This is a genomic window from Streptomyces sp. NPDC002573, from assembly GCF_042889625.1.
Lineage (GTDB): Bacteria > Actinomycetota > Actinomycetes > Streptomycetales > Streptomycetaceae > Streptomyces > Streptomyces gibsoniae.
In genome coordinates this window covers 57,672-113,573 of record NZ_JBIARC010000018.1, presented here as the reverse complement: position 1 = coordinate 113,573, position 55,902 = coordinate 57,672, and the positions used below count along the sequence as shown (strand labels likewise).

General features: G+C 72.1%; 51 protein-coding genes and 1 pseudogene (2 of these 52 running past the window's edge). 28 read left to right on the top strand and 24 right to left on the bottom strand.

Going from position 1 to position 55,902, the window contains the following annotated elements; genetic code table 11:
• Both ACFYX0_RS19090 and ACFYX0_RS19085 read right to left on the bottom strand, forming a co-directional pair.
• Positions 1-1,592, bottom strand: the 5' portion of a protein-coding gene (locus tag ACFYX0_RS19090; RefSeq protein ID WP_388971590.1) for a class I adenylate-forming enzyme family protein. It extends 67 nt beyond the left edge of the window; only the first 1,592 of its 1,659 coding nucleotides appear in the window; it begins with the start codon at positions 1,590-1,592; its stop codon lies beyond the left edge, outside the window.
• Positions 1,589-2,353 carry an SDR family oxidoreductase gene (locus tag ACFYX0_RS19085; RefSeq protein WP_388971588.1) on the bottom strand — a complete coding sequence of 255 codons (765 nt, stop codon included), beginning with the start codon at positions 2,351-2,353 and terminating at the stop codon, positions 1,589-1,591. Before ACFYX0_RS19085 ends, ACFYX0_RS19090 begins: the two co-directional genes overlap by 4 nt.
• A gap of 146 nt (positions 2,354-2,499) precedes the next feature.
• Here ACFYX0_RS19085 and ACFYX0_RS19080 point away from each other — a divergent pair, with 146 nt between their 5' ends.
• Both ACFYX0_RS19080 and ACFYX0_RS19075 read left to right on the top strand, forming a co-directional pair.
• Complete coding sequence (locus ACFYX0_RS19080) at positions 2,500-3,774, top strand: exo-beta-N-acetylmuramidase NamZ domain-containing protein (RefSeq protein WP_388971586.1); 1,275 nt, start codon at positions 2,500-2,502, stop codon at positions 3,772-3,774.
• A gap of 81 nt (positions 3,775-3,855) precedes the next feature.
• The gene (locus tag ACFYX0_RS19075) at positions 3,856-5,199 is read left to right on the top strand and encodes a serine-threonine protein kinase (RefSeq protein ID WP_388971584.1); all 1,344 of its coding nucleotides are present in this window, start codon (positions 3,856-3,858) and stop codon (positions 5,197-5,199) included.
• 18 nt (positions 5,200-5,217) lie between these two features.
• On the opposite strand, the gene ACFYX0_RS19070 is transcribed toward ACFYX0_RS19075, so the two are convergent.
• On the bottom strand, positions 5,218-8,019 hold the full coding sequence (locus tag ACFYX0_RS19070) for a penicillin acylase family protein (RefSeq protein ID WP_388971582.1): 2,802 nt from the start codon (positions 8,017-8,019) through the stop codon (positions 5,218-5,220).
• 262 nt (positions 8,020-8,281) lie between these two features.
• On the opposite strand from ACFYX0_RS19070, the gene ACFYX0_RS19065 reads away from it, so the two are divergent.
• Together ACFYX0_RS19065 and ACFYX0_RS19060 are read left to right on the top strand one after the other, a co-directional pair.
• Positions 8,282-8,884, top strand: coding sequence for a hypothetical protein (locus tag ACFYX0_RS19065; protein WP_311697748.1), 603 nt, complete (start codon positions 8,282-8,284; stop codon positions 8,882-8,884).
• Positions 8,885-9,098: 214 nt separating this feature from the next.
• Entirely contained in the window at positions 9,099-10,166 is a 1,068-nt protein-coding gene (locus tag ACFYX0_RS19060) for an RNA ligase (ATP) (RefSeq protein ID WP_388971580.1), read from the top strand.
• Between the two features lie 18 nt (positions 10,167-10,184).
• Here ACFYX0_RS19060 and soxR read toward each other — a convergent pair whose 3' ends face one another.
• Positions 10,185-10,703 carry a redox-sensitive transcriptional activator SoxR gene (soxR, locus tag ACFYX0_RS19055; protein ID WP_388971578.1) on the bottom strand — a complete coding sequence of 173 codons (519 nt, stop codon included), beginning with the start codon at positions 10,701-10,703 and terminating at the stop codon, positions 10,185-10,187.
• Positions 10,704-10,817: 114 nt separating this feature from the next.
• Between soxR and ACFYX0_RS19050 the strand changes: the two genes are divergently transcribed.
• A complete protein-coding gene (locus ACFYX0_RS19050; protein WP_355908894.1) occupies positions 10,818-11,279 on the top strand; it encodes a MaoC family dehydratase in 462 nt (153 codons plus the stop codon).
• 13 nt (positions 11,280-11,292) lie between these two features.
• Here ACFYX0_RS19050 and ACFYX0_RS19045 read toward each other — a convergent pair whose 3' ends face one another.
• The 3 genes and pseudogenes from ACFYX0_RS19045 to ACFYX0_RS19035 form a co-directional block, all read right to left on the bottom strand.
• Complete coding sequence (locus tag ACFYX0_RS19045; RefSeq protein ID WP_311697744.1) at positions 11,293-11,919, bottom strand: TetR/AcrR family transcriptional regulator; 627 nt, start codon at positions 11,917-11,919, stop codon at positions 11,293-11,295.
• A 107-nt stretch (positions 11,920-12,026) separates the two neighbouring features.
• A pseudogene (locus ACFYX0_RS19040) lies at positions 12,027-12,239 on the bottom strand (YiaA/YiaB family inner membrane protein); the annotation flags it as partial.
• A gap of 84 nt (positions 12,240-12,323) precedes the next feature.
• The gene (locus tag ACFYX0_RS19035) at positions 12,324-13,475 is read right to left on the bottom strand and encodes an acyl-CoA dehydrogenase family protein (protein WP_388971576.1); all 1,152 of its coding nucleotides are present in this window, start codon (positions 13,473-13,475) and stop codon (positions 12,324-12,326) included.
• A gap of 118 nt (positions 13,476-13,593) precedes the next feature.
• Between ACFYX0_RS19035 and ACFYX0_RS19030 the strand changes: the two genes are divergently transcribed.
• The 3 genes from ACFYX0_RS19030 to ACFYX0_RS19020 all read left to right on the top strand — a co-directional run bounded on the left by ACFYX0_RS19030 (position 13,594) and on the right by ACFYX0_RS19020 (position 16,160).
• Positions 13,594-14,235 carry a TetR/AcrR family transcriptional regulator gene (locus ACFYX0_RS19030; protein ID WP_355908888.1) on the top strand — a complete coding sequence of 214 codons (642 nt, stop codon included), beginning with the start codon at positions 13,594-13,596 and terminating at the stop codon, positions 14,233-14,235.
• A gap of 79 nt (positions 14,236-14,314) precedes the next feature.
• Entirely contained in the window at positions 14,315-15,031 is a 717-nt protein-coding gene (locus tag ACFYX0_RS19025) for an ArsR/SmtB family transcription factor (protein WP_388971574.1), read from the top strand.
• Positions 15,032-15,164: 133 nt separating this feature from the next.
• Positions 15,165-16,160 carry a DMT family transporter gene (locus ACFYX0_RS19020; RefSeq protein ID WP_388971647.1) on the top strand — a complete coding sequence of 332 codons (996 nt, stop codon included), beginning with the start codon at positions 15,165-15,167 and terminating at the stop codon, positions 16,158-16,160.
• A gap of 14 nt (positions 16,161-16,174) precedes the next feature.
• Here the strand turns inward: ACFYX0_RS19020 and ACFYX0_RS19015 are convergent, their stop codons facing one another.
• The 5 genes from ACFYX0_RS19015 to ACFYX0_RS18995 form a co-directional block, all read right to left on the bottom strand.
• Positions 16,175-17,257: a Zn-dependent alcohol dehydrogenase gene (locus tag ACFYX0_RS19015; protein ID WP_388971572.1), complete on the bottom strand. Its 1,083-nt coding sequence runs from the start codon at positions 17,255-17,257 to the stop codon at positions 16,175-16,177.
• Positions 17,258-17,262: 5 nt separating this feature from the next.
• Positions 17,263-18,660 (bottom strand): aldehyde dehydrogenase family protein, encoded by a 1,398-nt coding sequence (locus tag ACFYX0_RS19010; protein WP_388971570.1) that lies wholly within the window; start codon positions 18,658-18,660, stop codon positions 17,263-17,265.
• Positions 18,661-18,706: 46 nt separating this feature from the next.
• The gene (locus tag ACFYX0_RS19005) at positions 18,707-20,986 is read right to left on the bottom strand and encodes a molybdopterin oxidoreductase family protein (RefSeq protein WP_388971568.1); all 2,280 of its coding nucleotides are present in this window, start codon (positions 20,984-20,986) and stop codon (positions 18,707-18,709) included.
• Between the two features lie 151 nt (positions 20,987-21,137).
• Positions 21,138-21,758, bottom strand: coding sequence for a TetR family transcriptional regulator (locus ACFYX0_RS19000; RefSeq protein WP_388971566.1), 621 nt, complete (start codon positions 21,756-21,758; stop codon positions 21,138-21,140).
• Between the two features lie 100 nt (positions 21,759-21,858).
• Positions 21,859-22,410, bottom strand: coding sequence for a PadR family transcriptional regulator (locus ACFYX0_RS18995; protein WP_355908870.1), 552 nt, complete (start codon positions 22,408-22,410; stop codon positions 21,859-21,861).
• Between the two features lie 97 nt (positions 22,411-22,507).
• Between ACFYX0_RS18995 and ACFYX0_RS18990 the strand changes: the two genes are divergently transcribed.
• The gene (locus tag ACFYX0_RS18990; protein ID WP_388971564.1) at positions 22,508-22,939 is read left to right on the top strand and encodes a nuclear transport factor 2 family protein; all 432 of its coding nucleotides are present in this window, start codon (positions 22,508-22,510) and stop codon (positions 22,937-22,939) included.
• A 76-nt stretch (positions 22,940-23,015) separates the two neighbouring features.
• Here ACFYX0_RS18990 and ACFYX0_RS18985 read toward each other — a convergent pair whose 3' ends face one another.
• Positions 23,016-23,540, bottom strand: coding sequence for a hypothetical protein (locus ACFYX0_RS18985; protein ID WP_388971562.1), 525 nt, complete (start codon positions 23,538-23,540; stop codon positions 23,016-23,018).
• 163 nt (positions 23,541-23,703) lie between these two features.
• Between ACFYX0_RS18985 and hmgA the strand changes: the two genes are divergently transcribed.
• The 4 genes from hmgA to ACFYX0_RS18965 all read left to right on the top strand — a co-directional run bounded on the left by hmgA (position 23,704) and on the right by ACFYX0_RS18965 (position 28,326).
• A complete protein-coding gene (hmgA, locus tag ACFYX0_RS18980) occupies positions 23,704-25,044 on the top strand; it encodes a homogentisate 1,2-dioxygenase (protein WP_388971560.1) in 1,341 nt (446 codons plus the stop codon).
• 26 nt (positions 25,045-25,070) lie between these two features.
• Positions 25,071-25,820 carry a GntR family transcriptional regulator gene (locus ACFYX0_RS18975; RefSeq protein ID WP_355908858.1) on the top strand — a complete coding sequence of 250 codons (750 nt, stop codon included), beginning with the start codon at positions 25,071-25,073 and terminating at the stop codon, positions 25,818-25,820.
• 12 nt (positions 25,821-25,832) lie between these two features.
• Positions 25,833-27,002, top strand: coding sequence for a type ISP restriction/modification enzyme (locus ACFYX0_RS18970; RefSeq protein ID WP_388971558.1), 1,170 nt, complete (start codon positions 25,833-25,835; stop codon positions 27,000-27,002).
• Between the two features lie 127 nt (positions 27,003-27,129).
• On the top strand, positions 27,130-28,326 hold the full coding sequence (locus ACFYX0_RS18965; protein ID WP_388971555.1) for a CaiB/BaiF CoA transferase family protein: 1,197 nt from the start codon (positions 27,130-27,132) through the stop codon (positions 28,324-28,326).
• Between the two features lie 55 nt (positions 28,327-28,381).
• On the opposite strand, the gene ACFYX0_RS18960 is transcribed toward ACFYX0_RS18965, so the two are convergent.
• The 3 genes from ACFYX0_RS18960 to ACFYX0_RS18950 form a co-directional block, all read right to left on the bottom strand.
• Entirely contained in the window at positions 28,382-28,651 is a 270-nt protein-coding gene (locus ACFYX0_RS18960) for a hypothetical protein (protein WP_311696739.1), read from the bottom strand.
• Positions 28,652-28,766: 115 nt separating this feature from the next.
• A complete protein-coding gene (locus ACFYX0_RS18955; protein WP_388971553.1) occupies positions 28,767-29,597 on the bottom strand; it encodes an anti-sigma factor domain-containing protein in 831 nt (276 codons plus the stop codon).
• A complete protein-coding gene (locus tag ACFYX0_RS18950) occupies positions 29,594-30,250 on the bottom strand; it encodes a sigma-70 family RNA polymerase sigma factor (protein WP_388971645.1) in 657 nt (218 codons plus the stop codon). Before ACFYX0_RS18950 ends, ACFYX0_RS18955 begins: the two co-directional genes overlap by 4 nt.
• A gap of 92 nt (positions 30,251-30,342) precedes the next feature.
• Between ACFYX0_RS18950 and ACFYX0_RS18945 the strand changes: the two genes are divergently transcribed.
• From ACFYX0_RS18945 to ACFYX0_RS18930, 4 genes are all read left to right on the top strand, one after another.
• Positions 30,343-31,869: a DUF4331 domain-containing protein gene (locus ACFYX0_RS18945; protein WP_388971551.1), complete on the top strand. Its 1,527-nt coding sequence runs from the start codon at positions 30,343-30,345 to the stop codon at positions 31,867-31,869.
• A gap of 141 nt (positions 31,870-32,010) precedes the next feature.
• Complete coding sequence (locus tag ACFYX0_RS18940; protein WP_388971549.1) at positions 32,011-33,888, top strand: tetratricopeptide repeat protein; 1,878 nt, start codon at positions 32,011-32,013, stop codon at positions 33,886-33,888.
• Positions 33,885-35,597: a sulfite exporter TauE/SafE family protein gene (locus ACFYX0_RS18935; RefSeq protein WP_388971547.1), complete on the top strand. Its 1,713-nt coding sequence runs from the start codon at positions 33,885-33,887 to the stop codon at positions 35,595-35,597. The genes ACFYX0_RS18940 and ACFYX0_RS18935 overlap by 4 nt, the downstream gene beginning before the upstream one ends.
• Before the next feature lie 63 nt (positions 35,598-35,660).
• The gene (locus tag ACFYX0_RS18930; RefSeq protein ID WP_388971545.1) at positions 35,661-37,262 is read left to right on the top strand and encodes a serine/threonine-protein kinase; all 1,602 of its coding nucleotides are present in this window, start codon (positions 35,661-35,663) and stop codon (positions 37,260-37,262) included.
• A 3-nt stretch (positions 37,263-37,265) separates the two neighbouring features.
• Here ACFYX0_RS18930 and ACFYX0_RS18925 read toward each other — a convergent pair whose 3' ends face one another.
• Positions 37,266-38,072, bottom strand: a complete 807-nt coding sequence (locus ACFYX0_RS18925; protein ID WP_355908834.1) for an SGNH/GDSL hydrolase family protein — start codon at positions 38,070-38,072, stop codon at positions 37,266-37,268.
• A 390-nt stretch (positions 38,073-38,462) separates the two neighbouring features.
• On the opposite strand from ACFYX0_RS18925, the gene ACFYX0_RS18920 reads away from it, so the two are divergent.
• The 6 genes from ACFYX0_RS18920 (at position 38,463) to ACFYX0_RS18895 (ending at position 46,727) form a co-directional block, all read left to right on the top strand.
• Positions 38,463-38,798 carry a hypothetical protein gene (locus tag ACFYX0_RS18920; RefSeq protein WP_388971543.1) on the top strand — a complete coding sequence of 112 codons (336 nt, stop codon included), beginning with the start codon at positions 38,463-38,465 and terminating at the stop codon, positions 38,796-38,798.
• A 4-nt stretch (positions 38,799-38,802) separates the two neighbouring features.
• Positions 38,803-39,897 (top strand): GNAT family N-acetyltransferase, encoded by a 1,095-nt coding sequence (locus ACFYX0_RS18915; protein ID WP_388971541.1) that lies wholly within the window; start codon positions 38,803-38,805, stop codon positions 39,895-39,897.
• Between the two features lie 369 nt (positions 39,898-40,266).
• The gene (locus tag ACFYX0_RS18910; protein WP_388971539.1) at positions 40,267-41,085 is read left to right on the top strand and encodes a glycosyltransferase family 2 protein; all 819 of its coding nucleotides are present in this window, start codon (positions 40,267-40,269) and stop codon (positions 41,083-41,085) included.
• Positions 41,082-42,086, top strand: coding sequence for a glycosyltransferase family 2 protein (locus ACFYX0_RS18905; protein WP_388971537.1), 1,005 nt, complete (start codon positions 41,082-41,084; stop codon positions 42,084-42,086). Before ACFYX0_RS18910 ends, ACFYX0_RS18905 begins: the two co-directional genes overlap by 4 nt.
• Positions 42,083-42,883, top strand: a complete 801-nt coding sequence (locus tag ACFYX0_RS18900; protein WP_388971535.1) for a polysaccharide deacetylase family protein — start codon at positions 42,083-42,085, stop codon at positions 42,881-42,883. Before ACFYX0_RS18905 ends, ACFYX0_RS18900 begins: the two co-directional genes overlap by 4 nt.
• Positions 42,876-46,727: a lipopolysaccharide biosynthesis protein gene (locus ACFYX0_RS18895; RefSeq protein ID WP_388971533.1), complete on the top strand. Its 3,852-nt coding sequence runs from the start codon at positions 42,876-42,878 to the stop codon at positions 46,725-46,727. Before ACFYX0_RS18900 ends, ACFYX0_RS18895 begins: the two co-directional genes overlap by 8 nt.
• Positions 46,728-46,776: 49 nt before the next feature.
• On the opposite strand, the gene ACFYX0_RS18890 is transcribed toward ACFYX0_RS18895, so the two are convergent.
• The gene (locus ACFYX0_RS18890; protein ID WP_388971643.1) at positions 46,777-48,198 is read right to left on the bottom strand and encodes a xylan 1,4-beta-xylosidase; all 1,422 of its coding nucleotides are present in this window, start codon (positions 48,196-48,198) and stop codon (positions 46,777-46,779) included.
• A gap of 165 nt (positions 48,199-48,363) precedes the next feature.
• Here ACFYX0_RS18890 and ACFYX0_RS18885 point away from each other — a divergent pair, with 165 nt between their 5' ends.
• Positions 48,364-49,458 (top strand): DUF5925 domain-containing protein, encoded by a 1,095-nt coding sequence (locus ACFYX0_RS18885; protein ID WP_388971531.1) that lies wholly within the window; start codon positions 48,364-48,366, stop codon positions 49,456-49,458.
• Positions 49,459-49,504: 46 nt separating this feature from the next.
• The gene (locus ACFYX0_RS18880) at positions 49,505-50,290 is read left to right on the top strand and encodes a DUF72 domain-containing protein (RefSeq protein WP_388971529.1); all 786 of its coding nucleotides are present in this window, start codon (positions 49,505-49,507) and stop codon (positions 50,288-50,290) included.
• A gap of 58 nt (positions 50,291-50,348) precedes the next feature.
• Here ACFYX0_RS18880 and ACFYX0_RS18875 read toward each other — a convergent pair whose 3' ends face one another.
• A complete protein-coding gene (locus ACFYX0_RS18875) occupies positions 50,349-50,717 on the bottom strand; it encodes a GntR family transcriptional regulator (protein WP_311696724.1) in 369 nt (122 codons plus the stop codon).
• A gap of 77 nt (positions 50,718-50,794) precedes the next feature.
• Between ACFYX0_RS18875 and ACFYX0_RS18870 the strand changes: the two genes are divergently transcribed.
• Complete coding sequence (locus tag ACFYX0_RS18870) at positions 50,795-51,295, top strand: DUF402 domain-containing protein (RefSeq protein ID WP_388971641.1); 501 nt, start codon at positions 50,795-50,797, stop codon at positions 51,293-51,295.
• Between the two features lie 26 nt (positions 51,296-51,321).
• Here ACFYX0_RS18870 and ACFYX0_RS18865 read toward each other — a convergent pair whose 3' ends face one another.
• A complete protein-coding gene (locus tag ACFYX0_RS18865; RefSeq protein WP_355909060.1) occupies positions 51,322-51,948 on the bottom strand; it encodes a class I SAM-dependent methyltransferase in 627 nt (208 codons plus the stop codon).
• A gap of 159 nt (positions 51,949-52,107) precedes the next feature.
• On the opposite strand from ACFYX0_RS18865, the gene ACFYX0_RS18860 reads away from it, so the two are divergent.
• Positions 52,108-52,242, top strand: coding sequence for a hypothetical protein (locus ACFYX0_RS18860; protein WP_388971527.1), 135 nt, complete (start codon positions 52,108-52,110; stop codon positions 52,240-52,242).
• A 31-nt stretch (positions 52,243-52,273) separates the two neighbouring features.
• Here ACFYX0_RS18860 and ACFYX0_RS18855 read toward each other — a convergent pair whose 3' ends face one another.
• The 3 genes from ACFYX0_RS18855 to ACFYX0_RS18845 all read right to left on the bottom strand — a co-directional run bounded on the left by ACFYX0_RS18855 (position 52,274) and on the right by ACFYX0_RS18845 (position 54,529).
• Positions 52,274-52,747, bottom strand: coding sequence for a GNAT family N-acetyltransferase (locus ACFYX0_RS18855; protein WP_388971525.1), 474 nt, complete (start codon positions 52,745-52,747; stop codon positions 52,274-52,276).
• Between the two features lie 277 nt (positions 52,748-53,024).
• Positions 53,025-53,891, bottom strand: a complete 867-nt coding sequence (locus ACFYX0_RS18850) for an esterase/lipase family protein (protein WP_388971523.1) — start codon at positions 53,889-53,891, stop codon at positions 53,025-53,027.
• A gap of 191 nt (positions 53,892-54,082) precedes the next feature.
• Complete coding sequence (locus ACFYX0_RS18845) at positions 54,083-54,529, bottom strand: MarR family winged helix-turn-helix transcriptional regulator (protein WP_388971521.1); 447 nt, start codon at positions 54,527-54,529, stop codon at positions 54,083-54,085.
• Positions 54,530-54,623: 94 nt separating this feature from the next.
• Here ACFYX0_RS18845 and ACFYX0_RS18840 point away from each other — a divergent pair, with 94 nt between their 5' ends.
• Positions 54,624-54,998 carry a cupin domain-containing protein gene (locus ACFYX0_RS18840; RefSeq protein ID WP_388971519.1) on the top strand — a complete coding sequence of 125 codons (375 nt, stop codon included), beginning with the start codon at positions 54,624-54,626 and terminating at the stop codon, positions 54,996-54,998.
• A gap of 2 nt (positions 54,999-55,000) precedes the next feature.
• Here ACFYX0_RS18840 and ACFYX0_RS18835 read toward each other — a convergent pair whose 3' ends face one another.
• Positions 55,001-55,902: the 3' portion of a hypothetical protein gene (locus ACFYX0_RS18835; protein WP_388971517.1), read on the bottom strand. The gene runs 73 nt beyond the window's last position; 902 of the gene's 975 nt are visible here — the last part of the coding sequence; its start codon lies beyond the right edge, outside the window; the stop codon is at positions 55,001-55,003.

Sequence of the window (55,902 nt, the reverse complement as noted above, 5' to 3'; positions counted from 1 at the left end):
AGGTCGGGCAGGATCTCCACCTGGCGCGGGTATTTGTATGCGGCCAGTCTCTCCTTGCAGTACGCGGCGAGCGCGTCCGGGTCGCTCTCGGCGCCCGGCCGGAGGCTGATGAACGCCTTGACCGTCTCCCCCCGGTAGCCGTCCGGCACGCCGACGACGGCCGCCTCGCGCACTGCCGGGTGGGTGTAGAGGACGTCCTCGACCTCGCGCGGCCACACCTTGAAGCCGGACGCGTTGATCATGTCCTTCTTGCGGTCGACGACGTACAGCCAGCCCTGTTCGTCCATGAACCCGATGTCGCCGGTGCGCAGTTCCCCGTCCGGGAAGGTCTCGGCGGTCGCGTCGGGCCGCCCCCAGTAGCCGGGCACGACCTGCGGCCCCCGGACGACAATCTCGCCCTGTTCGCCGAACGGCACCTCCTCCCCCTGGTCGTCGACGATACGGACGACCGTGTCGGGGCCCGGGACGCCGACGGCCAGCGTCCCGGAGACGGGATCCACGGGGGCCTCCCGGCCGGGCGGCACGGAGGCACAGGGCGCGGTGCACTCGGTGAGGCCGTAGCCGTTACGGATGTACGGCCCGAAACCGGCCCGGAACTTCTCCACGAGGGCGGGCGGCAGCGGGGCTCCGCCGGAGGAGATGCCGTGGAAGGAGGAGAAGTGGTCCGGGGTGACGGACGGGTGGGCGGCCAGCGCCATGAAGGCCGTCGAGGGTCCCACGGTGTAGTGCGGCCGGTGCTCGGCGAACGCGTCGAGGACGACGCCCGGGTCGAAGCGGTAGGCGAGGACGAGCACGCCTGCGCTGACGAGGCAGGCCGCCAGTTCCGCGACCATGCCGGTGATGTGGAACAGGGGTGCCAGCGCGAAGTAGACCGGCACCTCGGGCAGTCCCAGTCCGGTGCGCTGCCGCTCGGCGTTGTACATGATGTTGCCGTGCGTGTTGGTGGCGCCCTTGGGGGTGCCGCTGGTGCCGGAGGTGTAGCTGATCAGCGCTATGCCGGCGGGCACCGGGTCGCGGCCCCCGGGCGCCGGGTGGCCCTGCCGGGCGACGGCCACGAGGTCGTCCGCGTCGGCGGCCGGTTCCGCCCGCTCGAAGGTCAGCACGCGCGCGTCGCCCCGGGTCTGCAGGTCCAGCTCGCAGGCGGTGAGCACGATGCGGACCGGCGAACCCTCGGCGGTGGCGCGCAGATAGGCCTCCCAGGCGCGGTCGGTGCACACCAGGGCGCTGACCTCGGCGTCCTTCAGGACGTGGGTGACCTCGCCCGACTTGTACATCGGGTTGACGGGCACGACGGTCGCGCCCGCCTTCCAGGCCCCCAGCAGGGCGATCACGAAGTGCGGGGAGTTCTGCAGCATGATCGCGACCCGGTCGCCCGGTTCGAGGCCGCGGGCGGCGAGGTGCCCGGCGACCGAGTCGGTGAGCTCGTCCAGCTCCGCGTAGGTGATCCGGCCGTCGAAGTAGGCGAGGGCGGTGCGGTCCCCGGGGATCGTGCGCAGGGCGTGCACCAGGGAGTCGGCGGGGCTGACGGGGGCGCGCTGGGCGTCGTTGAGCAGGGCGAGCCAGGGCTTGGCGGCGTAACGGGACGTGCTCACTGGGCGGCCTCCCACTTCTGCTGGAGGTGGTTCATGTTCGTCAGCCAGCGGTCCGGCTCGGTGGCGCGCGCCTGGTAGTACTCGGCGACCTCGGGGTGCGGCAGGATCAGGAACCGGTCCTCCGCGATGCCCTTCATGAGCGCGTCGGCGACGTCCGCCGGTTCGATCGCGGTCGGGACGAGTACCAGTTCACCGGCGCTTCCGGAGGCGGTCAGCATGTCCGTGCGTACGCCCTGGGGGCAGATCGCGTGGACCTTGAGCCCGCGGTGGCGGTAGGTCAGCGAGAGCCACTCGGCGAAGGCGTAGGCCCCGTGCTTGGTGACGCTGTACGGGGCGGCGCCGATCATGGTGAGCAGCCCGGCGGCCGAGACGGTGGAGACGAAGCGGCCCTCGCCTCGCTCCAGCCAGGCGGGCAGCAGGGCCCGGGCGGCGCGGACGTGCGCCATGACGTTGACGTCCCAGGCCTGCACCCAGACCTCCTCGTCGGCGGCCTCGGTGCCGCCGGAGCCGAGGCCGGCGTTGGCGCAGTAGATGTCGATCGTGCCGCCGAGGGCGTCCCGTGCCTCGGCCACGATCGCGGAGGCGTCGCCCGGAACCGCGACACCGCCGATCTCGTCGGCCACGGCCTTCGCCCGTCCGGCGTCCAGGTCGTTGACGACGACCCGGGCTCCCTCGGCGGCGAAGCGGCGGGCCAGCGCGGCCCCGATCCCGCCGCCCGCCCCGGTGACGACCACTCCCGCATCCTGCACGGCTTCCACCATCGGTCTCCTTCGACGCGACACGACTGGGCTCTGCCGCAGTCGGCTCTGCTGCGATCGCCAGACTAACCAGTCGGTATGTAACGAGGGAAGAGGCTGCTCCGATGGCGCGTGCGCATGACAGTTCCGCCGATCACGGAGGTCACCGCATGAGCCTGTCCAGACGGGAGCTGCTCACCGCGACCACGGCGACGGCCGTGTCGGTCTCGGCAGCCACCGCGTCCACCGTACCCGCGACGCCCGCGGAGCCCGCCGCGTCCGCCGACAGGCGCGGCCCACGCGTGCGTACCGGATTCGAGCGGCTGGCCGCAGACGGCTATGCGCTCCTGCACGGCCGGCGGGTCGGGGTGGTCACCAATCCGACCGGTGTCACCCGGGAGCTGCGCCACATCGTCGATGTGATGCACGCGGACCACCGGGTGGACCTGGTCGCGGTCTTCGGCCCCGAGCACGGCTTCCGCGGCACCGCCCAGGCGGGCGGCTCGGAGGGCCGCTACGACGATCCGGCGACCGGACTGCCCGTGTACGACACCTACGGAAAGAGCGGACAGCCGCTCGCGGACGTCTTCACGGCGTCCGGCGTGGACACGGTCGTCTTCGACATCCAGGACGTGGGCGCCCGCTTCTACACCTACATCTGGACGATGTACGACTGCATGGAGGCGGCGCGGCTGGCGGGCAAGCGGTTCATGGTGCTGGACCGGCCCAATCCCGTGACCGGCCGGTCCGCCCAGGGGCCCGTCCTGCACAAGGAGTTCGCGAGCTTCGTGGGACGGCAACCGGTCTCGCAGGCGCACGGCATGACGGTGGCGGAGCTGGCGCGGCTGTTCAACGGGGAGTTCCTGAGCACGCCGGTCGCCCTGGAGACCGTCCTGATGACGGGGTGGCGGCGGTCGGACTTCTACGACGCCTCCGGCCTGCCCTGGGTGCCGCCGAGCCCGAACATGCCGACGCCTGGCACCGCGCTGGTCTACTCGGGCACCTGTCTGTTCGAGGGCACGAGCCTCTCGGAGGGACGCGGCACCACGCACCCCTTCGAACTGCTCGGCGCCGAGGGCATCGACGGACGATGGGCGGCCGCGGCGGAGCGACTGGGCCTGCCCGGGGTGCACTTCAGGGAGGCGTACTTCGTGCCCACCTTCGACAAGTTCCAGGGCAGGACCGTGGGGGGTGTGCAGATCCATGTGCACGACCGGGCCGCCTACGACCCCGTACGCACCGGGATCGCGCTGCTCGTGACCGCCAGGAAGGTGTGGAGCGGCTTCGCCTGGCGCCCCGACGACTGGATCGACAAGCTCACCGGCTCCACGCGGGTGCGCACGATGATCGACGCGGGCGCGACGGCCGACGAGATCGTGGTCACGTGGCAGGACGAGCTGAGCGCCTTCCGGCGGATCCGCGAGGAGTATCTCGTCTACGGATGAGTCATGACGTATGGCCAACTTCCCCCGTCGGCAGGACGATGCGGACAGACTGCGATCGGCCCGGGGCGAAGGGGGTCCGTCATGGCGGTACCGGCGATCGGTGTGGATCCCTACTGGGAGCTGACCTTCGACGCGGACGGGGACGTGGACGCCGCCGAGCGGGACCGGCTGCTCACGGAGGTGTCCCGGCACGGGGTGCGGGACCTGCTGGTCTTCGCGCACGGCTGGAACAACGAGCGCTCCGGGGCGACCCGGCTCTACGGCCGCTTCTTCGCGCCGGTGCCGTCGCTGGCGCCGAAGGCCCGCCTGGGCTACGCGGGGGTGATCTGGCCGTCGATGATGTTCGCGGACGAACCGGTCCCCGACTTCCCGGAGTCGGCCGTGGCCGCGGCTCCCCCGGCCGCGCGGCCGGGGCTGGACGAGAGCAGCCGGCAGGCGCTGCTGAAGGTCTTCCCCGACCGGGCGCCGGTGGTCGACGGACTCGCCCGGCTGCTGGAGCTGCGCCCGGACGACGACGCCTCGATGACGGAGTTCGGCCGGCTGCTGCGGCTGCTGGTGGCGGTGGAACCGCAGGGTCCGCAGGCCGCGTGCCCCGCGGACACAGCGGCCGAGGGGACGCCCGGGAGCGGCCCCGAGATCCTGTGGGGCGACGTCCGGCAGGCGTGCCAGGACTTCGCGCGGGCGCTGGAGCGGGTGGAGGCGGCGGCACCGGGCACGGAGGCGTTCTCGTTCACGCCGAAGGGGCTGTGGGACGGGGCGCTCGAGGTGCTGCGGCAGGCCACGTACTACGCGATGAAGCGGCGCGCGGGCACGGTCGGGGAGCGGGGGCTCGGGCCGGTGATCGGGCGGCTGGCGCAGTCGGCTCCCGGGGTGCGGGTGCATCTCGTCGGGCACAGCTTCGGCGGACGGCTGGTGTCGTTCGCGCTGCGCGGACTGCCGGACGGTGTGCGCACGGTGAAGTCCGTGACGCTGCTCCAAGGGGCCTTCTCCCACTACGCGTTCGCGGCCCGGCTCCCGGACGACCCGGCGTCCGGCGGCGCGCTGCACGACTGCCGCGCCCGGGTGGACGGGCCCCTGGTGTGCTGCTGGTCCACCTTCGACACCGCGCTCGGCACGTTCTATCCGCTGGCGTCACGGATGGCCGGGGAGGATCGCTCGCTGGCCGGCGGGATCACGGCGGACCTCGACATCGGCCGCCTGCTGGGGCCGAGATGGGGCGCGATGGGCCACGACGGCATGCAGGCGGTGGACGGCACCCGTGCCCTCACGCTCGCCGACGCGTTGCGCGGGCTGCCGGCGACGGGCTGTGTGAACGTGGACGCGTCCGCCGTGGTCTGCCACGGCGGACCGCCCTCCGGTGCGCACAGCGACATCGTGCACCGGGAACTGGCGCAGGTGGTGCTGGCGGCGGGCCGGGTGGTCTGACCCGCCGCCGCTCACGGCCTACCGGTGCGAGGTGTACTCCACCACCTGCTGGAACGTCGGCCGGTTCTGCCAGCTGATCTTGCCGTGCTTGATGCCGCCCAGGGTGCGCTGGACGATCGAGTCGGCGCACCACTGGTCACCCGCCGAGCACTGGTCGTCGCCGGGGTACACCTGGGACGCGGTCATGCCGGCGGCCTGCTTGAGGCTGCTGATCAGGATGTCCCGGCAGGCGCTCAGGCTGCCGCCGCCGCAGTACGTCCGCGCCAGCGGGCCCTGGACCTGCTCCCCCAGCACCGTCCGGATGTCCTTGTCGACATAGCTCCACCAGCCGTACTGGAAGGAGCTTCCGGCGTGCGCGCCGGTCGGGCCGTGCGCGGCCGAGGGGGACTCGTCGATCGGCAGGTCGGCGCCGAACGCGGCGTACAGATCGCTGCCCAGCCCCGGCTCGAACTCGGCCTTCACCAGCAGCGGCCACCAGGCGTCCAGGATGCGGATCGCGTCGGCGTTGGCGTAGGTCTTCGAACCCGCCGAGGTCTCCGTGCGCTTGGCTCCGGCCGACACCCAGGTCTGCAGGGTGTTCACCGCGGCCGCGGCCGTGGAGTCGGTCACCGTCGAGCTGTTGACGACCTTCAGCAGCTTGGGCAGCACGTCCTCGGCCCGCAGATCGGCGAGCGCCGCGTCCGCCATCGCCTTCGTCAGCGAGGAACGGGTCACTCCGCCGGCCGCCACCAGCTTCTTCACCCGGTCCTCGAGTAGATTGCCGCGGTGGACCGAGCCCTCACCCCAGGGGGCGGCCGTGTAGTCCGCGGCCTGCTTGTTGTTCCAGGAGATGTAGTAGTCCTGGTCGATGGAGTTGGGGTGCTGGGAGGGCGGTGTGTAGTCCGCCGTGTTCGTCGCCGGGTCCCATCCGCGCCATTCGTAGGCCGCCTGCGCCCAGGTCGGGAACTCGGCGTCGACGCCGCTCGCACGCACCGGGTTGTCACCGCTGTTGTAGTACGCGGTGTGCTGGGAGTTGGCGTAGAACCAGTTGAACGTGTAGTTGATGTGCTGCACGGCCTTCTCGAAGTCCTGCGGGCCCTTGACGAAGTCCGGGTCGTTCAGCATCTGGAAGCCGATGATCGAGTCGGCCTCGTGCAGATAGGACGAGCGCAGGGTGGTGTAGGCGACCTTCTTGCCGCCGACGGTCGCGCGGTACTGGACGGGGCCGTACTTCGTCCGCCAGACCCGCATGGTGTAGGAGCCGGCCGCGGTTCCGTCGGCGACGGTCGGGTGCCAGGCGTTCTTCTGCTCGATCTCGTCCATGGCGGTGCAGGTGCCGTGGTACAGGTAGTGGTAGTCGTCCTGGCACAGTTCGACGGCGTAGGTGTCGATGATGTCCTGGCCCGAGGTCGTGGCGCTCCACGAGTAGTCCTGGCCGCGGCCCAGTTCGACGTACATGCTCAGGCCCGCGAAGGAGGCGCCGCGGGCGCTGATGCCCGGCCCCTGGATCTCCTGGAGCATCAGCAGCTGGGGCGCGAAGTAGCCGGTCTGCGGCCCGAAGACGGCGACGGGGTGGCCGCTCGCGGTGTACTTGCCGCTGACCACGAGGGCGTTGGACATGCCGCGCCGGGCGGAGGTCAGGGCCGTGGCCGCCGCGGTCTTCGAGGCACGGGTGGCGCTCGAGGAGGCCGCGCTGCCGGTGCGGTCGTAGACGAGGGGCTCCTGGGTCACCGAACCGGCGTCGGGCAGCGCCTCGCCCTGCGGGTTGTCGGGCTTGGTGGCGTAGGGGAAGCTCTCGCCGTCGTGGAGGGTGAGGACGGCCTCGGGGTCGTTGCGCTCGCGGAAGGACTCCCACACCTTGGTGCCCTCCGCCACCCCGTACTTGGACTGGGCGGCGAGCAGGGAGACTGCGTTGTCGACCTCGCCGCCGCCGCCCGAGCCGAACAGCGCGCCGATGACGGAGGCAAGCGCGACCAGGTCGGTCACCTTGAAGTGGTCGATGGTGCCGGCGTTGGTGATGGAGTCCTTGTGGCCGGTCAGGACGTACTCGCCGGGGAAGTAGCGGCCGCTGTCGGAGGCGTCGATGTAGGAGTTGATCCCGGCGAGGTAGGCGTTGACGTCGTCGAGGGCCTGCTTGCCGCGGTCGCCGGCGGCGGCCACCGCGCGGTCGATCTGACCCTGGAGGTCGGCCTCGCTGTAGGGCGCGTTGCGCCAGAACTGCTGCTCGAGGCCCTGGTTGGAGGCCGCGCCGCCCGCGAATGAGGTCAGCTGGCCGCGTCCGACGTGCCGGAAGACGTCCATGAGCCACAGCCGGTCCTCGGCCGCCGCATACCCGGCTCCGAACTCGGTGCCGTATCGAGTGGCACCGGTGATGTGCGGGACGCCCGTCTTCTTGTCGCGGACGATCGTCACGTCGCTGCGGCCCGCGGGCTTCTCGGTGGAGGCGACCTGATCGGGCGGGACGCCGAACGACGCGTCGTTGAAGAAGGTGTTGATCTTGGCGTCGGTGAGTCCGGAGTAGCCCTTGGCCAGGTTGGCGTACGGGCCGAGCTGGTCCTCGGCGTGGCCGGGCTGGGTGCCGAAGGCCTGGTTGAGCAGGATCTGGGCGAGGGTGGCGTTGCCGTTCTCGCCCGGCGGAAGGATGTCAGAACACTGGCCGCCGCAGTAGTCGTTGGCAGCGGCGGTGTCCGCGGCGGTCGCGGTGCCGGAGTCCGCGGTCGCGGAGATTGGCGACAAAAGACCGCCTACGACGATGCATATCGCGGCGGCTCTGAGGAACTTCGGGAATCTGCGGGGAGTTCTCAGTCTGTCGAGGACGTTGCGTGGGGCGCGCTGTGGCATAGCAGCTCCTCCCAACGGTGGGGGCCCCTTCGCTCCGGCGGAGCCGAGAGCTCGGGGTGGGGGCGAGCGGACGTTACCGCCGGTATCCCCGCGATTGAAGATGAACACGCGTCAACTTTCAACCGTTCGGGAGTCGGCTTGGGGAGGTCATCGAAAAAAGGATGGAGCCGAATCGCTTGTCGATACGTCTATTCGGCGACGTCCGTACGACGACGCCGTGGTGACCGAAGTACAGCTGCAGGTGTGACGGAGGTGCAGGGCGATGGCCGGTTTCCGGAGTCTGGCGAGACAGGCACGAGATCCGAGGTGCGATCTGGCGCTACGGCGCTACTCGCTGCGCAAGTGCCTGGAGAAGTTCGCCCCTTACGGGCATCGGGCGACCTGGGACCACCTGTGCTCCCGGGCCGGGTTCGGTCCCGAGGACCGCTCCCCCGACCCGGCGCGGCTCGTGGCCGCACTGGAGGAGCTGGAGGAGGCCCGTTCCGTCTGGCTCGCCTACGAGGCCGAGTTCACCGAGCGCCGCAGGAAGGAGAAGCACGACGGACTGCGCCGTCCGGGCAGTGTCGACGACTGGCACCGGCTGACCTGGGGCGGTTTCGGCGTCGCCTGGTGCGACGACCCGCGGGTCCACCCGCGTGAACCGCTGGCCGAGGTGCTGCGCCGGCTCATCGCCGCACTGGAGCGCGAGCCGGGCGCGTCCTGCCCGGTGTGCGCCGGAGAGCGCCTGATATGGCGCTACGACCTGGCCCACGAGCCGTCCTCGGGTCCGGTCTGCACGGACTGCGGCATCGTGGTCCCGTCACCCGTGCTGACACCCGGGGCGCTGGCGGGGGCACGGCGCACCCGGCTGCTGGTGACGGCGTGACAACAGCGCCCGAGGGCGCGGGGGTGCGCCGGGGATGCCGCACCCCCTGTCGCGACACACAGCGGCCGTGGAACAGGCCGCGCCCGGTGCCGGGGGCCGGTTCGGGACAGACGACCCCGGGACGCTAGCAATCGGAAAACCGTTGGCTCCACCCCTTTGCCGTAGGGACAGTTGGGGGCGATGAAACACCGCTGAGGAACCCCGAGGAGTCCCGATGTCGACGCTGCGCGTCACCGCCGAAGTGCTGACCGTCCACGAGCATCCGAACGCCGACGCCCTCGAACTGGCCCAGGTGGGCCTGTATCGGGCCGTGGTCGCGAAGGGCGCGTACCGCACCGGTGACACCGCCGTCTACATCCCCGAGCAGTCCGTGCTCCCGGCCGCGCTGATCGAGGAGCTCGGGCTGACCGGGCGGCTCGCGGGCGGCGGGTCGGACCGGGTGAAGGCGGTACGGCTGCGGGGCGAGCTGTCGCAGGGCATCGTCTGCCGGCCCCGCGCGCTGGCCGACGTCGACCTCGCGCGGGCCGCGGCGGAGGGCACCGACTTCGCGGAGGTGCTCGGCATCACCAAGTGGGTGCCGCCGATCCCGCCCACCATGAGCGGCGAGGTGGAGTCCGCGCCCGACCTGCTGCCCTGGGTCGACATCGAGAACATCCAGCGGTATCCGGACGTCTTCGCGCCCGGGGAGCCCGTCGTCCTGACGGAGAAGCTGCACGGTTCGGCGTGCCTGCTGACGTACGCCGTGGACGAGGACCGGGTGTACGTCTCCTCGAAGGGCTTCGGCGCCAAGTCCCTGGCGCTGCGGGAGGACCCGCGCAACCTGTACTGGCGGGCGGTGCGCGGTCATGGCGTCCCCGAGGCCGCCGCCCGGCTCGCCGGGCGGCTCGGCGCGCGCCGGGTGGGGATCTTCGGCGAGGTGTACGGCGCGGGCGTGCAAGATCTGGCGTACGGCGCCGACGGCCGCCGCGACACCCTGGGGTACGCCGTGTTCGACGTGTCCGCGGAGATCGACGGAACCCTGCGCTGGCTGGATGCCAAGGAGCTGCTCGACGCCGAACTCCCCCTGGTGCCACGGCTGTTCGAGGGGCCGTACGACGTCGCCCGGGTACTGGAGCACGCCACGGGACGGGAGACCGTCTCGGGGCGGGAGCTGCATCTGCGGGAGGGCGTGGTGATCCGGCCGGTGACCGAGCGGTACAGCCCGGTGACCGGGGGACGGGCGATCGCGAAGGCGGTCAGCCCGGCCTATCTGACGCGCAAGGGCGGCACGGAGTACGAGTGAGCGCGGGCCGGGGGCCGCTCAGCAGCAGTCCCCGGCCGGCTCCCGCCGCTCCGGTTCCGGGGTCCGCCCGCGCGCTCCGGAACCGGGTTCCACCATCAGCCGCGAGCCCGACTGCCGTTCGCCGAGGACGTCGTCCGGGTTGGACAGCACACAGGTCTCCAGGGACAGGCAGCCGCAGCCGATGCAGTCCGTGAGGTGGTCGCGCAGCCGGCCGAGCTGACTGATGCGCTCGTCGAGCTCGGAGCGCCACGCCTCGGAGAGCCGGGCCCAGTCCTCCCGGGTCGGGGTGCGCTGCTCGGGCAGGGCGGAGAGCGCCTCGCCGATGGTGGCGAGCGGGATGCCGACACGCTGTGCGGCGCGTACGAAGGCGACGCGGCGCAGGGTGTCGCGCTGATAGCGGCGCTGGTTGCCGGAGGTGCGGCGGCTGCTGATCAGGCCCTTGGACTCGTAGAAGTGCAGGGCGGAGACGGCGGCGCCGCTGCGGGCGGACAGTTGGCCGACGGTCAGCTCATGGACCTTCTCCGGTATCTGGGGCACCCGCCAGAGCCTACTCGTCGCATCTGGGCCGGGTCCGTTGACAGGGGCCTCGCACATGGTCAGACTAAGCAGTTGCTTAGACATGCTGACGTCATCACGCGAGAGGCCGGGAACATGGCAGAGCCGAGGACCTTCACGTCCGCCGACGCATTGAAGGCGGCGGTGGGCGAGCAGCTGGGACACACCGACTGGCTGGAGATCGACCAGAAGCGGATCGATCTGTTCGCGGAGGCCACGGGCGACCACCAGTGGATCCATGTCGACCCCGAGAAGGCGGCCTCGGGCCCCTTCGGCACGACCATCGCCCACGGTTATCTCACGCTCTCGCTGCTCCCCCTGTTCGGGCCGCAGCTGATCGCGGTCGAGGGCGTGCGGATGGGCGTGAACTACGGGACGAACAAGGTCCGTTTCCCCGCGCCCGTACCGGTCGGCTCCCGGCTGCGCGCCACCGCGACGATCACCGGCGTGGAGGACGTGCCGGGCGGCGTACAGGTGGCCGTCGCCTTCACCGTGGAGCGCGAGGGCGGCGACAAGCCGGTGTGCGTGGCCGAGTCGGTCTCGCGCTACTACCTCTGAGCGGTCGGGGCGGTCACTTCCCCGCCCCGACCATCCGCAGCACGAGGTCGGCGTAGAGCGCGCCGACCTCGTCGGGGGTGCGGGGGCCGTCGAGGCTGAACCAGCGGGCCACGTCGATGCACAGGGACAGCACGGCCAGCGTCGTGCCGCGCACGTCCGGCACCGCGAACTCGCCGGTGGCCACCCCGTCCTCGATGATCCCGCGCACCTCCGCGTCGACCTTGCGGCGCAGGGCGATGATCTCGGCGCGGGCGTCCGGGCCGAGCGAGTCCAGCTCGTACTGCACCACCCGGGCGACGGTGCGCCCCCCGGCGTGCCAGCGGACGAAGGAGCTGACGGCGTCGGCGAGCCGCTCGGTCGCGGTGCCCTCGCGCCGGGCCGCCGTCCGCAGGATCTCCAGGGCCTTCTCGTGCCCGATCCGGCTGATGCGGTGGAGCAGCTCTTCCTTGGTCTTGTAGTGGATGTAGAGCGCGGCCGGGCTCATGCCGGCGCGGCCTGCGATGTCGCGGGTCGTGGTCGCGTGGTATCCGCGCTCGGCGAAGGCCTCCACGGCGGCCATGAGCAGCCGCCGGGCCGCGTCCGGGGTGACCTCGGCCCACGGCTGCGCCTCGGCGCCGCCTGTCTCCTCCGCCGTAGCCATCGCTCTCTCGCCCCTCTCGCCGACCGGACCCTCACCATACCGCCGAAGGTGAGCGAGCGCTTAGCCTGGCCGCTCAGCGGCGCGGAAACGGGCCGCGACGGGGCCTATCCGGCGTCCTGCCGGTCCCTGATCACCTTGGCCAGGGTGAAGGCGGAGGTCACGAGGTAGAGGACGGCGATCCCGAGGAAGGCCCGGACCCAGGCGTCGGCCTGCAACCGGACGATCCCCACGGCGGTGGCCACCAGGGCCACCGCGAAGGACGCGACGGCCTGGCCGTAGAAGGCGGCCGTGCTCTGCTGTCTGACCGGATTCTCACTCATGGGCACCAGGGTCGGGCAACAGGACTCCGGCCATAAGCGCACGCGTACTCAAAGAGGTACTCAGAACGCCGTCCCCGGCGTGCGTCAGAACGCCGAGACCCCCGTCAGCGCGCGCCCGATGACCAGCTTCTGGATCTGGCTCGTGCCTTCGTAGAGGGTCATCACCCGGGCGTCGCGCAGGAGTTTGCCCGCCGGGTACTCGTCGATGTAGCCGTAGCCGCCGAAGACCTGGAGGGCGTTGTTCGCGGCCCGCACGGCCGCCTCGGAGGCGAAGAGCTTGGCCTTGGACGACTCGACCGCGAAGGGCAGCCCGCGGTCGATCAGATCGGCGACCCGCCAGGTCAGCAGCCGTGCCGCGTCCACGTCGACGGCTATGTCGCTGAGGAGTTCCTGGACCAGTTGGTGGTGGGCGATGGAGCGGCCGAACTGCTCACGCTCGCCCGCGTACCGGACGGCCGCGTCCAGGGCGGCCCTGGCGATGCCGACACAGCCCGCCGCGACCGACATACGCCCCTTGGCGAGCGCGGACATGGCGACGGTGAAGCCCTTGCCCTCGGGGCCCAGGAGCGCGGAGGCCGGCACCCGTACGTCCTCGAGGACCAGCTCGGCGGTGGCCTGGCCGCGCAGGCCGAGCTTGCCGTGGATCGTGCGGCGGGTGAGGCCGGGGGTGTCGGTCGGCACCAGGAAGGCGGAGACACCCCGGTGTCCCGGGGCGTCCGTGGAACGGGCGAACAGCAGCACCACATCGGCCCAGGTGCCGTTGGTGATGAACATCTTGGTGCCGTTGATGACGTAGTCGTCGCCGTCACGGACCGCCCTCGTGGTGAGGTTGCCCGCGTCGGAGCCGGTGCCCGCCTCGGTGAGGCCGAAGCAGCCGACGTACGCGCCGGAGGTGAGCCCCGGCAGCCAGCGCCGCTTCTGCTCCTCGTCTCCCCAGGCGGCGATGGTCTTGGCGACCAGCCCGAGGGAGACCGAGACGATCCCGCGCACGGAGGAGTCGCCGCGGCCCAGTTCCTCGGTCACCAGGCAGTACGCGAGGTGGTCGCCGCCCGAGCCGCCGTACTCCTCGTCGATGGTGAGCCCGAGGAAGCCGATCTCGCCCAGCTTCTTGACGATGCCCCGGTCGACCTCCTCGGCCCGGTCCCAGGCGATGACATGCGGGGCGACCTCACGGGCCACGAAGTCCTCGGCCAGCCGCCGCACGGCGGTCTGCTCCTCGCTCAGCTCCAGATTCACGACGCGTCACCCCAAGGGAAGGTCCGGGAAGGGCGGGAGGAGATCCCGGACGGTCTGTACGATCCGCACCTTTAAATTAGCACTGCTAGTTTTCGGGTGCAGCCCTACTATGTGCGCCATGGCCCGACCGCGCAAGCCCCTCCTGAGCACCGACCGCATCGTCGACACGGCGCGGGCGCTGGTGGACGCGGAGGGTCTCGCTGCCGTCTCCACGCGCCGTCTCGCCGCGGAACTCGGGGTGAGCGGCCCCTCGCTCTACAACCACTTCCGCACCAAGGACCAGATCCTGGAGGCGGTGGCGGACTCGGTGAGCGCACAGGTCGACCTGTCGATGTTCGAGGACGGCCGCCCCTGGCGGAGGGCACTGCACGACTGGGCGGTCTCCTACCGGGCGGCCCTGCGCGCCCACCCGAACATCGTGCCGGTCCTGGCGCGCGGCCCCGGCCGCCGCCCGGCGGCGCTGCGCCTCGCGGACGCCGTCTACGGCGCGATGGTGGACGCGGGCTGGCCGCCCGCGCAGGCCACCTCCATCGGTGCGCTGATGCGCTACTTCGTCATGGGCTCGGCGCTCGGCTCGTTCGCGGGCGGCTTCGTGGACGACGCGACGGCCTACGACCCCGCCGACTATCCGCACCTCGGCCAGGCCCACCGCCTCGCCGAGCGGCAGGAGAAGATCGACGAACGGGCCTTCGAGACCGGGCTCACGGCCCTGCTGGACGGGCTGGAGCAGCAGTACCGGCAGATCCGGCGGACCGCGTAGGAGAGGCCCGGCCCTCCCGGGAAGGGGCGCCCGGCACACTTCGGCGGGCGCCGAAGTGTTCGTACCGCATGCTGGGCGCATGACAGGCCGGAAGGATGCGGGAGCGGCGGGGCTCGCGGCGCTCGCCGGGCTCATCGCCGACGAGACACGGGCCGCCTGCCTGCTGGCGTTGCTCGACGGGCGGGCCTGGACCGCCTCGGAGCTGGCCCGGCACGCGGGCGTCGCGGCGTCCACGCTGAGCGAGCACCTCGGCAGGCTCGTCGCGGGCGGGCTGCTGACCGAGGAGCGGCAGGGGCGGCACCGGTATGTGCGGCTGGCCGGACCGCGGGTCGCCCAGCTGGTCGAGGAACTGGCCGCGCAGGTCGAGCCGGGTGTCCGGGCCGCGCGCCCGCGCACCCTGCGCGGGTCGGGCGCCGCAGCCGCGATGGCCCGTGGCCGCACCTGCTACGACCATCTGGCCGGGCGGCTCGGCATCGCGGTCGCCGACGCGTTCACCGCGCGCGGGCTGCTGCGCCAGGACACGGGGTTCGCGCTCACGGACGCGGGGTTGAGGTGGTTCGACACCGCCGGGATCGGCCTCGACCGCACGGGCCGCCGTCCGCTGGTCCGCGGCTGTCTGGACTGGACCGAGCGCCGCCCCCATCTCGCGGGGGTCGCGGGCGCGGCCCTGTGCCGGCACGCCCTGGACGCGGGCTGGTGCGTGCGCATCGGCTCCGAGCGGGCCGTCAGGGTCACGGCGGAGGGCGAACGGGCGCTGTCCACGCTGCTGGGCATCGAGGCGGCGGCGCTGCGGTGAGACGTCCACATCCGTATCCGTGCCCTCGGCGCCCCGGTGAACGTCCATGGCCCCGGCGCTGCGGTGAGCGCGGACGTCCCGTCCGAAATCCGCGAGCATTCCCCTCTCCGCCCCTCCTAGCCTCTGGAGCATGATGAGCATCTCCCCCTCCCGGCTGGCCGCCGGCGCGGCCACGGTCACCGTGCTGCTGTGGGCCTCCGCCTTCGTCTCCATCCGCAGTGCGGGTGCCGCGTACGCGCCGGGTGCGCTGGCGCTCGGGCGGCTGCTCGCCGGCGCCCTGACACTCGGGGTGCTCTGTCTGATACGCCGGGAGGGGCCCCCGCCGCGTGCCGCGTGGCGCGGGATCGCGCTGTCCGGGTTGCTGTGGTTCGGCTTCTACATGGTCGTCCTCAACTGGGGCGAGCAGCAGGTCGACGCGGGCACGGCGGCGCTGGTGGTGAACGTCGGACCCCTGCTGATCGCACTGCTCGGCGCACGACTGCTCGGGGATCCGATGCCGCCGCGGCTGCTCGCGGGGATGGCGGTGTCCTTCGCCGGTGCCGTGACCGTGGGGCTGTCGATGTCGGGGGACGGCGGCTCCTCGGTGCTCGGGGTGGTGCTCTGTCTGCTCGCCGCGATGGCGTACGCCGCCGGGGTCGTCGCGCAGAAGCCGGCGCTGGGGGCGGCCAGTCCGCTCCAGGTGACGACGTTCGGCTGTCTGGTCGGCGCGATCGGCTGTCTGCCGTTCGCCGGGCAACTGGTCCACGACGCGGCCGGGGCGCCCCTGTCCGCGACGCTCAACGTGGTGTACCTGGGCGTCTTCCCGACCGCGCTGGCCTTCACGACCTGGGCGTACGCCCTGTCCCGTACGACGGCCAGCCGCATGGGCGCGACGACCTACGCGGTGCCCGCGCTGGTCGTCCTGATGTCCTGGCTGTTCCTCGGCGAGGTACCGGGCGTACTGACGCTCGGGGGCGGCGTGCTCTGCCTGGCGGGCGTGGCGGTGTCCCGGTCGCGCCCCCGCCGTCCGGCCCCGGTCCCGAACCCGAGCCCCGCGCCCGAGAGTCCGCACACCGTGCCCGACGGTCCGCACACCACGCCGGACGATCCGCACGCCGCGCCCGACCGGTTGCCGGCCGCCGGGTCCTAGGTCCTGTCGGGGCCCTAGAACACCACCAGCGCCCGGCCTCCCCTGCCCGCCAGCATGTTCTCGAACGCGCCCGGGATCCCCTCCAGCGTGATGCGTTCCGTCACCAGCGCCCCCAGGTCGAGGCGGCCCGCGAGGACATGTCCCGCCAGGACGGGCAGGTCCTCGGCCGGGTTCGAGTTGCCGTAGACACAGCCCGCCAGGGTGCGGCCCCAGTGGAAGATCTCCAGGGCGTTGAAGGTGACCTGCTGGTCCTTGCCGCCGATGCCCACGACCGTCGTACGGCCGCCGCGGCGCGTGGCATCCCAGGCCGCGCGGATGGTGGCCGCGCGGCCCACGCACTCCACCGCCACGTCGACGCCCTGCTTGTCCGTGAGCCCGCGGATCTCACGCGGGGTGGTGTCGGAGGCGAGCACATAGTCGGTGGCGCCCGCCCGCCGGGCCAGCTCCTCCTTGGCGGGCGACACGTCGACCGCGACGATCCGCTCGGCGCCCGCGATCCGGGCCGCCTGCACGGCCGCGAGGCCCACCCCGCCGACGCCGAACACCGCCACCGTCTCCCCGGGCCGCACCCGGGCCGCATGGTGCACGGCGCCGTAGCCGGTGAGGACGGCGCAGCCGAGCAGGGCCGCGTCGGCGAGCGGCACCCCGTCCGGCGCCGGCAGCACACAGGAGGCCGCCACCACCGTCTCCTCGGCGAACGCGGCCACGTTGAGGCCCGGGTACAGATCGCTCCCGTCGTCCGCGCGCCGGGCGTGGACGTCCCCGGAGCCGTTCAGCGCGTTCGCGCAGAGCCACACCTCTCCACGCGCGCAGGCGTGGCAACCACCGCAGGACGGCGCCCAGTTGAGCACGACCGAGTCGCCCGGCGCGACATGGGTGACGCCCTCTCCCACGGACACCACCGTCCCCGCGCCCTCATGGCCGAGGACCGCGGGCACCGGCACCCGCATGGTGCCGTTGGCCAGGGACAGGTCGGAGTGGCACACCCCGGCGGCGGCCAGCCGGACGCGTACCCGGCCGGGGCCCGGTCCCGGCAGCTCGATGCCGGTGACCTCCAGCGGGGCGCCGACGGCGGGCAGGACAGCGGCACGGACCATCTCGCTCAGCCTTCCTTGAACTGCAGGGACTTGGTCTGGAGATACTCGGCGAGCCCGTGCACACCCAGCTCACGGCCCACCCCCGACTGCTTGTAACCGCCGAAGGGGGCCCGGGGGTTGAAGCGGCCTCCGTTGATGTCGACCTGACCGGTCTCCAGCCCGCGCGCGAACGCGGCCGCCTCCGCGTCGCCGCCCGCCCAGACGGCGCCGGCGAGTCCGTAGACCGTGCCGTTGGCGATCCGCAGCGCGTCCGCCTCGTCCTCGTAGCGCAGGATCGACAGCACCGGGCCGAAGATCTCCTCCTGGGCGATCGTCATCTCCGGGGTGACGTCGGCGAAGACGGTGGGCCGGACGTAGTAGCCGCGCTCGCGCGGGGCGGCCGGGCCGCCCGCGACCAGGCGCGCGCCCTGGGCCACGCCCTGGTCGATGTAACCGCGCACCCGGGCCTGCTGCCGGGCGCTGACCAGCGGGCCGATGCGGTCGCCGTACTTGTCCGCGGCCGTGGCGGCCAGTGCGACCGCCTCCTCGTATTGGTCCCGGTGCACCAGCATCCGGGTCCAGGCGCTGCACGTCTGGCCGGAGTTGGCCATCACGTTCGCGACGCCGACGTTCACCGCCCGCGCGAGGTCCGCGCTCGGCAGGATGACGTTCGCCGACTTGCCGCCGAGCTCCAGGGCGACCTTCTTGACGGCCGCACCCGCGGTGGCGCCGATCTGCCGGCCCACCGCCGTGGATCCGGTGAACGAGACCAGGTCGACGCCCTCGTGTCCGGCGAGCGCCTGGCCCGCGACCGGGCCGAGCCCGGTGACGAGCTGGAACACCCCGGCCGGTACGCCCGCCTCGTGCACCGCCTCCGCGAAGAGCTGGGCGGTCAGCGGGGTGTCCTCGGCGGGCTTGAGGACGACGGTGCAGCCCGCGGCGAGCGCCGGGGCGACCTTGGCGACGATCTGGTGGAGCGGGTAGTTCCAGGGGGTGATGGCGCCCACGACACCGACCGGCTCGTGGTACACGACGGAGTTGCCGACCTTCTCCTCGAAGGCGAAATCGGCGGCGAGTTCGGCGTACGTGCCCGCCACCGCGATCGGCAGGCCCGCCTGGACGTTCCGGGAGAACTCAGGGGGCGACCCCAGTTCGGCCGTGACGGTCTCGGCGATCTCCTCCAGGCGGGCGGCGAGCACGTCCCGCAGGGCGCCGAGGCGCTCGGCCCGCCGGGCGGGCGGGGTGGCGGCCCACGCCGGGAGGGCGGCCCGCGCGGCCTGTACGGCGGCGTCGACGTCCTCGGCGGTGCCCGCCGGGACCCGGCCGATGACCTGCTCGTCCGCCGGGTTCACGACGTCGATGGTGTCCCGGCCGAAGGCGGGGCGCCAGGCGCCGTCGATGTACATGCCGTCATGTGCCTTCATCGTCGTCCTTCCGGGCGGGCCGTGAACGAGGCCTAAACTAGCGCTGTTAGTTTTGCGGCGCCAGGTCCCTCACCGACGTGGCCGGTCGGTCCGGCGTGTCGAGCGGCAGGAGGTCGACGGGCACGCCGTTGAGCACCGCGTTGCCCGACAGCGGGTCGAGCAGGCTGCCGTCGAGGAGCTGGTTGACGTTGACCCCCGGATCAAGGGCCGCGTGGCTCATCCGGGTGCCGGGCCGGTCATGGCCCCAGCCGTGCGGGAGGCTCACGACCCCGCGCCGGACGGTGTCGGTGATCTCGACGGGCGCGGTCACCGCTCCCCCGGCGCCCCTGACCCGGATCGGCGCACCGTCGACGAGCCCGAGCCGCTCCGCGTCCTCGGGGTGGACATGCAGGGTGCAGCGGTTGGAACCACCCGTCAGCGCGGGCACGTTGTGCAGCCAGCTGTTGTTGGACCGCAGATGGCGCCGTCCGACGAGCACCAGCCCGGCGGCGCGCTCGCCCAGGGCCTGCCTCAGCCGCGGCAGATCGCCCGCGATCGGCCCCGGCAGCAGTTCGACCTTGCCGCTGACAGTCTTCAGCGGCTGCGGCAGACGGGACGTCAGCGGGCCGAGGTCGATGCCGTGCGGATGGGCGAGCAGCTTCTCCAGGGTGAGCCCGTCGGGCCGGGACCCGAACCCGTCGCCGTACGGGCCGAGGCGCAGCATCATGTCCAGTCGCCGCTCGGGGCCGTTGTCCCCGGTGAGCTGCGCGGCCAGTTCGCGCGGGTCGCGGCCGTGGACGGGCGAGCGGGCCTCGGTGGCCGCCTTGCCGAGGGTCTGGTCGATGACCATCGTGTCGACGGCGGCCGGATCCGCGCCGTGCATGCCGGTGGCGGCGAGGACGAGCCGCGCGAGGATCTCGGTTTCCGCCATACGGCCCGCCTCCAGAGGCACGGCGGCACGGGTGTAGCGGACCTGGTTGCGCACGGCGAGGGTGTTGAAGGCGAAGTCGAAGTGCGGCGCCTGGGAGGGCGGGGGCGGCGGCAGCACGACATGCGCGTGGCGCGAGGTCTCGTTGAGGTACGGATCGACGCTGACCATGAAGTCGAGCGTGCCGAGCGCCTTGTCGAGGCGGTCGCCGTCCGGGGCGGAGAGCACGGGGTTGGCCGCGACGGCGATGACGGCGCGGATCGGGCTGCCCTCGCCGGTGGCGGTGTCGATCTCCTCCGCCAGCGCGGAGATGGGCAGTTCCCCCTTGGCCTCGGGGTGCCCGCTCACCCGTGACTGCCAGCGGCCGAGCGCGAAGCCGCGTCCGGGTCCGGCGGGGCGGGGGGTCTTGTCGGTGGCCGAGAGCGGGAAGAGCGCGCCGCCCGGCCGGTCCAGGTTGCCGGTGAGGACGTTGAGCACGTCGACCAGCCAGCTGGCGAGGGTGCCGTGCGGCACGGTGCAGCTGCCGATGCGGCCGTAGACGGCGGCGGTGGGCGCGGCGGCCAGCTCCCGGGCGAGGGCCCGGACGACGTCGGCCTCGACGTCGCACGCCGCGGCGACGGCCTCGGGCGTGAAGTCCCGGACTGCGGCGGCCACATCCTCGACACCCTGAACATGCGGGGCGAGCTGCCCGAGGTCCACGAGGTCGTCCTCGAAGAGGACCTGGGTCATCGCCGCGAGCAGCAGGGCGTCGGTGCCCGGACGGACGGCGACATGGCGGTCGGCGAGCCGGGCGGTGCGGGTGCGGCGCGGGTCGATCACGGTGAGGGTGCCGCCGCGGGCCTTGAGCGCCCTGAGCCGGCCGGGGAAGTCGGGGGCGGTGCACAGACTGCCGTTGGACTCCAGGGGGTTGGCGCCGATGAGCAGCAGATGATCGGTGCGGTCGAGGTCGGGCACGGGGATGGCGCCGGCGTCGCCGTACAGCAGTCCGCTGGAGACGTGCTTGGGCATCTGGTCGAGGGTGGACGCCGAGAAGAAGCTGTGGGTGTGCAGACCCGCGAGCAGCAGGGGCGGATAGAGGCCGCCGGCCACGGTGTGCACGTTGGGGTTGCCGAGGACGACGCCGACGGCGTGCGGCCCGTACTGCTCGACGACCGGCCGCAGCCCGGCGGCGACGGCGTCGAACGCCTCCTCCCAGGTTGCCTCGCGCAGTACGCCGTCCCGGCGCACGAGCGGCGTGCGCAGCCGGTCCGGGTCGGCGTCGGCGGCCCCGAAGGAGGCGCCCTTCGGGCAGATGAAGCCCTTGCTGAACACGTCGTCCCGGTCGCCGCGGGCGCCGGTGACCCGGGTGCCGTCGATGGTGAGCGTCAGCCCGCAGGTGGCCTCGCAGAGGGGGCAGATACGCAGAGCGGTGCGGGGCACGGGTCCTCCCGGAGGGCGGCGGCGGTGGCACACGGACGGGCCGAGCATACCGACCGGTATGGACGGAGGGGAGGGGGCACGGTGCACGTCCCCTCCCGCACCCCCGGGACTCGTCGGCATGCGCGGCCCTGGCCGGCCGTCGTACCGCTTCTCAGTCGAGGGCCCGCTCCAGATAGGCGCGCAGGAGCGTGCGCGCCTCGGCGATGATCCGCTCGTCGCCCGCGAGGTCCATCCGGAAGGCGAGATGGACCAGGGTGTCGGCCGTTTCGACCGCGACCAGGAACATCCGCCGCAGGTCCTCGTCCGGTTCACGGTCGATGTACGCCGACAGCAGGCCCGAAAGACGGTCGGCGACCCGGTGGTTGGGCTCGGCGTGGCGGGCACCGACCGGGATCTGGTTGCCGAAGTCGACGAGGGAGAAGCCGGGTGCCGTGCGCTTCATGTCCAGGTACTCGTCGAGCACCGCGTCCATGGCCGCGCGCCAGCCCCCGTCGCCCCCCGCCTCCGCGAGGCGGCGGGTGACGCGCTCGGTGTAGCGCTCCAGGTTGCGTTCGGCGAGGGCGTCGACCATCGCCCGCTTGTTGCCGAAGAAGCGGTACACGGAGCCGATGGGAACGCCCGCGCGCAGGGCCACGGCCCGGGTGCTCAGGGCGTCGTAGCCGACCTCGTCGAGCAGGTCGGCACATGCGTCGAGGATTCTGGTCAGTCGTTCCGCGCTACGGCGCTGAACGGGCGCGCGGCGCAGCGATGTCGCGTGGGGCACGGGCTTCATGATGCCTCTCCGCCGGGGTCCGGTGAACCTCGCCCGTTGGTACGCAGATGGATGGCACCAGCACTCATCGGGCGCCGGGAAAGGCCTCCTCGGACCGGGCCTACCGGCGCTCCCGCAGGACCGTGATGACGCGCTCGCACCAGTCGCGGTTGCCCTGTTCGAAGGCCAGGCCGCGCAGGCACGTCAGATAGGGGCCGATGCGGTGGCCGTGACGCAGGAACTCCTCCTCCGTGCGCTCACCGCGCATGCCGCGGAGCAGCTTGCCGAAGAGGTCGATCTTGGCCTGGGCGAAGGCGGCACGCTCGGTGAGCCGGGCGATCAGGGCCTCGGTGTCGACATGGTCGGCGGCCTGGACCTTGACGAGCAGGTCGTCCCGGATGAAGGAGGGCCTCGCGGACGCGGCCGTGAACTCCTCCAGCTCCGCGAGCCCGGCATCGGTCACCTGGAACAGCCGTTTGGTGGGGCGGGTCTCCTGGACCACCGCCCGGCCCGCGATGAGCCCGTCCTTCTCCAGACGGGTCAGCTCGGCGTAGAGCTGCTGCGGCTGGGCGTGCCAGAAGTTCGCCACACCGAGGTCGAACGCCTTGGTCAGCTGGTACCCGCTGAGCTCGCCGTCGAGCAGCGCCGCCAGCACGGCATGCCGTAGCGCCATCGGATCGCCTCCCTCACACCTCTGTCGCCGGACACCCACCCATGATAGTCATGAAAATGACTAATCCAATCCATGACTATGGAGGGGTGAGCACGCCATGAACGCTGCCGACCGATTCCGCGACGCCATCGACAACCGGGACCTCGCGGCCCTGGACGACCTGTTCACCGAGGACATCCGCTTCTACAGCCCCGTCAAGTTCACCCCCTTCGAGGGCAAGCCGATGGTGCTGGGCCTCTTCGGGGTCCTGCTGCGCACGTTCAAGGACTTCCGTTACGTCGGCCGGTACACCGGAGCCGCGCAGACCAGCACCGACGGCACGTCCGCCCCGTCGGAGGTGCTGCTCTTCCGCGCCACGGCGGGCGGCAAGGAGATCCACGGAATAGATCTGCTGCACTTCGACGACGACGGCCGGATCAAGGAGTTCACCGTCATGGTCCGCCCCCAGTCCGCCGTGCACGCCCTCGGCCAGGCGGTCCTCGCCGGCCTGGTCGAGGACGGCCTCGTGCCGGCGCCCTCCGGCCGATAGCCCCACACCCCGCCCGTCGCCGGGGGCCCCGAGAGGGGCCTCGGCCGACTCCGGGAAGCCGCCACGCACTTCGGGCCTACGGGTGCCCGGGCCCCGGCGTCCACTTCGTCCCCGAGGACGTGATGGCGGCCGTGCTCTCCACCGGCTTGCCGTGCACCGCCCAGATGGTCCGGTCGTCCGCGTAGAGCCGGGCCGTGACGTGGTGTGTGCCGCGCGGGACCAGGGTGGCGGGGAGCCGGTAGGCGGTGACGCGCAGCCAGGTCACGGAGCGGCCGTCCAGCGAGAGCCGGGCGACACCGCGACCCGCGACGGCGACCGGACTCACCCCGGCGTCCGAGAAACGGAAGTGGCGGAACCTCAGCCGTACGTCCCTGCCGTCCCCGGAGTCCGGCCGGACCTCGACCGCCACCCGGGGCGCGCCCTTCGGGTCGACATCACGGTAGTGCCGCCCCTCCCCGTCCGTGCCGCGCAGCACCGTGCCCACCGGCGAGGCCGTCGCCCCGCCCTTCCCCTCGTGGACGGCGTCCGCGCCGCAGCCGGCGGAGCCGCCGATCAGGGCACCCACCGCGAGCGCGGCGAGCAGTCCGCGCCTGAACGCCATGCCGGCGAGCGTAGGGCAGTCCCCCGGCGGCCGGATCCCCCTGGAGGCGGGTTCCTGTGTCCTCCGGAAGTGCCGCGCGGCCCTCGCACTTCCCGCTCCCCCTTGCGCACCCGACCCCCGAATCCTACGGTGATACATAGGAATCAACGACCAGGGAGCGGTGATGAACGGGGACGCGAGGAAGACCGCGGAGGGGCTGTCGTATCTCTCCGGTTTCGGCAACGAGCACAGCTCGGAGGCGGTGCCGGGCGCGCTGCCCGAGGGCCGCAACTCCCCGCAGCGCGCCCCGCTCGGGCTGTACGCGGAGCAGTTGAGCGGGACGGCGTTCACCGAGCCGAGGGCGCACAACCGGCGTTCGTGGCTGTATCGCATCCGCCCCTCGGCGGCCCACCCGGCGTTCACCCGCGCCGACAACGGCACGCTGCGCTCGGCGCCCTTCACGGAGGCGGTGCCCGACCCCAACCGGCTGCGCTGGAACCCGCTGCCCGAGCCGGCGGCGGGCACGGACTTCCTCGCCGGGCTGTGGACCCTCGGCGGCAACGGCGACGCCACCCTGCGCACCGGCATGGCCGTGCACCTCTATCACGCCAACGCCTCCATGGACCGGGTCTTCAGCGACGCGGACGGCGAGCTGCTGATCGTGCCGGAGCGCGGCGGGCTGCTGCTGCACACCGAGTTCGGGATGCTGCATGCGGAACCCGGCGAGGTGGCGCTCGTCCCGCGCGGTGTCCGCTTCCGTGTGGAACTGCTCGACACGGGCTCCGACGGCGGCGAGGGCCCGACGGCCCGTGGCTACGTCTGCGAGAACTACGGCGCCCCCTTCCAGCTGCCCGACCTCGGCCCGATCGGCGCCAACGGCCTGGCGAACGCCCGTGACTTCCGTGCGCCGGTCGCGGCATACGAGGACGTCGAGGGGCCGGTCGAGGTGGTGAACAAGTTCTGCGGCAACCTCTGGTCGGCCGTCTACGACCACTCGCCGCTCGATGTCGTCGCCTGGCACGGAAACCATGTGCCGTACGTCTACGACCTGCGCCGCTTCAATGTGATCGGCAGCATCAGCTACGACCACCCCGACCCGTCCATCTTCACGGTGCTGACCTCGCCGAGCGACACCCCCGGACTGGCGGGCGTCGACTTCGTGGTCTTCGCGCCGCGCTGGCTGGTGGGTGAGAACACCTTCCGGCCGCCGTACTTCCACCGGAACGTGATGAGCGAGTACATGGGGCTCGTCGAGGGCGCCTACGACGCCAAGGCGGAGGGCTTCGTACCGGGCGGGGGCTCGCTGCACAACATGATGTCGGCGCACGGTCCGGACCGGGAGACGTTCGAGCGGGCGAGCGCGGCCGAGCTGCGGCCGCACAAGATCGACGACGGACTGGCGTTCATGTTCGAGACCCGCTGGCCGGTGACCCTGACACCGCACGCGGCCCGCGCCGAGCACCTGCAACACGGGTACGACGAGGTGTGGCGAGGTCTCGAACGTCACTACCGCCCGTTGCACTGAGCGCCGTCGACCGGTACGGATAGCCCGTGACCTCCTTTGCCCCCGACTCGATCGTTCTGAACCGCAAGCTGCCGCTCTGGTACCAGGTGTCGCAGTCACTGCGCGCCTCGATACTCGGCCGCTCGCCCCAGGACCCGCTGCGCCTGCCCACCGAGGAGCAGTTGGCCGGGCACTACGGGGTGAGCGTGCTGACCATGCGGCAGGCGCTGAAGGAGCTGGAGGACGAGGGCCTGATCAGCCGCCATCGCCGGCGCGGCACGTTCATCGAGCCCAGTGCGAGAAGAGGCACCCCGGTGCGGCTGCTGGGCTCGGTGGACGCGATCGTGGCCCAGCAGTCCGGTATGACGACCGAGCTGCTGGACCGGGGCACGGGCCCGGTGCCGGCCGAACTGGCCGAGCACTTCCCGGATCTGCGCGAGGTGGCGACGTATCACCGGCTGCGCAGCGACGAGAAGACCGGCGAACCCACCAACCACGCCCGCAACTACGTCCGTCCCGAGCTGGCGGAGCGCATCGACCGCGAGGATCTGCTGCGCTGGCCGATGACCAAGGTGCTGCGGGACGTGGCCGGCGCGGACATCAGCCGCATCACGGACACGGTCGAGGCGCGGCTCGCGGACCCGGAGACGGCCCAGTTGCTCGACGTCCCGCTGCTCAGCCCGATCCTGCACTACACGGGTGTCACCTACGACACCTGCGGGCGGGCCCTGGACGTGGCGGTGATCCACTACCGGGGGGACCGCTTCTCCTTCACGGTCACCCTCGAGGCCACCTGAGCACGTCGTACGATGCCCGGCGTGACGCACGACGACGCACCGCTGCTCGCGGACCTCATGCCGTGGTCCGTCGCACCCGTGCGGCCGGGCCGTGCCTGGCCGTCGGCGCCCGACGCGGCCTGTCTGAAGGCGCGGTGGGACGCCCTGGTGAAGGCCGAGGGGCCCGACCGTGAGGCGCTGTTCGAGCCGACGCGCTCCCGCACGCTCAACTCGGCGGTCGGACAGCTGCCGGGCCAGTCCAGCGGCACGGAGAAGCTGGCGCGCGCCGCCGGTCCCTGCCCGCAGCCGGTGCGCGTGCTGGCGGCGCCCTTCGACGAGCAGTGGCTGATCCCCGACCACCGCCTCATCGATGTGGCCCGCCCCGAGCTGTGGCGGGTCGCGGACGAGCACCAGGTGTTCGTGGTGGAGACGGCGGCGGACACGGGCGGCCCCGCCCTGCTCGCGACGTCCCTGCTGCCGCTGCTGCGCCCCGGCTGCATCCGCCCGCTGTACCGCCGCCCCGGCGGCACGGAACCCAATCTGGCGCCCGGCCTCCTGGAGCATCTGCACGGCCGGCTGGGCACGAGGCCCGCCCCGGTGGACGTCCTCGCCTGGATCACGGCGATGACGCGCCCCGGACCGGACGGGCTCGCCGTGCCCCTCACCGCGAGCCCCGAGCACTTCTCCCGTGGTGTGGAGCTGGGCCGGCGCCTGCTGTGGCTGATGCGACGCGACGGCGAGCGCCCCAAACTGCCGGGCGGCCGCCGCCCGTACGTCCGCGCCCCGCTGCCCTCCCGGCCCCTGACCCTGCACTACGACCCCGACGAGGAGACCCTCCATCTCGACGAGGGGCGCATCTCCCCGGTGCCGAGGCAGGCCTGGGAGTTCGAGGCGGGCGGGGTCCGGGTCCTGGAGCAGTGGTTCGCGGCCCGCACCGCGCAGGGCGAGCCCGGCACACTGACGGCGATCCGCCCCGTGACCTGGCCGCAGACCTGGACCTCGGAGCTGCTGGAACTGATCACGGTGCTGGCGCTGCTCGCGGAACTGGACCCGGCGCGGGAGGAATTGACGCCCGGTGAACCGATCACGGCCGGGGATCTGCGCGCGGCGGGCGTGCTGCCGGTCCCGGACGCGGCCCGGGTCCCCGCCTCCGTGCTCGACCACCACGAGGAGGGCCCGGAGGGGCAGTTCGTGCTGCTGTAGTGCCCCGCCAGGCCGCGTGCGCGGCCGGGGCACGCGCCCCCGCTCTCCGGCCCGCCGGTCGACGAGGCGCGTGACCTCGGTGCCGGCCTGCTGACAACGCCGCCCTCCGCGGGTCATGATCCCGCCCATGGACCTTCTTCCGTTGCCCCTGGAGGGCCTCACCGTCGTCGCCGTCGAGCAGGCCGTCTCGGCCCCCTTCGCCACCCGTCAGCTCGCCGATCTCGGCGCTCGGGTGATCAAGGTCGAGCGGGTCGACGGCGGTGACTTCGCGCGCGGCTACGACACCGCCGCCCGCGGTCTGGCCTCGCACTTCGTGTGGTGCAACCGCGGCAAGGAGTCGATCGCCCTGGACCTGAAGGATCCGCGGGGCCTGGACGTCGTACGGCGGCTGATCGCGGACGCGGACGTGTTCGTGCAGAACCTGGCCCAGGGGGCCGCGGCCCGCCTCGGCCTGGACGCGGCCACGCTGTGCGCGGCGCACCCGCGACTGGTGGCCGTGGACATCTCGGGCTACGGGGCGTCCGGGCCGTACGCGGACAAGCGGGCGTACGACATGCTCGTGCAGTGCGAGGCGGGGCTGGTGTCCGTGACCGGGACGCCCGGGCAGCCCGTCAAGGCCGGCATTCCGGCGGCCGACATCGCGGCGGCCATGTACGCGTTCTCCGGGGTGCTCGCGGCGCTCCTCCGGCGGGGCACGACCGGGCGCGGCGGCCCGGTGGAGATCTCCATGCTGGAGGCGCTGGCGGAGTGGATGGGCCATCCGCTGCACCACACGATGCATGACGGCACGCCACCGGCGCGCACGGGTCTGGCGCACGCCGTCATCGCTCCCTACGACGCCTATCCGACGGCGGACGGCGGCCGGGTGCTGCTGTCGGTGCAGAACGACCGGGAGTGGCGGCGCCTCGCCGAGCAGGTGCTCGGGCAGCCGGAGCTGGGGGACGACCCGGCGTACGCCATGAACGCGGCACGGGTGGCCCACCGGGAACGCACGGACGCGCTCGTCGCGAAGGCGCTGGGCGCACTGGACGCCGACGAGGCGATGGCCCGGCTGGAGGGGGCGGGCATCGCGTGCGCACGTCTGAGAGATCTGCGGGAGCTGGCCGCGCATCCGCAGCTGGCGGCCCGGGAGCGATGGCGGGGGGTGGGGACTGAGGTGGGGACGCTCAGGGCACTGCTGCCACCGATCACGCTGCCGGGCGGGAACGAGGCACGGATGGGGGACGTGCCCGCGCTCGGGGAGCACACCGAGGCGCTGCTGCATGCCGTGGGGATGACGGACGACGAGATCGCAGCGTTGCGCCGGGACGGTGTGGCGGCCTGAGCGCGGGCCTTGCGAGCGCCCGCGGCGGGGGCGCCATGAGCAACGCCGGTGGCGCTCAGCGCCCGCCGAACAGCGTACGACGCAGGCGGCGCAGCGGCGCGAAGAGCGAGACCTTGCTCACGCGCGCACCCCTTCCGCTGCGCTCGTGCGCGGGGCCACGTGCGGTCAGCTCCCGCATCAGGGACGTCGCCTCGGCCGTCTCACGCTGCGGCACGGCAGGACCTGCCAGCACCGAGAGATGGCGGTCGAGGCGCGCGCTGGTCGCACTGCTCCCGCACGTGATCGCAGGGACCCTCGCCCTGCTGCGCACTGTTATCTGTTCCATGTCACTCCCCACCCGTACGAGTCCACCCGGCCCGGGCAGGCTAACCCTATCGCCCCCTCGGGGCACGCGTGTATCACGGGCGCAGGATTCACCTTCTCCGTAAGGGGGTTGACAGCTACTCTCCGAATCCGACGGATTGCAGGGCGAGTTGGACAACTGGCTGGCTGGTGGGCTGCGGTGAGCCCCCGTCGGGCTCCACCGTCACGGCGAGTGACGTCGCCGACTTGCTCAGCCCGCTCGCGACCAGGGGCGTGTCGCCATGGAACAGTCCGAGGGAGCGTGGTTGCACGTTGGGGCGCATGAGCCAGAGCTGATGCACACGCCCGCTCGGTGGCGCATCGAGTCCGCTCAGGGTGATGACGGCGCGCCCCTCGGATGCGGACGCGATTACTCCGATTCCTCGGCCCCTGGCGTCCCGGTCGTTGGTCGACCGGGCGTCGGGCGCGGCAAGAACGTGGGCGATCTCACGCGCCTGCGCACGCTCGGCGTCGAGGGTGTGCTGCGTCTGCGTCGCCTGCACCGCGAACAGCGCGGCGACGACGAGGGCCGCCGCGGCCGTGGCGGTGGCGAACGGGGCGAACAGAGGGCGCATCCGGGGCGCACGGGCGCGCTCGGGCGGCGGGGCGGCTCCCCAGACATGCGGCGGCAGATGCCGGGTGTGGGACCCGATCGCGTCGTACGCGGGCGTGGGCGCGGGGTCCTGGGGGATGGTGCGCACGGCGGTCAGCACCCGGCCGCGCAGCCCGGGCGGGGCCAGCGCGTTCGTGGACCAGGCGAGGCGCACGGCGTCCTCGGACAGGGCCCGCACCTCGGCGGCGCAGCGCTCGCAGCCCGCGAGGTGCTTCTCGAAGCGCACGCGCTCCGCGGGCTCCAGCGCGTCGAGGGCGTAGGGAGCCGCCAGGGAGTGCAGGTCCTCGCGGCGCAACAGGCGGTCGAGGAAACTCATGCGACTCCTCCCAGGCATTCGCGCAGCCGGGTGAGTCCGTCGCGCATCCGCGTCTTTACCGTGCCGAGCGGCAGCGAGAGCCGCTCGGCGACCTCACGGTACGTGTAACCGTCGTAGTAGGCGAGTGTGACGGACTGTCGCTGCAGAGCGGTGAGGCGGTCCAGGCAGCGGCGCACCCACTCCCGCTCCAGGCCGGCCTCCACCTCCTCGGCGACATGGTCGAAGGCAGGGGGGTGGGCGCGCCGGGCCTCGCGCTGCTCGCGTTCGCCGGCGGCGCGGACGCTGCGCACCCGGTCGACGGCACGGCGGTGGGCCAGGGTGAGGATCCACGACAGAGCGCTGCCGCGGCCGGGGTCGAACCGGGGGGCGGAGCGCCACAGTTCGAGCAGCACCTCCTGGGACACCTCCTCCGACTGCGCCGGATCCCGTACGACCCTGCGGACCAGGCCGAACACCGGCCCGGACACCAGCCCGTACAGCTCCTCGAAGGCCTTCTGGTCACCTCCGGCCACGAGGACCAGAAGCTCGTCCGCCTCCACTCGTACCGCCCTCTCCGCCGCCGCGTACGGCCTGCTCGCCCGACTGTGGCACGCACTGCGTCCACCCCTTCGGAAGAGATACGGAGCAGCAGGCCGAAAACGCGGGTCGAGCAGGCAGAAAAAGATTTTTCGAGATCCACCAATCCGCCTCGGAGGGCGCTCCGAATCCCGGTGCGTCAGGCAAGTTGGCACTGAGGACGGACGGCATGACACCTATCTCCAGGAACGGCGCGGGACGCAGGAGCATCGCGACCCTCATCTCCGGTGCGCTGGCCGCCGGCGGGCTCGCGGCCGCCGGCGTGGCCGCGCTGGAACCGGGGGCGGCCTCCGCCTCCTCCCACAGGGAGGCTCCGCTCATCTCGGGGCAGCCGCAGTACGACAACACCGACCTGTACGCGTTCGTGAGCCCCGACAAGCCGGACACGACGACGGTCATCGCGAACTTCATCCCGTTCGAGGAGCCGGCGGGCGGCCCGAACTTCTACACGTTCGCGGACGACGCGCAGTACGACATCCACGTCGACAACGACGGTGACGCGCAGAGCGACCTGATCTTCCGCTACACGTTCAAGACGCACGTCAAGAACAAGAACACGTTCCTCTACAACACGGGTCAGGTCGACAGCCTCGACGACCCCGACCTCAACGTCACACAGACGTACAACATCGACCTGATCAAGCTGCACAAGGAGAAGCTCGTCTCGAAGACGAGGATCGCGGACAACGTGCCGGTCGCCCCGTCGAACGTCGGCAAGGCGTCGATGCCGAACTACGACAAGCTGCGCAACCAGGCCGTCTACAAGCTCACGGGCGACGCCACGTCGTTCGCCGGCCAGGCGGACGACCCCTTCTTCGCGGACCTGCGCGTGTTCGACCTGCTGTACGGCGGCAACCTCTCCGAGGTCGGCAACGACACCCTCAAGGGCTACAACGTCAACTCCCTCGCGATCCAGGTGCCGAACGACTACATCCGCCAGTCGGCGCACCAGCCGGTCGTCGGCATCTGGTCGACGGTCCAGCGCAAGGACGCCCGGGGCGACTGGTCGCAGGTCTCGCGTCTGGGCAACCCGCTGGTGAACGAGGTCGTCAACCCGCAGAAGGACAAGGACAAGTTCAACGCCTCCTCGCCCGCGTACGACGCGCAGTTCCTGAAGAACGTGACCAACCCGGAGCTGCCGAAGCTCATCGAGGCGATCTACAAGATCAAGGCGCCGAAGGAGCCGCGCAACGACCTGGTGGACGTGTTCCTGAAGGGCGTGAAGGGCCTCAACCAGCCGCCGTCGGTCAAGCCGGCGGAGGAGCTGCGGCTCAACACCTCGATCAAGCCGACCGCCTCCCCGAAGCGGCTGGGTGTGCTGGACGGTGACAACGCGGGCTTCCCCAACGGGCGCCGGCTCACCGACGACGTGATCGACGAGGCGCTCCAGGTGATGGAGGGCGAGCTGGTCGGCTCCAAGAACGACCTGGGCGACTCGGTCAACGCCAACGACCAGAAGTTCGGGCACTCCTTCCCGTACCTCGCCGACCCGACCTCGGGCTCGCGCGGTCCGGTGGCCAAGGGCACCGGCAACAGCGTGCGCAACCAGCTGGGTGACGGTCTGATGGCGACCGGTTCCAACGGCCCCGACACCACGCTGATCGCGACCTCCGCGGCCGCGGGTGCGGGCGGCGTCCTGCTGGTCGGCACCGGGCTGCTGTGGTGGCGCCGCCGGTCCCAGTACCGGGCGTACTGACCCGCCCCACCGACGGGACCGGTCCTCCGGTGCCGTCTCCCCGACCGGCGCGGCCCGTACCCCATCCATCCCCCACGGCGCGGGCCGCGCCGCTCCCCGTCCGACAACGACCGTTTCCGTCCAGGAGATTGAGGAGAGGGCATGTCCCCGCGTAAGAACCAGAGCGCGCCGGAGAGCGGGCGCGGCGGCCGGCCCGAGGCCGAGCCGACGTCACCGACGCTGCGCGCGGCGGAGACCACGCCCGAGGAGGGCGCCCCGAGCGCCGGACCGCGCGGCGCGCACGCCGAGGCGTCCGGCACGAAGGCGCCGGGCGCCACGCCGGTTGCGCCGGACGGAGTCGGTCCTGCGGCCGACGGTCCGGCGCAGGACACCGGGCCGGCGGCGGAGCGGACGGAGAGCGACGACGAGGCGGTCGGCCCGGGCCCCCATGCCGGACCGGCCGCCGCGGAACCGTCGGAGGACGGGGCCGCGCCCTCCGCTCCCGCGATCGACCCGGCCGCGTCCTGCGGTCCGGCCGAGCCGGCGGAGACGGCCGACGGCCCGGCCGCGGACGGGGCGCCCCACGCGGACGCCGCGCCGTCCCCGGAAGCGGCCGATACCGCCGCGGTGGACGCGGTGGACATCGCCGCCTCCGAAGCCGCCGGCGGCGATGAGCGCGTGAGCGCCCTGCGGCGGTTCTCCGCGGCCGGGCGGCGCTGGCGGGCCGTGCAGCTCGGGCTCTGTGCCGCGTCGTTGGCCGTCGCGCTTACCGCGGGTGCCGTCGTCGTCAGTGCCGTACGGGACAGCGGCCGTACCGCGCGGGTGGCGTCCATGCCCGGCGCGGTCTCCCCCGAACTCCTCGCCGGCGGCGACCTCGACACGAGCATCCGGGCCCTGCAGGCCCAACTCCGCGCCCAGCCACGGGACTACGGCAGCTGGGCGACGCTCGGACTGGCCTACGTCGAACAGGCGCGCACCAAGGGCGACCCCTCCCGCTACCCGCAGGCGGAACGCGCCTTGAACCGTTCGCTGGCGATCCGCCCGGACAACGACCCCGCGCTCGCCGGCCGCGCCGCCCTCGCCGCCGCCCGCCACGACTTCACCGGCGCCCTGAAGTACGCCGATCTCGCCCTGAAGCAGAACCCGTACAGCGAGCGCGCCCTGTCCTCCCGGATCGACGCGCTCGTCGAACTCGGCCGCTACGCCGACGCCTCGAAGGCCGCCGACCTGGCGGACTCGCGCCGCCCGGGCGTCCCCGTCTTCACCCGCTACGCCTATGTGCACGAACTGCGCGGCGACGTGGGCACCGCCCGCCGCGTCCTGGAGCAGGCCCTGAGCACGGCCACGAGCCGCGGCGACATCGCGTACGTGGCCAGCGCGCTCGGCCAGCTCGCCTGGAACCAGGGCGACTACAAGACCGCCCTCGACCGCTACGCGCGCGCCCTGGCCGCCGACGAGAACTACCTCCCCGCGCTGGAGGGCCGGGCCCGCGCCCAGGCGGGCCAGGGCGACACCGCCGACGCGATCCGGGGCATGGAGCTGGTCGTGGACCGCTATCCGCTGCCCCAGCCGCTGGTGGAGCTGGGCGAGCTGTACGAGGCACGCGGCAAGGAGGGCGACCGGGACAAGGCCCGCGACCAGTACGCCCTGGTCGACGCCTGGGTCTCACTCGCCCGCGCCAACGGCGTCAACGCCGACCTCGACACCGCGCTCGCCGCCGCCGACCACGGCGACCACGCGGCCGCGCTCAAGGCCGCCCGGGCCGAGTGGGCGCGCCGCCACACCGTGCACACCGCGGACGCCCTCGCCTGGGCCCTGCATGTGAACGGCCGCGACCGGGAGGCCCTCCCCTACGCCCAGCACGCCACGGCCACCGGCTACCACAACGCGTCCTTCATCTACCACCGCGGCATGATCGAGCGCGCCGTCGGCCGGACGGACCAGGCCCGCGCCTCGCTCACCAAGGCCCTGCGCCTCAACGCGGGGTTCTCCCCGCTGGGTGCGCGTGAGGCCCGCAAGGCCCTGGAGGCGATGAAGTGAGTCTGCGTCGTGTCGCCGCTGCGGGCGCCGCCGCCCTCACGGCCGCCTGCGCGCTGGTCCTGGTGCCCGCGGGCGCCGCGAGCGCCCACCCGCTCGGCAACTTCACCGTCAACCGGTACGACGGCCTGGTCGCCGCCCCCGGGCAGCTGCGGATCGACCATGTCGAGGACCTCGCGGAGATCCCGGCCACCCAGGCCCGGCCTGACCTGGAGAAGCTCGGTCTGTCCGAGTGGGCGCGGCGCAGGTGCGCCACGGCCGCGGCGGGCAGCACCCTGAGCGTCGACGGACACGCGGTGCCGCTGACCGTCGGTCCGAGCCGGGCCCAACTGCGGCCCGGTCAGGCGGGGCTGCACACCCTGCGGGTGGAGTGCGCCCTCAGGGCGCCGCTGCCCAAGGGCAAGACCGTGGCCCTCTCCTTTCACAGCGCGGGCGCGACCACCGGGCCCAGCTGGCGGGAGATCACCGCGCGCGGCGACCGTATGACGCTCACCGGCACCGACGTGCCGAAGACGTCCGTGTCCCACGAACTGACCAGCTACCCCAAGGATCTGCTCTCCTCTCCGGCCGACACCGTCAAGGCCTCCCTGCGGGTGCGTCCGGGCGGTGCCGCCCTCGTCGACGACCGTCGGGACGCGCCTGCCGCCGCCGTACTGCCGCGTGGTGCCGACCGGTGGACCGAGGCGCTCAACAACCTTGTAGCGCAGCACCATCTGACCGTCGGCTTCGCCGCGCTCGCCCTGCTCATCGCGATCGGCCTGGGGGCGATGCACGCGCTGGCGCCCGGCCACGGCAAGACCCTGATGGCCGCCAGCGCGGCGGCCCGCGGCGGCCGGGCGAGGCTCAGGGACGTCATGCCGCTGGCCGCCTCCGTGACGGTCACCCACACCCTCGGGGTGGTAGCGCTGGGCCTGCTGGTCACGGCGGGCTCCGCGGCGGCTCCCTCGGTGATCGCCTGGCTGGGCCTGGCCAGCGGCGTCCTGGTCACCGCGGCCGGCGCGCAACTCGTCCGCAGGGCATGGCGCAACCGGGCCCCGGTGCACGACCACGGCCACAGTCATGACCACGGACACGAGCACGGCCACAGTCACAGCCACGACCATGACCAGGACCACGCGCACGAGCACGAGTACGAGCACGCCCATCAGCGCGTACACGCGCACGCGGGCGCGCGCGTCGGCGCTCAGGCGGGCCAGGCGCACGACCACGCACACACCGATCACGCGAGCGCGCACGACCACGACCACGACCACGACCGTGCCCACCCGCACGACCGTGCCCACCCGCACGACCACGACCACGCGCACGACCACGCCCACGGCATCCCCCACACCCACGGCGGCAGCACCCACACCCACCCCGTCGCCCCGACCCTCCGCGGCACGATCCTGCTCGGCTTCGCCGGCGGGCTCGTGCCCAGTCCGTCCGCCGTCGTGGTCCTGGTCGGCGCCGCGGCACTCGGCCAGGCCTGGTTCGGTCTGCTGCTCGTCGTCGCCTACGGCGTCGGGCTCGCCCTGACGCTGACCGCGGCGGGGTTCGCGGTGGTCAAGCTGGGCAGCGGGGTGAACCGGGTGCTGGACCGACGGCCCGGCTGGACCCGCGGCCCGACGGCGGCGCTGGTGCGCAGGACCGCGCCCCTGGGGTCCGCGTTCGTGGTCGTGGTCCTCGGGGCCGGACTGGTGTTCAAGGGGGCGGCATCCGCACTCGGTTGAGCTACTTTTGGGGAGAAATCACGCGGAGTGGATACGACGATCGGATGCGAATGGGGGACGCCCGTGTCCGAAGAACCGGGCCGTGAACGTGTGATCGCGGGTCGCTACCGGCTGCTCTCCCCCCTCGGTGAGGGCGGGATGGGAACGGTGTGGCGGGCACGCGACGAGGTGCTGCACCGCGAGGTCGCCGTCAAGGAGGTGCGCGCCCCCGCCGGTCTTCCGGCGGCCGAGGTGGAGCGCATGTACACCCGGCTGGAGCGCGAGGCCTGGGCGGCGGCCCGGGTGGCGAACCGCAATGTGGTGACGGTCTATGACGTGGCCCATCAGGACGGACGCCCGTGGATCGTGATGGAGCTGATCCGCGGCATCGCGCTGTCGGACCTGCTGGACGCGGAGGGGCCGGTCTCCCCGCAGTGGGCGGCGTACATCGGCGCCGAGGTGCTCTCCGCCCTGCGCGCCGCGCACGCGGCGGGGGTACTGCACCGCGACGTCAAGCCGGCCAACGTGCTGCTCTCGAACGACGACCGGGTGGTCCTGACCGACTTCGGCATCGCCACCGTCGAGGGCAGTTCGGCGCTGACCATGACCGGCGAGGTCATCGGCTCGCCCGAGTTCCTCGCCCCGGAGCGGGCGCTCGGGCGGACACCGGGCCCGGAGTCCGATCTGTGGTCGCTGGGCGTGCTGCTGTACGCGGCCGTCGAGGGCAACTCCCCGTTCCGGCAGAACACACCGCTGAGCACGCTGCGGGCCGTCGTGGACGAGGAGTTGCCGCCGCCGCGCCGGGCCGGTCCCCTGGCACCGGTCATCGAGGGGCTGCTGCGCAAGGACCCGGCCGAGCGCATCCCGGCCGAGCAGGCCGAGCGGGACCTGCGGATCATCGGCGCGGGCGGCACCCCGCGCACGGGCACCCCCGCCTCCTCCTACGCGCCGACGGTCGCGGCGTTCCCGGGCGGTTCCCCGACTCCCCCGCTGCCCACGCCCGCCCCCGTCGGTGCGACCGGGCCCGGCCACCCCGCGCAATACGCGCCGCCGCGGCGCAACCGCCGTGCTGCCGTGGTCCTGGTGGCGGGTCTGGCCGTGCTCGCGCTCGCCCTGGCGGGACTGACGTACGGGCTGGTGCACCACAACGACGGCAGCGGCGGCTCCACGACGGGCAGTGGTGCCCCGCACAGCGACACCGCGGGCGGCGGGAGCACGAGCAGTCCGGGGCGGAGCACGGGAGCGGGCCCGGGGCCCACCGGCGCCTCCTCGGCGGGCGGCGGGAGTGGGCACACGACGAGTCCGTCCGCCCAGTCGGTGCAGGTGACGGTCACGGGGACGCACACCGACTACTCCGGGACCTGTCCGCCGCCGGACGCCCAGGCGCCCACGTTCACGGCGACGTTCACGGTGGGGAGCGTCCCGGCGGAGGTGTCGTACCGCTGGGTCACGACCTCGGGACAGGTGTCGGACCCGGGCTGGAAGACGCTGTCCTTCCCGGCGGGCGGGAAGAGGACCAAGCAGCGGCAGGTCGTCGTCACGACGTACGACCCGGCGGGTTCGGTGCACAACGCGATCGGTGTGGAGGTGCGCTCTCCGGTGCAGGTCACGTCCGGCACCGTGCCGTTCACGGTGACCTGTGAGACGGAGACCCCGACGGGCGGGGCCTCCCCCTCGAGTTCGTGACCCTCAGGCCGCGTTGGTGAGCACCGGCAGATAGCCGCCGGACTGCCCGGCCGCGGTGGGGTGGTAGGACTGGCCGATGTCCAGCCAGTCGACGCTGTGCAGCCAGGAGTCGCTCGAGCAGATCTCGTGGCCGCTGAAGGTGGTGCGCACGTCGCCGAAGGTGAAGCCGTGGTCGGCGGCGCGCTTGGCGATCGCGGCGTCGATGTAGTCGGCGGCGCCGTTGATCGCGGAACGCTTGGTGTCGGACAGCCCGACGCAGGTGGTGCCGAGCTTGTAGAAGCGCGGGTAGCCCAGCACGACCACATGGGCGGAGGGGGCCCTGGAACTGATCGCCGAGTACACGGCGTCCAGCTGGCCGGGCAGGGTGGAGTCGACGTAGGCCTTCGCGGTGGCGATGCGCGAGAGGCAGGAGCTGTCGGACTGGAGCACACAGGTCGTCATGACGTCGGAGAATCCGGCGTCGTTGCCGCCGATGGTGATGGACACGAGGCTGGTGGCGGAGCTCAGGGTGCCGAGCTGGTTGCTGAGGACGTCGGTGGTCTTGGCGCCCGAGCAGGCGAGGAAGCTGAACGAGGCGGGCGCGTGGGCGGCCTGCCACAGATACGGAGCGGCATTCGTGCTGCGGTCGCAACTGCCGCTGGAACTGATGTAGCTGCCGGCGCCGACGCCGGACGCATAGGAGTCGCCGAGGGCGACGTAGCCGCCGGCCGCGGCGAGTGATGACGCCTGCGCCGCGGCAGCCCCGGTGAGGACGAGGCCGACCGCAAGGAGGAGCGAAGTCACATACGCCGCAATTCGGGAACGTCTCATGGAACCTCCCTTTAGCAGGATCTCTGCCTCAACCGTGGTAGCAGCTACGCGGGTTGACTGGAAGTGTCCATGCCAAGACTGTTTCGCAATTCATCCAACCCGTCCCGGGCGTTCGCCGTCGCCCCGCGTGCACGTATGGCAAGCACATGACAGAAGACCTCCGGAGGTCGCCACGCCCGGAAGGGAACACATGTTTAGAGCAGGCCAAGAACCCGTGCGCCCCGCTTCCGCATCTTGACGGCCCCCTCTTCGCTGCGCGACATTGAAGCCCGGCATCCGGCGCTTCGGGGGGCAAAGTCGCCAATGCAGACCTTACGCATCAAGCCACCTTCGTCAGACGAGGACGGGGGGCCGGGACAGGATCCGGGGAGGGACCTGTTCCCGCTGCTCGTGGGTGCGGCGGTAGCCGTCGCGGGCGTCGGCGCGATCCTCGCGCTGGCCGGCTCGGACTCACCACTGCGCGGCCCGTTCACGCTGTTCTTCCTGCTCGCCGCGCCGGCAACGGCCGTCGGCACCGCCCTGCGGGGGCTGCAACCCTGGCCCCGCACCGTGGTGTCCGTGGCGGGAGCGATCACGATCGACCTGCTCATCGCCCAGGGCATGCTGGCGGTGCACCGATGGTCGGTCACCGGCGGGATCCTCGCGGTGACCGTGATCAGCTCCCTCGTTCTCCTGCTGGTACAGGTACGACGGCAGCGCCGCCGTACGGCGAGAAGACGGGCCTGACGACGTGGACATCAGGGTGTACCGCCCCGGCGAGCTGAGCGCCGCCAACCGGGCGGCATGGACGGCTTTGCAGTCGAAGGCCCATCTGAACGGCTCGCCCGAGCTGGCGAACCCGTTCCTGTCACCGGAGTTCACGCTCGCGGTGGGCCGCACGAGACGCGGCGTGCGCATAGCGGTGGCGTACGAGGACGGCGAACCGGCCGCGTTCTTCCCGTTCCAGAGAACCGCCACGGGCGTCGGACGGGCCGTCGGCCTCGGCGTCTCGGACTGCCAGGGCCTGGTGCACCGGCCCGGCTTCGCCTGGGACTCGCACGAGCTGCTGCGGGCGTGCGGGCTCGCCGTCTGGGAGTTCGACCATCTGGTGGAGGGGCAGCAGCCGTTCGAGGCGGAGGCCTCCGGCACCTTCCCGTCCCCGGTCATGGACATCGACCAGGGATACGAGGCCTATCTGCGCCGGCTGCGCGAGCAGTCGCCGAAGTTCACCCGCACGACGCTCGCCAAGGAGCGCAAGCTGGGACGGGACGCCGGCCAGGTGCGCTACGTCCACGACGAGCGCGACCCGGCGGTCCTGCGAACGCTGACGGCCTGGAAGTCCGCGCAGTACCGCAGGACCGGGCGCAGCGACCGCTTCGCGCACCCCTGGATCAACCAGCTGGTGCAGCAGCTCTTCCACACCCGCTCCGAGCCGTTCGCCGGGATCCTCTCGGTGCTCTACGTGGCCGACCGCCCGGTCGCGGCGCACTTCGGACTGCACACCGAGCGGGTGCTGGCCTGCTGGTTCCCGGCCTACGACCCGGAGTTCGCGAAGTACTCGCCCGGGCTGATCCTGCATCTGCGGATGGCCGAGGCCGCCGCGGCCGACGGCATCGCCTATCTCGATCTCGGGCGGGGCCAGAAGGAATACAAGGACTCCCTGAAGACACGGGAACTGCTCGTGTCCGAGGGGTGGGTGACGCGCCGTCACCCCGTCGCACTCGGACACAGGGCGCGCCGCGCCCCGGTCCGGGCACTGCGCAATGCGGTGCTGTCGCGGCCGGAGCTCTTCGAGCCGGCCGACCGGATCCTGAAGCGGATGGGGAAAATCCGTTCTAGGGGTTGAATGACGACCATATCGGCGAAAACGAGGGACACGATCCAAGCCTTGCCATAAAGTCGCAATCGTCAATACCGTCATACATCAACCCGCATCGGTCCATCATCAAGCGGTCCAGGGGAGGGCTCAGGTACCGCGATGGTTCCGACGCGGGGCGCGGTAGGGGGGTGCCGTGCTCGGCGACCACAGTCGTACGAGCCGTGCCGCGCGACCGGCTGCCGTTCTTCTTCCGGCAGACGGCCAGCTTTGCCAGCTCACCCGGCATGCACGGAGATCCATGCCGTCATGCCGTAAGTGAGAACCCCCCTTTCGAACCGGACACAAAGCCGGACCGTCCAGGGGCGGACGGTCCACCGGACGAGAGGGACCAGACTCATGAGTTCTGTACTGCGCCCGGCCATTTCGGGCCAAGATCCGTTAATGCCGGGGAAGTACCGGCCCATCTCCTCTCACCTGGCCATTGCGCCGCCGGTGAGCGTGGTGATTCCCGCCATGAATGAGGCGGAGAATCTCCCCTACGTCTTCAAGACCCTTCCCGAGTGGATTCACGAAGTGGTTCTTGTGGACGGCAATTCCACCGACGACACGGTGCAGGTCGCGCGCGATCTGTGGCCGCAGGTGAAGGTCGTCAGGCAGCAGGGCAAGGGCAAGGGCGACGCGCTGATCACCGGGTTCGAGGCCTGCACCGGCGACATCATCGTGATGGTCGACGCGGACGGCTCGGCCGACGGCCAGGAGATCGTCAGCTATGTCTCCGCCCTGGTGTCCGGCGCCGACTTCGCGAAGGGCTCGCGGTTCGCGAACGGCGGCGGCACCTCGGACATGACGCCGATCCGCAAGCTCGGCAACCGGGTGCTGTGCGCCATCGTCAACGCCAAGTTCGGCGCCCGCTACACCGACCTGTGCTACGGGTACAACGCGTTCTGGCGGCACTGCCTCGACGAGATCGACCTCGACTGCACCGGCTTCGAGGTCGAGACCCTGATGAACATCCGGGTGGTCAAGGCCGGCCTGAAGGTGCAGGAGATACCGAGCCACGAGTACCTCCGCATCCACGGCGACAGCAATCTGCGCGCGGTGCGCGACGGCTTCCGGGTGCTGAAGGTGATCCTCAAGGAGCGCTCCAACCGGCGTGCGCTGCGCCGGCGTCCGCACGCGGTGGCGCTCAACTCAGGTCAGGGAGAGATGACTTGAAAGACCCGGACATCTCCGTGGTGATCTGCGTCTACACCGAGGACCGCTGGGAGGACATCCTCGCGGCGGTCGCCTCGGTGCGGGCGCAGTCACTGCCGGCCCGCGAGACGCTGCTGGTCGTGGACCACAACGAGACCCTGCTGGACCGGCTCGGCCGGGAGTACAAGGAGGCCGCGGAGGACGGATCGGTCCGGGTGCTCGCCAACGCGGGCCCCCGCGGCCTGTCCGCCGGCCGCAACACCGGTATCGCCGCCTCGCACGGGGAGATCATCGCCTTCCTCGACGACGACGCCGTGGCCGAGCGCGACTGGCTGAAGCACTTCGCCTCCGGGTACGAGGACCCGAGGGTGATGGCCGTCGGCGGCCGTACGATGCCCGTCTGGGCGTCGGGCCGCCGCCCGGCCTGGTTCCCGGAGGAGTTCGACTGGGTGGTGGGCTGCACCTACAAGGGGCTGCCGCCCGGCCGGGTCCGGGTGCGCAACGTCCTCGGCGGCAACGCCTCCTTCCGCCGTACGGCCTTCGAGGCGGCGGGCGGCTTCGCCACGGGCATCGGGCGCGACGGCGACAAGCGCCCGCTGGGCGGCGAGGAGACGGAACTGTGCATCCGTCTCACCCGGGCCCGGCCCGACGCGGTGCTGCTGATCGACGACCGGGCCGTCATCCACCACCGGGTGCCCGCACCGCGCGAGCACTTCGCCTACTTCCGTACCCGCACCTACGCCGAGGGCCTCTCCAAGGCACTCGTCGCCCGCAGCGTCGGCTCCGACAGGGGCCTGGAGTCGGAGCGCCGCTACACCACCCGGGTGCTGCCCGCCGGGGTGGTCCGCGGACTGCGCGACGCCCTGCTGGCCCGCCCCGGCGGTGCGGGCCGCGCGGGCGCGATCGTCGCCGGTGTCTTCTCGGCGGCGGGCGGGTATGTGCTCGGCAGCGTCCGGGCACGCCGGGGCGGCGCCGGGTTCTCGATCGTGGAGATCCCGGACGGTACGGGGGAGGCCGCATGAACGACCGGGCCGTACCCATCCTCATGTACCACTCGGTCGCCACGGCGCCCAACGAGACGACCCGTGAACTGTCGGTGGCGCCCGAGGCGTTCGCGGAACAGATGGCCCTGCTCGCGGACCTGAAGTTCACCCCGGTGACCACGGCCGAGCTCGCGAGAAGCTGGCGGGACGGCGGTCCGCTGCCCGAGCGGGCCGTCCTCATCACCTTCGACGACGGCTACGAGGGCGTGCACCGGCACGCCCTCCCCGTGCTCGCCGGACACGGCTTCGCGTCCACCCTGTTCGTCTCGACCGGGTGGATCAGGGGCGCCCATGACACCGGCGGCGGCCTGGACACCATGCTCGACTGGGGCCAGGTCCGCGACCTCGCGAACGCGGGGGTCGAGATCGGCGGGCACAGCCACACACACCCGCAGCTCGACCAGCTCGCCGACGAGGCGCTCCGGTTCGAGCTGGTGCACTGCGGGGAGATCATCGCCGACGAGCTGGGCAACCGCCCGGACTCGTTCGCCTACCCGTACGGCTACTCCAGCCGGCGGGTGCGCCACGCGGTGCGCGAGACGGGCTACCGCCAGTCGCTCGCCGTCGGCAACGCTCTCGCCCGCCGCCACCAGGGCCCGTACGCGCTGCAACGGGTAACCGTGCGCCGCAACACGGGCGCCGAGGAGTTCGAGCGGCTCGTCCAGGGCCGCGCGATCGCCCGCAACTTCGCCAGGGACCGCGCCCTGACCAAGGGGTACGCCGTGGTCCGAAGAGCACGACAGGCTTGCCGGAAGGCCATCCGTTCCCGTGTCTGACACGACGACCACAGCCCAGAACCCCGAGGCCCCGACCGCACCGCCCGAACGGTCCGGCCGCCGCCTGCGCCTGCCCGGAAGCGGCGGGGGCGGCGGCAGTCAGCTGTTCCGCAACGCCTACGCGCTGATGCTCAACACCGGTATCTCGGCGGTGCTCGGCCTCGGCTACTGGCTGGTCGCGGCCCGCTACTACTCCGATGCCGCGGTGGGCCAGGGCTCGGCCGCGATCGCCGCGATGAAGCTCCTCGCCGGGCTCACCGCGGTGACGCTGACCGGTGCCCTGGCCCGCTTCATCCCGATCGCTGGGCGCACCACCGGGCGTCTCATCCTCCGTACCTACGCGGGCAGTTCGGTCGTCGTGGCGCTCGCCGCGGGGATCTTCCTGCTGACGCTGAACGTGTGGGGGCAGTCGTACCGGTTCCTGCACGGTCCGGGTCCCGCACTCGCGTTCGTCGTGGCGGTCGTCGCCTGGAACCTGCTCACCCTCCAGGACGGTGTGCTGACGGGGCTGCGCAGCGCGCTGTGGGTGCCGGTGGGCAACACCGTCTTCTCCGCGGTGAAACTGGTGCTGCTCGTCGGGCTCGCGGCCGCCATCCCCATGATGGGCGTCTTCGTCTCCTGGGTCGCCGCCATCGCCACCTCCGTGGTGCCGCTCGGCTGGCTGGTGTTCCGGCGACTGGTGCCCCGGCATGTCAAGGCGACCGAGGATCATGCCAGTCCGCCGTCGCTGAGGGAGATCGGCCGGTTCCTCGCGGGCGACTACACCGGCTCGCTGTTCTCGCTCGCCGTGGTCTACCTGGTCCCGGTGATCGTGGCCTCGCAGGTCAGCGCCGCGGACAACGCGTACTTCTACATCACCACCACCATCGGCGGCACGACCAATCTGCTCGCCATCAACATGGGTGCCTCGCTCACCGTCGAGGGCTCGCACGACCCGGCGCGGCTCGCCGCCAACACCCGGGCGGCGCTCAAGCGCATGGCCCGGATCATGCTGCCGGTCACCGGTCTGCTGTTCCTGGGCGCGCCCTTCATCCTGCATGTCTTCGGTGAGGGCTACGCGCATGCGGCGACCCCGCTGCTGCGCTGGTTCGCGGTCGGGGCGCTGCTGCGGGTCGTCATGGAGACGTATTTCGCGGTACTGCGCGCGCAGAGCCGCACCCTGGGACTCGCCTGGCTCCAGGGCCTGCTGTGCGTCCTGGTGCTCGGCCTGACCGTGCTGCTGCTGCCCCGAATGGGGCTCACCGGCGCCGGTGTCGCGGAGATCTCCAGCCTCACGGTGATCGTGGCGATCGCCGCGCCGAGGCTCTTCCGGATCCTGCGCTCCGCGCCGTCCGACGCCGCGCCCGAGGACACGGCACCGGACGGGGACCTCGCCGACCTGGGGGCGCACGAGGTCCCCGCGCCGAGGACCGGCCCGTCCTGGGCGAAGAAGCTCGACGCCGACACGCTCGCGCTCGGCATACACGTCGACTTCGACCATGTGGAACGCAGGCCGGACGTGCGCCCCGGCCCGGGGACCCCACCCACCGGGACTCCCGTGGTGGCCGCGGACCACGACCGGTCGACCTGGGATCTGCGGCTGCCGCCGGAATCTCCGGCGGGTCTGCCGGTGAAGGAGTTCCCTTCGGTCGGGCGGAGCCAGGACCGGGCGGGCGAGGCAGACCCGGTGGCCTCTCCGGAGCCCGCCGGGACACCGGAAGCCGACGCACCGTTCGGCAGTGACGAGCCCAGTCGGGCCCCGTCCGGGCAAAAGGGCGCCGAAGAGAACGCCTCCGCCGCGAACGCGCGGGCGGCCGCGGACGATCCGGGGACCGAGGACCGGCCGCGGTCCGGCCCGCCGGCTGTCGCTCTCGGCTCCCTGCTCGGCTTCGCGCTGCTGCTGTACTGGCTGCCCGCGCTGACCATGAACGACGGCTCCCTCGAACGGATGGGCGGCCTGGGGCTGATCTCGGTCCTGCCGCTGCCGACGCTGGCCGGAGCCGCCCTGCTGGTCCTGGTCTTCGCCGGGCTGCTGTGGCGCGGCCGTGAGCACAAGGGCCTGCTGCTGGCCACCCTGCTCGCCACCGTGGTGTCCCTGCACGCGCTGCCCGCCGTGATCGAGAGCGAGCCGCGCTTCGCGACGGCCTGGCAGCACCTCGGGTTCCTCGACTACATCGACCGCACCGGTTCCGCCGTACCGGATCTGGACGCGCGCTGGAGCTGGCCGGGCTTCTTCGCGGCGGCCGCGTTCGTCTCCAGGGCGTGCGGGGTCACCGACCTCACCGAGGTCATCCGCTGGTGGCCGCTGGCCATCCAACTGCTGTATCTGGCACCGATGTTCCTGCTGGTGCGTGCGCTGCGGGCGAGCTGGCGCGCCAAGTGGACCGGCATCTGGATCTTCGTGCTCAGCGGCTGGGTCGGCCAGGACTACTTCTCCCCGCAGGGCTTCACCTTCCTGCTCTATCTGACCTTCGTGGCGATCCTGCTGGTGTGGTTCCGCGCGCCGCGCGTGATCTGGACCAAGGCGCGCCCCGGCGAGGCGGAGGTCGAGCCGACCACGCGTGGGCAGCGCGGTGTGCTGCTCATGGTGCTGATCGGCCTGTACGCGGCGAGCGTCCCGGCCCACCAGCTCACCCCGTTCGTGATGCTGGGCGTGCTCGCGGCGCTCGTCCTGGTCGGCCGCTCGGAGCTGCGCGGGCTGCCGATCCTGTTCGCGGTGCTGGTGGCGTTCTGGGTCGGCTTCATGGCCGAGCCGTACTGGTCCGGCCACTTCAACGAGCTGTTCGGCGGGGTCGGCGGCGTCGGCAGCAATGTGTCGACCTCGGTCTCCGGTCGCATCCAGGGCGGCGACGCCACCCACAAGCTCGTGCTGTACACCCGCGTCCTGCTCGCCGGCGCGGTCATGGCGTTCGCGTGCTGGGGCTGGCTGCGGCGCCGCGGGCACAAGTACCGCGACCGGTCGCTGCTCGTGCTGACCTTCGTACCGTTCCTGGGCTTCGGCATGCAGTCCTACGGCGGCGAGATGGCGCTGCGCGTCTTCATGTTCGCCGTCCCGGGCGCGGCCCTGCTGGCCGGGCTGGCCCTCTTCCCGCGCGCCGGTGTCACGGCCGGGGAACGGGCCAAGGAGCGGTCGAGCCTCGCCCCGCTCGCCGCCCTTCTGGCGGGTCTGCTGCTGATGGGCGGCTTCCTGGTGGCCCGCTGGGGCAACGAGACCTTCGAGCGCATCCGCCCGGGCGAGGTCACGGCGATGGACTACGTCTACGCCCATGACAACCCGACCGTGCGGCTGCTGTGGCTGAGCAACGACACTGTCAACAACGTGACACCCGCGATGCCGTGGGGCGCCAAGGACATGGAGAAGGTGCAGTACGTGCCGACCCTGGCGCCCGTCGATCCGGTCCTGGTGTCGGGCCTGGTCAAGTCGCTCAAGGACGCGGGCCCGAACTCGTATCTCATGATCAACGAGAGCCAGGTGACCTATCTCCGGATGGACGTGGGCTACCCGGCGACCTGGGAGTCCCGGCTCATCAGGAACCTGGACGGCCGTCCGGAGCTGAAGAGGGTCCTCGCCAACGGCGACGCGACCATGTACGCGCTGCGCCGGCAGCCCGCAGGCCCGGTCGCCAAGCCGCGCCCGGGTCCGATCGGCCCGCGGGTGACCTGGACACCGTGGTCGGTGGTCGGGGGGCTCGCGGCCGCGGCGCTGGTCCTGATGCTGATGGCGCGTGAGGTCGTCCGGGTGGCGATGCCCCCGGGCGTGCGGCAACTGCGGCTGCTGCAGAGCAGTTTCTGGTTCTCCCTGCCCCTGCTCGCGGTGTTCCTGGCCTCGCTGGTGCAGCGCTTCCTGACCATGGGCAAGGGCTGAGCGGCGGGCGGGAAGTCCAAGGAGCAGCGGGCGTACGAGGTGGAGCGGATCATCGAGAGAGCCACTTCACCTCGTACGCCTTCATGTCGAACCGCTTGCCGTCGACCTGGGCGCTGATCGCCCGGTCGAGGGTGTTCACGACGAGGACGACCTTGTCGGTGGCGAGCACGCGGACATTGGGGACGTCGTCCGGGGCGGTCTGCACCGTCCGGTACCGCGTGCCCGGCGGGAACTCCTTGCCGAACCGGGAGACCAGGTCGTACATGGGCAGTGCCCTGCCGCCGCCGGCGGTGTCCGTCGGCGTCCACAGACAGCCCGGGCAGTCGGTGCCCTTCTGCTCCTCCGGGTTCCAGTAGAAGCCCGAGGAGGCGCCGCCCTTGACCAGGGCGATCATCCCGGTGGCCTGGACGGCGACACGACGGTCCTCGGTCCAGCCGTCCCGGTTGTCGTTGCCGTCGGCGGGCTCGACGTAGTACTCGGCCCACCACAGGGGCAGATCGTGGGTCTGCTTCCGTACCCAGGCGCCGACGGCGGTGAGCTTGTCGGTCGCGGCGAACTCGTTCGGCAGCAGATCGTCGTCCTTGGTGTAGCTGGAGCCGTCCACGACGACGAAGTCGGCGCCCGCCTTGTGCTGGTTCCAGTAGCTGAAGGCGTCCAGGACGCGCTGGTCCATGGCGCCCCATGGGCCCCGCAGGGCCGTGGACGCGTCCTGCTGCTGCCGGGGGTCGACGCTGTCCATGACGAGATACGGGCCGCCCACCATGATCTTGTCGTCGACCTGCTTGAGCGCCTTGTAGACCAGGTTGTACAGCGTGGTGTAGCCCTCGTAGTCCCAGCGGCCCTTGGAGTCGTTCCAGAAGCCCTTGAACTCGTTCCACACGACGAAGTGGCGCACGTCCGGATAGCGCTTGGCCACGGTCGCGGCGAGGGCCGCGAAGTCCTTGTAGTGGTCGGGGGTCGGCGCGGTCTCCAGGGAGGCCTGGCTCCAGTCGGTGGCGCCGACACCCGCCCTACCGCCCTTCATCCAGTCCGGGGCGCAGCACAGGGTGATGACCGGGGTGCCGCCGCTCTTGCGGACGAAATCGATGCGGCGGTCCATCTCCTCGAAGTCGTAACGGCCTTTCACCGGCTCGGGATTGCCCGCGCCCCAGCCCATGATGGCCTGGTCCTGCGGCAGGTCCGTCCCGGAGAGCAGCCCCTCGACCCGCGCGGTCGCGGTGCCGCTGCCCTCGTCGGCGCTGTACTGGGTGTGGGTGAAGCCCCAGCCGACGTCCGGTCCCGTGTCCGCGGGCGGGGTGCCGGGCGTGCCGTACACCTTGTCGCCGTCACGTGTGGTGCCCCTGGTGCTCACTCCGTTGCCGGACAGCGTGCCGATCAGGGTCGCCACCAGGGCCAGAGCGACCGCCCCCACGCCGAGCAGAGCGGTGAGGCGCCACCGCCGTGCCCCCGAATACCACTCATGACGTCCCATCATGAGCCACAGTAACGGCCGCAATCGGGCCGCGGACAGGTTTTGTGTTCGACGGTCAGGTAACAGGACGTACCGGATGCACCGGGAGCACGGAGCAGATCCGACACACCCGGCGCACCTCGGAAACCGGGTGCGCGGGAGGGTCCCGTGACGGATCATGGCGACATGTCCGCGAACCCACACGATGCTCTGCCGATCCGGCTCAACGTCGATGACAGCGACTCGCCGTCCGACGTCGTCGACGCGCTGTTCCTCGGCCGCTTCGCGACGGGCGAGCAGCCGTACTCCCACGCGGCGAACATCGACCGCGTACGCTCCGGGGCCACGCTCCTGCCGCCGGACGCCCGGGTGCTGCGCATCGCCCGCGACGACGACCGCAACGCGACCCTCGCGGAGGGCGACGGCTGGACCCTGCTGGTCTCCCGCTGGAACCGCGGCGCGGACGTCACGGTGACGGCCACCAGCGCCGAGCTGGCCGAGCAGGTGCTCGACCAGGCCACGGACGGCGCGGCGGACGAGCCGGAGCCGCAGCCGGAGAACGTGACGATGGGCTTCTGGTACGTGTCCCCGCGGCGCGGCCCGCACCGGACGACCCGGCAGATCTCGGCGGGCACCTGGGAGGAGGTCCGCGCGAACTACACGGCGCCGGTCGCGGACGCGATGGACCGCCTGATGAAGACGACACCCGAGGACATCGCCGGCCGGCTGCTGCTGCTCCACGGCCCGCCGGGCACGGGCAAGACCTCCGCGCTGCGGACGCTGGCCCGCTCCTGGCGGGACTGGTGCCAGGTGGACTGCGTCCTGGACCCCGAACGCCTCTTCTCCGACGTCGGCTATCTGATGGACATCGCGATCGGCGAGGAGGACGCGGCGGGCAAGGGCCGCTGGCGGCTGCTCCTGCTGGAGGACTGTGACGAGCTGATCCGCGGCGAGGCGAAGCACACGGCGGGCCAGGCGCTGTCCCGTCTGCTGAACCTGACGGACGGACTGCTCGGGCAGGGCAGAAACGTCCTGGTGGGCGTCACGACCAACGAGGACCTGGAGCGTCTTCACCCGGCCGTCGTACGCCCCGGCCGCTGTCTGGCCCGTATCGAGGTGGGCGCGCTGACCCGTACGGAGGCGGTGAGCTGGCTCGGCCGGGAGGACGGCGTGGGCCGCGACGGAGCGACCCTCGCGGAGCTGTACGCGCTGCGCCGGGGGACGTCACCGGCGTCGGTGCCCGATCCGCGGGCCGGGGCGGACTCGGGGCTGTACCTGTAGTCCGGTCCCGCCTGTGAACGGCGGGAGCCGGTGCTTTGATGGACATATGACCCTGTTCGTCGGTACGTCGGGGTGGCAGTACCGGGACTGGCGCGACGTCCTGTACCCGGCCGGCCTGCCCGTGCGGCTGTGGCTGGAGGAGTACGCGACACGGTTCGCCACGGTCGAGGTCAACAACGCGTTCTACCGGCTGCCGTCCCGCGAGACCTTCGAGAGCTGGCGGGAGCGGCTGCCGCCGGAGTTCGTGGTCGCGGTGAAGGCGAGCCGCTATCTCACCCATATCAAGCGGCTGCGCGACCCCGAGGAGCCGGTGCACCGGCTGATGGACCACGCGGCCGGGCTCGGCGACCGTCTCGGCCCGGTCCTGCTCCAGCTTCCGCCGACCCTGCGCGCCGATCCGGTCCTCCTCGACGACTGCCTCGGCTGCTTCCCGGCGGGCACCCGGGTCGCGGTCGAGCCCCGGCACGACTCCTGGTGGACGCCCCGGGTGCGCGAGGTGCTCACGGCCCGGGGCGCGGCGCTGTGCTGGGCCGATGTGCTCTCCCGCCCGGTCACCCCGCTGTGGCGGACCACCGGCTGGGGCTACGTCCGCTTCCACGCGGGCCGTGCCCAGCCGTGGCCGCGCTACGGCCGCCGGTCGCTGACGTCCTGGGTCCGCCGTATCGCCGAGGCCTGGCCCGACAGCCGGGACATCTACGTCTACTTCAACAACGACCCGGACGCGGCGGCGCTCCTGGACGCGACGGCCTTCGCCCGCGTGGCGACGGCGGCTGGCCTAAGGGTGACACGTACACCGCGAAGCCTCCCGGCACCGGCGGCGGCAACGGCATAGGCCCCGTTGCCCGGCACCCGAACCGGCACCGGCGGCCGCCCCTTTCCCCTCGGAGCTCTCAGTCCTCGTAGGCCGCCCGCAGGGCGTCCCGCACCGCGGCCAGCGCCTCCTCCTCGCCCAGCCCCAGCCGTCGTACCCGCTCGGCGTACGCGGACGCGGCGGCCGCCGCCTCCCGCTCCGCGGCCGAACCGGCGGCGGCCACGAACGTTCCGTTGCGCCCCCGTGTCTCGATCACCCCGTCGGCCTCCAGCGTCCGGTACGCCTTGGCGACCGTGTTCGCCGCGAGGCCGAGGGACTCGGCGAGCCCCCGTACGGTCGGCAGCCGGTAGCCCACCGGCAGCACTCCCGATCGGGCCTGCTCGGAGATCTGCGCCCGTACCTGCTCGTACGGCGGTGCGCTCCCGCCAATCCTGATCTTCAAGGTCACACGCCGATTCTCCCGCACCCGCCGGAAAACGAGAGGCATCCCCGCCTCCGACCCGCGTACCGTGCGGGCTTGTGACAGTGAGCGTGAACTCGGCCGGAGCCTCGGCCCAGATGGAGGTAGTCCTGGTCAAGGCGGGTCGCACGAAGATCCGTTACCCGGCCGGGCTGCTCCACGACGACGGCACCCGGATCGCCGTACGGGCCCCCTGGGCCGGCGACGGCGTCCGTGACTTCGGTTTCGTGCGGTTCGAGCCCGGTGACGTCTTCACCGAGTACTACTGGCGCGACCGGTGGTACGCGGTGAAGGAGGTACGCGACGGGCGGGGCGCCCTGAAGGGCTGGTACTGCGACATCACCCGCCCGGCCGTGCGCTCCGGCGGCGAACTGGTCGTCGAGGACCTCGACCTGGACCTGTGGCGCTCCGCCGACGGCACGACCGTGCTCCGCCTCGACGAGGACGAGTTCGCGGCGAGCGGCCTCACCCGGACGGACCCCGCGGCGGCCGCGGCCGCCGTCCAGGCCCTGGACACCCTCGAACTCCTCGCGCGCGGCGGCGACTTCGAGGCGCTGCTGGCCTGAGCGGGACGGCCGGTGGGCGGGGCGGTTCAGGGCACCGCCACGACCGCGTACCGCTCGTCGTCCACCTCCTTGCCCCACAGCCGGGCGTCCGCCGACAGCCGCTCGACGCGTATGTCACCGGCGAGCGGGGCGAGGAGCGCGGTCAGCCGCTCGGCGGATATCCCGACCGGGCTGACGGTCCCCCACACCCCCTCGACCAGCACCAGCCGTCCGCCGGGCCGCAGCAGTTGCCGCCAGTGCCGCAGGGCCCGGCCGGGGTCGGGCAGCGCCCACAGCACATGGCGTACGAGGACGGTGTCGAAGAGCTGCTCCCCGACCGGCGGGGACGCGGCGTCGCCGACGAGGAACACCGCGTCATGACCCGCCAGTTTCGCCCGCGCGCGGGCGAGCATGGCCGGCGCCAGGTCCACGCCCGTCACCCGGTGCCCCCGCTCGGCCGCCAAGAGTGACAGGCTCCCCGTGCCGCATCCGAGGTCGAGGAGGTCACCTGGCCGGGCCGGCAGCCACTCCCCCAGCCGGGCCGCCCAGGCCTCGCGCACGACGGGATCGCGCAGCCCGTGGTCCGGCTCGTCGTCGAAACCGGCGGCCGCCCGGTCCCAGTCGACGTCGGCTCCTGGGGCCTTCGATGTTTCGGGTGCCCGGTTCCGGGCCATGTTCCTGGTCACATCCCTGGTCATGAGGCCAGGGTGACAGCCGCCACTGACAGTCGAATGGTGACAGCCACCACAGACAGACCGCGAACGATGAGGAACCCTCGCCGGAAACGTCTACCTCCGCCCCGCGCGGAACCCGGTGGACACAAGGAGGCAGCCATGCGCCGAGTGACCGTGCACAAGCCCCTGAAGAGGACCGACTCCCGCCGGGTGCGGGAGGAGAACGACGAGCGCCCCGCCGAGCGCACGGAGATCCGCAAGGACATCGCCCGCCTGTGGTGGCCGGACGCCTGAACCGCGCGCCCGTCGCCCCGGCACGGCACGCTCAGTCCAGCCGCTTGCGATAGTGCACCCGGTCGTACGGCCCGTCGACACGGCGCTCCAGGACCTCGTACCCGTGTCTCGGGTAGATCTCCTGGTTCTCCCACATCAGCGCGTTCGTGTAGAGCCTGACCTCGGGCAGTCCGAGCGCCCGCGCGTGCGCGTCGACGAAGCCGAGCAGCCGCCGTCCGACCCCTGTCCCCTGGGCGTCGGGGTGCACGGCGACGCTGTCGAGGAAGAGATGGTCCCCGCGGGGCTCCACCACGACGACACCGGTCACGGGCTCTCCCGTCACGAACACCCGCCCGGCGGCCACGTTCGCCGCGTGGTCCGCCTCCATGGGCATCGGCACCACTCCGATGCGCGCGACGTAGTGCCGATACGCGGCGTCGGTCACGGCCCGCACCGCCGCCACATCGGCGCCCCCGGCCGGCCTGACCCCCTCAGGCGTACGGCGATCCTCGCTCCCATCCGTCATGAACGCCAGGCTACCGAGCACGGGCCGAGCCCTCTCGACCGCTGTTCCTGATCGGCCCGTTAGCCCTGCCTTAACGCGACCATAAGGATCTCCCCCACCCGCCCCAGACAGGCGATTTCGCGGGTTCCCGGGGCTACTTTGCTGATCACCCCCCACGGGTCACCCCGTCCCGGACCCAATGGTCCGGGGCCTGTCCGGCGGCTCAGGTCGGACAGGCCCCGGGGACGGCCGCAGCGGCTGGGGACGGCCACGGACGTCTCGTGGTGGTGGTCGGGGGTCAGCTCAGCGCCGAGGCGCACGTGGTGGGGGTGGCGTGCGCCGGGTCGAGGGCGTTCGCCACCTCATGGAAGGCGATCCGGTCGGTCAGCCCGATCAGCACATGCTCGGAGAGGTCGAGCACGCACAGGTTCTGCAGCAGAACGTTGTGGACGTCGGACCCGCTCAGGTACTGGGAGCTGTACGGGGTGACCACCTCGTCGTACTTGGAGGCGATCACGGTGTAGTGGACACCGGGCACGGTGTCTCCACCCGCGTTGAGCTTGCTCAGGAACGCGGAGCCGGCGATCTGGTCGGCGAGTCCGGGGGTGGACTGGGAGAGCAGGTCCTCGGCGCCGGGGAAGTAGGGCAGCAGGTTGGCGAGCCCGTCCAGGGTGGTGCCGTGGTTGTCGGGCGCGATGCCGACGAGGGCGTTCACCTTGGCGGCCCCACCGAGGAACTTGAGGTAGTAGCGGGGCATCATGCCGCCCTGCGAGTGCCCGACGATGTCGGCCTTGGCGGCGCCGGTCGCGGCGAGCACCTTGTCGACGAAGGTCTGGAGCTGGCCGGCGGACGCGGTGATGGACCCGAGTCCGTAGAAGAGGGGAACGCCCGGCAGCTGGCCGTAGTCGAGGGAGAAGACGCAGTAGCCGCGGCTCTCCAGATAGGGCGCGAGGGCCAGCCAGTTGTCGACGGAGTTCGCGAAGGTCCCGTGGACGAGGACGACGGGGCGGGGGTGGGCGGCGGAGGGCTGGCAGGAGTAGTCGTTCCAGCCGCTGCTCGGCGCGGCGGCTGCGTCGGCGGTTGCGGTGGCGGCGGGAACGACGGTGACCGCGGTGGCCAGCAGCAGCGCGGCCAGCGGTCTGAGCGCTCGTTTCCAGGGCAGCATCGGGTGGTCTCCTTGCGGCTCAAGGGAGGTGTGACGGCCTTAGCCCTGTGATCCGGATCACGGGATGCTGTTCACTCGTCAAGTTACGGACGAGTAGTGGACGTGTGAAGTTACGCGTCAGTAAAAAATTTCAGCGTCAAAGGACGACTCCCGCGTTTCCTGGTAATGCCTCGAACAGATGTGAGGACTCATCACCAGACGGGTTTGATGGGCCCGGAAGGCGCGATACGGAGCAATTGACTCTGGAGCAGGCGGATTTCGGCCTCGCCGAGTAGCTCCGCCCACGGCCGCACGGCCTCCGCCGCGGCCTCCTCGGCGGCCCGGGTGCAGGCCCAACCCCGCTCGGTCAGCACGATCAGCCGGGCGCGCGCGTCCTCGGGATGCGGCCGCCGCTCGGCGTAGCCCTTGCGCACGATCTCGTCGACGAGCTGGCTCGCCGCCTGCTTGGTCACCCCGAGGTGGGCGGCGAGTTCGGTCACGGTGGCGCCGCCCCAGGAGAGCCGGGCGAACGCGAACCCGTGCGCGGGGCGCAGCCCCTCGAAGCCGCGCGCGACCACGCCGTCATTGATGCGCTGCGTCAGCTCTCCCGCAGCGGAGAGCAGGGCGGCGGACAGGGCCAGGGCCTCGGGGTTCTGCACGGAGGCATTGAAACACCTTGACGAGATGGTCAACCAGCTTGACCATATTCCATGTAGTCAAGCAGCTTGACCATCTCGAACCGAGGAGACACCCATGCCCGTCGTCCGCTCGTCCGAAGCCGTCACCCATGAGATGCACGGCGCGCGTTTCGTCTCGTACGCCGCTCCGAGGACCGGCAGCAAGGAACTGTGCGCCTGGCGCACGGAGATCCCCGCGGGCACCGAGGGGCCCGTCCACACCGTCACCCGGGAGGAGATCCTCCATCTGCTCGGCGGCGAGCTGCTGATCACGCTCGACGGCCGTGCCGAGCGGATCACCGCGGGGGACACGGTGATCGTCAACTCCGGTACGGCCCTCGGCGTGCAGAACCCCACGGACGAGGTCGCCGTCTTCTGGGCCACCACCTCCGTCGGGCTGGAGGCCGAGCTGGCCGACGGCACGCGCATCGCTCCCCCGTGGGCCGGCTGACGCTACGCGGCCAGCGTCCCCGGCATCACCGCGCGCGGTCCGAACCTGGCTCGCGCGCGGTCCGCGACCTCCTCCAGGCGCCGGACCTTCTCGTCCACGGGGTCGAAGGTCAGCTGGTGGGTGGCCTGTTCGGCGGAGGTCAGCCCCTCGGCGCGCAGGGCGACCGCGCGGACCCTGGCACGCTGCAGCCCGAGCGCCTCGTACATGCGGTACGCCTCCGCGGTGAGCGCCGCCGAGTGCGCGGTCGGCTCGGCGAGGGTGCGGCTGCGGGTCGTCGAGGAGCGGTCGGCGTAGCGCACGGTGAGGGTGAGGGTGCGGGACACCCGCTCCAGGTTGCGCAGCCGGGAGCCCAGTTCCTCGGCGGCCGACAGCAGGGCGCGGCGGTGCCGGGCCGGGTCCAGTTCGTCGCGGGTGAAGGGGCGTTCGGCGGCGACGGAGCTGGAGACGGCGTTCGGTACGACCCTGCCGCGGTCGACGCCGTTCGCCTTCTCGTGCAGTTCACGGCCCGCCCGGGCCCCGACCAGCCGCTGCACCGTCGACAGGGGCGCGGCGGCGACCTTGCCGACGGTCTCGAGCCCGTACTCGCACAGGGTGCGGGCGGTGACGCCGCCGACCCCGGGCAGTGCCCTGACCGGCAGTCCGTCGAGGAACTCCCGTACGGCGCCGGGCGCTTCGGGCACCACACGGACCGCGCCGGGCGCCGCCTCCCGCAGGGCCATACGGGCCAGCATGGGTCCGGGCCCGGCCCCGATCGCGCAGTCCACCCCGTGGTGGGCGAGGGTCCGTACGCGGATCAGCGCGGCCAGTTCGGCGGCGCCCCGCCCGAAGTACCGCTCGGCGCCGCGCAGATCGGCGAGCGCCCCGTCGGGTGGCAGGGCCTCGACGACGGGGGTGAACTCCTCCA

Coding starts and splice junctions, on each gene's coding strand:
- ACFYX0_RS18940 (WP_388971549.1), top strand. CDS start 32,011: ATGTCCCCGCGTAAGAACCAGAGCGCGCCGGAGAGCGGGCGCGGCGGC.
- ACFYX0_RS19030 (WP_355908888.1), top strand. CDS start 13,594: ATGGCCCGACCGCGCAAGCCCCTCCTGAGCACCGACCGCATCGTCGAC.
- ACFYX0_RS18855 (WP_388971525.1), bottom strand. CDS start 52,747: ATGACGGATGGGAGCGAGGATCGCCGTACGCCTGAGGGGGTCAGGCCG.
- ACFYX0_RS19085 (WP_388971588.1), bottom strand. CDS start 2,353: ATGGTGGAAGCCGTGCAGGATGCGGGAGTGGTCGTCACCGGGGCGGGC.
- ACFYX0_RS18960 (WP_311696739.1), bottom strand. CDS start 28,651: ATGGAACAGATAACAGTGCGCAGCAGGGCGAGGGTCCCTGCGATCACG.
- ACFYX0_RS18885 (WP_388971531.1), top strand. CDS start 48,364: ATGTCCGCGAACCCACACGATGCTCTGCCGATCCGGCTCAACGTCGAT.
- ACFYX0_RS18990 (WP_388971564.1), top strand. CDS start 22,508: ATGAACGCTGCCGACCGATTCCGCGACGCCATCGACAACCGGGACCTC.
- ACFYX0_RS19075 (WP_388971584.1), top strand. CDS start 3,856: ATGGCGGTACCGGCGATCGGTGTGGATCCCTACTGGGAGCTGACCTTC.
- ACFYX0_RS18985 (WP_388971562.1), bottom strand. CDS start 23,540: ATGGCGTTCAGGCGCGGACTGCTCGCCGCGCTCGCGGTGGGTGCCCTG.
- ACFYX0_RS19045 (WP_311697744.1), bottom strand. CDS start 11,919: ATGGCTACGGCGGAGGAGACAGGCGGCGCCGAGGCGCAGCCGTGGGCC.
- ACFYX0_RS18925 (WP_355908834.1), bottom strand. CDS start 38,072: ATGAGACGTTCCCGAATTGCGGCGTATGTGACTTCGCTCCTCCTTGCG.
- ACFYX0_RS19020 (WP_388971647.1), top strand. CDS start 15,165: ATGAGCATCTCCCCCTCCCGGCTGGCCGCCGGCGCGGCCACGGTCACC.
- ACFYX0_RS18900 (WP_388971535.1), top strand. CDS start 42,083: ATGAACGACCGGGCCGTACCCATCCTCATGTACCACTCGGTCGCCACG.
- ACFYX0_RS19050 (WP_355908894.1), top strand. CDS start 10,818: ATGGCAGAGCCGAGGACCTTCACGTCCGCCGACGCATTGAAGGCGGCG.
- ACFYX0_RS18995 (WP_355908870.1), bottom strand. CDS start 22,410: ATGGCGCTACGGCATGCCGTGCTGGCGGCGCTGCTCGACGGCGAGCTC.
- ACFYX0_RS19060 (WP_388971580.1), top strand. CDS start 9,099: ATGTCGACGCTGCGCGTCACCGCCGAAGTGCTGACCGTCCACGAGCAT.
- ACFYX0_RS18865 (WP_355909060.1), bottom strand. CDS start 51,948: ATGGCCCGGAACCGGGCACCCGAAACATCGAAGGCCCCAGGAGCCGAC.
- hmgA (WP_388971560.1), top strand. CDS start 23,704: ATGAACGGGGACGCGAGGAAGACCGCGGAGGGGCTGTCGTATCTCTCC.
- ACFYX0_RS19065 (WP_311697748.1), top strand. CDS start 8,282: ATGGCCGGTTTCCGGAGTCTGGCGAGACAGGCACGAGATCCGAGGTGC.
- ACFYX0_RS18840 (WP_388971519.1), top strand. CDS start 54,624: ATGCCCGTCGTCCGCTCGTCCGAAGCCGTCACCCATGAGATGCACGGC.
- ACFYX0_RS19025 (WP_388971574.1), top strand. CDS start 14,315: ATGACAGGCCGGAAGGATGCGGGAGCGGCGGGGCTCGCGGCGCTCGCC.
- ACFYX0_RS19080 (WP_388971586.1), top strand. CDS start 2,500: ATGAGCCTGTCCAGACGGGAGCTGCTCACCGCGACCACGGCGACGGCC.
- ACFYX0_RS19015 (WP_388971572.1), bottom strand. CDS start 17,257: ATGGTCCGTGCCGCTGTCCTGCCCGCCGTCGGCGCCCCGCTGGAGGTC.
- ACFYX0_RS18965 (WP_388971555.1), top strand. CDS start 27,130: ATGGACCTTCTTCCGTTGCCCCTGGAGGGCCTCACCGTCGTCGCCGTC.
- ACFYX0_RS18910 (WP_388971539.1), top strand. CDS start 40,267: ATGAGTTCTGTACTGCGCCCGGCCATTTCGGGCCAAGATCCGTTAATG.
- ACFYX0_RS18970 (WP_388971558.1), top strand. CDS start 25,833: ATGCCCGGCGTGACGCACGACGACGCACCGCTGCTCGCGGACCTCATG.
- ACFYX0_RS19070 (WP_388971582.1), bottom strand. CDS start 8,019: ATGCCACAGCGCGCCCCACGCAACGTCCTCGACAGACTGAGAACTCCC.
- ACFYX0_RS18890 (WP_388971643.1), bottom strand. CDS start 48,198: ATGGGACGTCATGAGTGGTATTCGGGGGCACGGCGGTGGCGCCTCACC.
- ACFYX0_RS18880 (WP_388971529.1), top strand. CDS start 49,505: ATGACCCTGTTCGTCGGTACGTCGGGGTGGCAGTACCGGGACTGGCGC.
- ACFYX0_RS19010 (WP_388971570.1), bottom strand. CDS start 18,660: ATGAAGGCACATGACGGCATGTACATCGACGGCGCCTGGCGCCCCGCC.
- ACFYX0_RS18850 (WP_388971523.1), bottom strand. CDS start 53,891: ATGCTGCCCTGGAAACGAGCGCTCAGACCGCTGGCCGCGCTGCTGCTG.
- ACFYX0_RS18955 (WP_388971553.1), bottom strand. CDS start 29,597: ATGAGTTTCCTCGACCGCCTGTTGCGCCGCGAGGACCTGCACTCCCTG.
- ACFYX0_RS18860 (WP_388971527.1), top strand. CDS start 52,108: ATGCGCCGAGTGACCGTGCACAAGCCCCTGAAGAGGACCGACTCCCGC.
- ACFYX0_RS18945 (WP_388971551.1), top strand. CDS start 30,343: ATGACACCTATCTCCAGGAACGGCGCGGGACGCAGGAGCATCGCGACC.
- ACFYX0_RS19000 (WP_388971566.1), bottom strand. CDS start 21,758: ATGAAGCCCGTGCCCCACGCGACATCGCTGCGCCGCGCGCCCGTTCAG.